Annotated in this window: 40 protein-coding genes (2 of these 40 running past the window's edge); 17 read left to right on the top strand and 23 right to left on the bottom strand. The window is 65.0% G+C overall.

What is annotated here, in order from left to right; translation table 11 throughout:
• The 8 genes from AC0L58_RS03730 to AC0L58_RS03695 form a co-directional block, all read right to left on the bottom strand.
• Positions 1-1,545: the 5' portion of a potassium transporter Kup gene (locus AC0L58_RS03730; protein ID WP_473686819.1), read on the bottom strand. 378 nt of this gene lie to the left of the window's left edge; 1,545 of the gene's 1,923 nt are visible here — the first part of the coding sequence; its start codon is at positions 1,543-1,545; its stop codon lies beyond the left edge, outside the window.
• Positions 1,546-1,560: 15 nt separating this feature from the next.
• Complete coding sequence (ruvA, locus tag AC0L58_RS03725; protein ID WP_473686817.1) at positions 1,561-2,157, bottom strand: Holliday junction branch migration protein RuvA; 597 nt, start codon at positions 2,155-2,157, stop codon at positions 1,561-1,563.
• Positions 2,154-2,672, bottom strand: a complete 519-nt coding sequence (gene ruvC, locus AC0L58_RS03720) for a crossover junction endodeoxyribonuclease RuvC (protein WP_473688555.1) — start codon at positions 2,670-2,672, stop codon at positions 2,154-2,156. The genes ruvA and ruvC overlap by 4 nt, the downstream gene beginning before the upstream one ends.
• A 157-nt stretch (positions 2,673-2,829) precedes the next feature.
• Positions 2,830-3,552: a YebC/PmpR family DNA-binding transcriptional regulator gene (locus tag AC0L58_RS03715; protein ID WP_473686815.1), complete on the bottom strand. Its 723-nt coding sequence runs from the start codon at positions 3,550-3,552 to the stop codon at positions 2,830-2,832.
• 83 nt (positions 3,553-3,635) lie between these two features.
• Positions 3,636-4,274 (bottom strand): alpha/beta fold hydrolase, encoded by a 639-nt coding sequence (locus AC0L58_RS03710; protein ID WP_473686813.1) that lies wholly within the window; start codon positions 4,272-4,274, stop codon positions 3,636-3,638.
• A 103-nt stretch (positions 4,275-4,377) separates the two neighbouring features.
• Positions 4,378-6,132 carry an aspartate--tRNA ligase gene (aspS, locus tag AC0L58_RS03705; protein ID WP_473686811.1) on the bottom strand — a complete coding sequence of 585 codons (1,755 nt, stop codon included), beginning with the start codon at positions 6,130-6,132 and terminating at the stop codon, positions 4,378-4,380.
• 107 nt (positions 6,133-6,239) lie between these two features.
• Positions 6,240-6,788, bottom strand: coding sequence for a DUF3011 domain-containing protein (locus AC0L58_RS03700; RefSeq protein WP_473686809.1), 549 nt, complete (start codon positions 6,786-6,788; stop codon positions 6,240-6,242).
• 83 nt (positions 6,789-6,871) lie between these two features.
• On the bottom strand, positions 6,872-7,207 hold the full coding sequence (locus tag AC0L58_RS03695; protein ID WP_473686807.1) for an FmdB family zinc ribbon protein: 336 nt from the start codon (positions 7,205-7,207) through the stop codon (positions 6,872-6,874).
• Positions 7,208-7,639: 432 nt separating this feature from the next.
• Between AC0L58_RS03695 and AC0L58_RS03690 the strand changes: the two genes are divergently transcribed.
• The 4 genes from AC0L58_RS03690 (at position 7,640) to AC0L58_RS03675 (ending at position 14,216) form a co-directional block, all read left to right on the top strand.
• Positions 7,640-8,095: a DUF3617 domain-containing protein gene (locus tag AC0L58_RS03690; protein WP_473686805.1), complete on the top strand. Its 456-nt coding sequence runs from the start codon at positions 7,640-7,642 to the stop codon at positions 8,093-8,095.
• Positions 8,096-8,520: 425 nt separating this feature from the next.
• On the top strand, positions 8,521-10,950 hold the full coding sequence (locus AC0L58_RS03685) for a TonB-dependent receptor plug domain-containing protein (RefSeq protein WP_473686803.1): 2,430 nt from the start codon (positions 8,521-8,523) through the stop codon (positions 10,948-10,950).
• Between the two features lie 110 nt (positions 10,951-11,060).
• Positions 11,061-12,836: a gamma-glutamyltransferase gene (gene ggt / locus AC0L58_RS03680; protein WP_473686801.1), complete on the top strand. Its 1,776-nt coding sequence runs from the start codon at positions 11,061-11,063 to the stop codon at positions 12,834-12,836.
• A 147-nt stretch (positions 12,837-12,983) separates the two neighbouring features.
• Positions 12,984-14,216, top strand: coding sequence for an MFS transporter (locus AC0L58_RS03675; RefSeq protein WP_473688553.1), 1,233 nt, complete (start codon positions 12,984-12,986; stop codon positions 14,214-14,216).
• Positions 14,217-14,234: 18 nt separating this feature from the next.
• Here the strand turns inward: AC0L58_RS03675 and clpB are convergent, their stop codons facing one another.
• From clpB to rluD, 3 genes are all read right to left on the bottom strand, one after another.
• Positions 14,235-16,820 carry an ATP-dependent chaperone ClpB gene (clpB, locus tag AC0L58_RS03670; RefSeq protein ID WP_473686799.1) on the bottom strand — a complete coding sequence of 862 codons (2,586 nt, stop codon included), beginning with the start codon at positions 16,818-16,820 and terminating at the stop codon, positions 14,235-14,237.
• A 131-nt stretch (positions 16,821-16,951) separates the two neighbouring features.
• On the bottom strand, positions 16,952-17,701 hold the full coding sequence (gene pgeF / locus AC0L58_RS03665; protein ID WP_473686797.1) for a peptidoglycan editing factor PgeF: 750 nt from the start codon (positions 17,699-17,701) through the stop codon (positions 16,952-16,954).
• An 82-nt stretch (positions 17,702-17,783) separates the two neighbouring features.
• Positions 17,784-18,758, bottom strand: a complete 975-nt coding sequence (gene rluD / locus AC0L58_RS03660; protein ID WP_473686795.1) for a 23S rRNA pseudouridine(1911/1915/1917) synthase RluD — start codon at positions 18,756-18,758, stop codon at positions 17,784-17,786.
• A gap of 70 nt (positions 18,759-18,828) precedes the next feature.
• On the opposite strand from rluD, the gene AC0L58_RS03655 reads away from it, so the two are divergent.
• A complete protein-coding gene (locus AC0L58_RS03655) occupies positions 18,829-19,695 on the top strand; it encodes an outer membrane protein assembly factor BamD (protein WP_473686793.1) in 867 nt (288 codons plus the stop codon).
• A 62-nt stretch (positions 19,696-19,757) separates the two neighbouring features.
• Here the strand turns inward: AC0L58_RS03655 and AC0L58_RS03650 are convergent, their stop codons facing one another.
• From AC0L58_RS03650 to sucC, 4 genes are all read right to left on the bottom strand, one after another.
• Positions 19,758-21,419 carry an NAD+ synthase gene (locus AC0L58_RS03650; RefSeq protein ID WP_473686791.1) on the bottom strand — a complete coding sequence of 554 codons (1,662 nt, stop codon included), beginning with the start codon at positions 21,417-21,419 and terminating at the stop codon, positions 19,758-19,760.
• A 122-nt stretch (positions 21,420-21,541) separates the two neighbouring features.
• Positions 21,542-21,829 (bottom strand): endonuclease domain-containing protein, encoded by a 288-nt coding sequence (locus AC0L58_RS03645; RefSeq protein WP_473688551.1) that lies wholly within the window; start codon positions 21,827-21,829, stop codon positions 21,542-21,544.
• A 280-nt stretch (positions 21,830-22,109) separates the two neighbouring features.
• Positions 22,110-22,982 (bottom strand): succinate--CoA ligase subunit alpha, encoded by an 873-nt coding sequence (gene sucD / locus AC0L58_RS03640; protein ID WP_473686789.1) that lies wholly within the window; start codon positions 22,980-22,982, stop codon positions 22,110-22,112.
• Between the two features lie 14 nt (positions 22,983-22,996).
• Positions 22,997-24,295 (bottom strand): ADP-forming succinate--CoA ligase subunit beta, encoded by a 1,299-nt coding sequence (sucC, locus tag AC0L58_RS03635; RefSeq protein ID WP_473686787.1) that lies wholly within the window; start codon positions 24,293-24,295, stop codon positions 22,997-22,999.
• A 203-nt stretch (positions 24,296-24,498) separates the two neighbouring features.
• Here sucC and AC0L58_RS03630 point away from each other — a divergent pair, with 203 nt between their 5' ends.
• A complete protein-coding gene (locus tag AC0L58_RS03630) occupies positions 24,499-26,100 on the top strand; it encodes a sensor histidine kinase (RefSeq protein ID WP_473686785.1) in 1,602 nt (533 codons plus the stop codon).
• 187 nt (positions 26,101-26,287) lie between these two features.
• Positions 26,288-26,938 carry a TIGR02466 family protein gene (locus AC0L58_RS03625; protein ID WP_473686783.1) on the top strand — a complete coding sequence of 217 codons (651 nt, stop codon included), beginning with the start codon at positions 26,288-26,290 and terminating at the stop codon, positions 26,936-26,938.
• A 33-nt stretch (positions 26,939-26,971) separates the two neighbouring features.
• Here the strand turns inward: AC0L58_RS03625 and AC0L58_RS03620 are convergent, their stop codons facing one another.
• The 4 genes from AC0L58_RS03620 to AC0L58_RS03605 all read right to left on the bottom strand — a co-directional run bounded on the left by AC0L58_RS03620 (position 26,972) and on the right by AC0L58_RS03605 (position 36,206).
• Entirely contained in the window at positions 26,972-28,798 is a 1,827-nt protein-coding gene (locus AC0L58_RS03620) for a tetratricopeptide repeat protein (protein WP_473686782.1), read from the bottom strand.
• A 207-nt stretch (positions 28,799-29,005) separates the two neighbouring features.
• Positions 29,006-31,603: a TonB-dependent receptor gene (locus AC0L58_RS03615; RefSeq protein WP_473686780.1), complete on the bottom strand. Its 2,598-nt coding sequence runs from the start codon at positions 31,601-31,603 to the stop codon at positions 29,006-29,008.
• Positions 31,604-31,701: 98 nt separating this feature from the next.
• A complete protein-coding gene (gene pgmB, locus AC0L58_RS03610; RefSeq protein ID WP_473686778.1) occupies positions 31,702-34,803 on the bottom strand; it encodes a beta-phosphoglucomutase in 3,102 nt (1,033 codons plus the stop codon).
• Positions 34,804-35,246: 443 nt separating this feature from the next.
• Entirely contained in the window at positions 35,247-36,206 is a 960-nt protein-coding gene (locus AC0L58_RS03605; protein WP_473688549.1) for a LacI family DNA-binding transcriptional regulator, read from the bottom strand.
• Positions 36,207-36,562: 356 nt separating this feature from the next.
• On the opposite strand from AC0L58_RS03605, the gene AC0L58_RS03600 reads away from it, so the two are divergent.
• From AC0L58_RS03600 to AC0L58_RS03575, 6 genes are all read left to right on the top strand, one after another.
• Positions 36,563-37,828, top strand: a complete 1,266-nt coding sequence (locus tag AC0L58_RS03600) for an MFS transporter (RefSeq protein WP_473686776.1) — start codon at positions 36,563-36,565, stop codon at positions 37,826-37,828.
• Between the two features lie 44 nt (positions 37,829-37,872).
• Complete coding sequence (locus AC0L58_RS03595; RefSeq protein ID WP_473686774.1) at positions 37,873-40,119, top strand: glycosyl hydrolase family 95 catalytic domain-containing protein; 2,247 nt, start codon at positions 37,873-37,875, stop codon at positions 40,117-40,119.
• A 37-nt stretch (positions 40,120-40,156) separates the two neighbouring features.
• The gene (locus tag AC0L58_RS03590; RefSeq protein WP_473686772.1) at positions 40,157-42,418 is read left to right on the top strand and encodes a glycoside hydrolase family 65 protein; all 2,262 of its coding nucleotides are present in this window, start codon (positions 40,157-40,159) and stop codon (positions 42,416-42,418) included.
• A gap of 68 nt (positions 42,419-42,486) precedes the next feature.
• Positions 42,487-44,238, top strand: coding sequence for a trehalase family glycosidase (locus AC0L58_RS03585; protein WP_473686770.1), 1,752 nt, complete (start codon positions 42,487-42,489; stop codon positions 44,236-44,238).
• Positions 44,239-44,312: 74 nt separating this feature from the next.
• Positions 44,313-45,389: an alpha/beta hydrolase gene (locus AC0L58_RS03580; RefSeq protein ID WP_473686768.1), complete on the top strand. Its 1,077-nt coding sequence runs from the start codon at positions 44,313-44,315 to the stop codon at positions 45,387-45,389.
• 129 nt (positions 45,390-45,518) lie between these two features.
• Positions 45,519-46,916, top strand: coding sequence for a sigma-54-dependent transcriptional regulator (locus AC0L58_RS03575; protein WP_473686766.1), 1,398 nt, complete (start codon positions 45,519-45,521; stop codon positions 46,914-46,916).
• A gap of 177 nt (positions 46,917-47,093) precedes the next feature.
• Here the strand turns inward: AC0L58_RS03575 and AC0L58_RS03570 are convergent, their stop codons facing one another.
• The 4 genes from AC0L58_RS03570 to AC0L58_RS03555 form a co-directional block, all read right to left on the bottom strand.
• Positions 47,094-48,650 carry a response regulator gene (locus tag AC0L58_RS03570; RefSeq protein WP_473686764.1) on the bottom strand — a complete coding sequence of 519 codons (1,557 nt, stop codon included), beginning with the start codon at positions 48,648-48,650 and terminating at the stop codon, positions 47,094-47,096.
• 88 nt (positions 48,651-48,738) lie between these two features.
• Positions 48,739-49,185, bottom strand: coding sequence for a response regulator (locus tag AC0L58_RS03565; RefSeq protein ID WP_473686762.1), 447 nt, complete (start codon positions 49,183-49,185; stop codon positions 48,739-48,741).
• Positions 49,182-50,978 carry a sensor histidine kinase gene (locus AC0L58_RS03560; RefSeq protein WP_473686760.1) on the bottom strand — a complete coding sequence of 599 codons (1,797 nt, stop codon included), beginning with the start codon at positions 50,976-50,978 and terminating at the stop codon, positions 49,182-49,184. Before AC0L58_RS03560 ends, AC0L58_RS03565 begins: the two co-directional genes overlap by 4 nt.
• A gap of 82 nt (positions 50,979-51,060) precedes the next feature.
• Positions 51,061-53,382 (bottom strand): GH92 family glycosyl hydrolase, encoded by a 2,322-nt coding sequence (locus AC0L58_RS03555; RefSeq protein ID WP_473686758.1) that lies wholly within the window; start codon positions 53,380-53,382, stop codon positions 51,061-51,063.
• Positions 53,383-53,546: 164 nt separating this feature from the next.
• Between AC0L58_RS03555 and fucP the strand changes: the two genes are divergently transcribed.
• The 4 genes in view from fucP to AC0L58_RS03535 are tightly spaced (at most 22 nt apart) and all read left to right on the top strand, a layout consistent with a single transcriptional unit that may run on beyond the window.
• Positions 53,547-54,866 (top strand): L-fucose:H+ symporter permease, encoded by a 1,320-nt coding sequence (fucP, locus tag AC0L58_RS03550; RefSeq protein ID WP_473686756.1) that lies wholly within the window; start codon positions 53,547-53,549, stop codon positions 54,864-54,866.
• A 12-nt stretch (positions 54,867-54,878) separates the two neighbouring features.
• Entirely contained in the window at positions 54,879-55,859 is a 981-nt protein-coding gene (locus AC0L58_RS03545) for a carbohydrate kinase family protein (RefSeq protein WP_473686754.1), read from the top strand.
• Positions 55,856-57,067, top strand: coding sequence for an AGE family epimerase/isomerase (locus tag AC0L58_RS03540; protein ID WP_473686752.1), 1,212 nt, complete (start codon positions 55,856-55,858; stop codon positions 57,065-57,067). The genes AC0L58_RS03545 and AC0L58_RS03540 overlap by 4 nt, the downstream gene beginning before the upstream one ends.
• Positions 57,068-57,089: 22 nt before the next feature.
• On the top strand, positions 57,090-57,671 hold the start of the coding sequence (locus tag AC0L58_RS03535) for a M1 family metallopeptidase (RefSeq protein WP_473686750.1). The gene runs 1,392 nt beyond the window's last position; only the first 582 of its 1,974 coding nucleotides appear in the window; it begins with the start codon at positions 57,090-57,092; its stop codon lies off the right edge, out of view.

The raw sequence follows: 57,671 nt of genomic DNA, 5'->3' as shown, positions 1-57,671 counted from the left end.
GTTGTGCTTGAGATTGTGCAGCAGCGCATGCGGCACGGCCTCCTGGTTGGCGGTGAGGAACACCGCGGTGCCGGGCACCCGGATCGGCGGATGGTCGGCCATGTTCTGGATGAACGGCGCCAGCGCCAGGCCACCCTGCTTGATCTCGCGCACCACCAGTTCGCGGCCGCGGCGCCAGGTGGTCATCACGGTGAACAGGATCAGGCCCAGCACCAGCGGGAACCAGCCACCATCGGGAATCTTCAGCGTGTTGGCACCGAAGTAGCTCAGGTCGACGATCAACAAAAGCACGGCCACCAGGATCACCGACAGCCGGCTCCACTGCCACATCCGGCGCGCCACGACCATGGTCAGGACGGTGTCGATCGCCATGGTGCCGGTCACGGCGATGCCGTAGGCGCCAGCCAGCGCGTTTGAGGAGCCGAACCCGATCACGGTGGCAAGCACGGCCACCATCAGTGCCCGGTTAACCCACGGCAGGAAAATCTGCCCGATCGCTTCGCGCGAGGTGTGCACCACCTGCATGCGCGGCAGGAAGCCCAGCTGGATCGCCTGCCGGGTCACGGTGAAGGCACCGGAGATCACCGCTTGCGATGCAATCACGGTCGCCGCCGTGGCCAGCCCGATCATGGGATACAGGCCCCACGACGGAACCGAGTAGTAGAACGGGTTGGCGATCGCGTCCGGATGCACCAGCAGCAGGCCACCCTGACCGTAGTAGTTGAGCAGCAGTGCGGGCATCACGAAACCGAACCATGCCGCGCGTATCGGATAGCGCCCGAAATGACCCATGTCGGTGTACAGCGCCTCGGCGCCGGTGACGCAGAGCACCACCGACCCCAGCGCGAGAATCGAGGTCTTGCCGTGGGTCAGGAAGAACTGCACGGCGTGCCACGGGTTGAGTGCACGCAGCACGCCCGGCGCCTGGATGATGTTGTGTACACCGATCACGGCCAGCGCCAGAAACCAGAGCATCATGATCGGTCCGAACAGCACGCCGATCCGGGCCGTGCCGTGGCGCTGCAGCCAGAACAGGCCCAGCAGCACGACCACCGAAATCGGCACGACCCAATGCGCAAGTCCGGGCGCCGCCACCTTGAGGCCCTCGACGGCGGAGAGCACCGAGATCGAGGGCGTGATCACGCCATCGCCAAAGAACAGCGCCGCGCCCAGCAGGGCCATCAGCATGATCACCCGCCGCGCACGCACCGATTTGCCGGCGGCGCGCTGGGCCAGGGTCATCAAGGCCATGATGCCGCCCTCGCCCTTGTTGTCCGCGCGCATCACCAGGCTGACGTACTTCACCGCCACCACGATGATCAGCGACCAGGTGACGAGCGACAAAATGCCCAGCACCGTGCTCGGGTGCGGATGCAGCCCGTGCTCCGGCAAAAAGGTTTCGTGCATGGTGTACAGCGGGCTGGTGCCGATGTCGCCGAACACGACCCCGATCGCACCGAGGATGAGCGCGGATTTTGCACCATGGCTCTTGTCGGCATCGCCGGCATCGGGCGACGCGGCCTGATTCTGCTCTTGTTCGTTCATCGAAATCCTGACGACCTAACTACCGAGCGCGGCGCGCAGGGCCTTGCGAATGATGGCTTCGGCGTTGTCGCCTTCAGCGGCGACCTTTTGCACCAGCCGGCTGACTTCGGCGGGCTTGTAGCCCAGCTGCTGCAGCGCCACGGTAGCCTCTCCCGCAGCGTCCAGCGGCGCCGCGGCACCAGCCAGGGATACACCGGAAACAGTGGACATGCCGTCGAGACGATCGCGCAACTCCACCACGATGCGTTCGGCGGTCTTCTTGCCGATGCCTGGGATCTTGGTCAGCGCGACCACGTCACCCGCATGCACCAGTCGCGCAAAGTGGTCAGTGGAAACCCCCGAGAGCACCGCCAGCGCGATCTTCGCGCCGATCCCGCTGACCTTGAGCAGGTTGCGGAACAGCGCGCGCTCAGCATCGCTCAGAAACCCGTACAAGGTGACGCTGTCTTCCTTCACCGCGTGATGGGTGAGCAGGACGACTTCCTTGCCGACACCAGGCAGGTCGTAGATCGTCGACATCGGCGCCTCGACCTCGTAGCCGATGCCGCCCACCTCGATCAGCAGCGACGGTGGCTGCTTGGAAACCAGGATGCCGCGCAGTCGTCCGATCATCGGCGGCGCCTCCACGCGGTGCGCGGAATGCCGACCCGTGCCAGGCTGGCGCGTGTGTGCGCGTGGGTCACCGCGATCGCCAGCGCGTCGGCGGCATCGGCCTGCAGCGGCCCTTTCAGCCCCAGCAGCACACCGATCATGTGCTGAACCTGGGTCTTGTCGCCGCGACCGCTGCCGACCACGGACTGCTTGACCTCGGTTGCCGCGTATTCATGCACCATGATCCCCCGACTTACCACCGCGCAGATCGCGGCGCCACGTGCCTGCCCCAATTTCAGTGCGGAGTCCGGGTTGCGCGCCATGAAAACGCGCTCGATCCCGCACTCCGCCGGATGATGGGCGGCGATGATGTCACACAGCTCGTCAAAGATGCGTTTCAGGCGCAGCGGAAAGCTTGCTTCGCCCGCCACCGCCAGGGCGCCGTGAAACACATGGACCAGCTTGCCGGCGTCATCCACATCGATGATTCCGATGCCGGTCCGTTGGCTGCCCGGATCGATACCGATGATTCGCACCGGACGGGAACCGGGAATCGGGAATCGGGAATCGGGGCTGTCAGGCACTGCGGGATCTGATCTCTTCATGGGTGGATCCGGTCACAGGGTAGTGGAAACGCCAACGCCGAGGCGATGGTCATTCCCATTCCCTATTCCCGATTCTCCCTTCCCGGCTTCATGACGGCAGCAAGGCGTTGTGCGACACCTCGCTCACATCGTCCAGCGAGTCGAGTTTTTCGAGCAGGTCGTGCAGCGGTTCGAGCGCTTCTTCCGGCACCTCGACGCGATTGTTGGGGCGCATGACCACGCCGGCATGCTCGGCACTCAGGCCTGCATCGATCAGCGATTGTTGCACCGCCTCGAAGTTCTCTGGCGCGCACAGCACGATGCTTTCGCCATGTTCGTTGATGACATCGTCGGCACCTGCTTCCAGCGCCGATTCCAGCACGAACTCCTCCGCGCTGGCCTTGTTTCCGGTGGCAAACACCAGTTCGCCACAACGGGTGAACTGGAACGCCACCGAGCCCGAGGTACCAAGGTTGCCGCCATGCTTGGAAAGCGCATAGCGCACGTCGGCCACGGTACGGGTGGGGTTGTCGGTGAAGCAGTCGATGATCAGCGCGATGCCGGCCGGGCCGTAGCCCTCGTAACGCAGCTCCTGCATGTCGGCGCCGCCGTCGGCACCCGAACCGCGCTTGATCGCGCGCTCGATGGTGTCCTTGGTCATGTTGGCCGAAAGTGCCTTGTCGACCGCGGCGCGCAGGCGCGGATTGCCCGCCGGATCCGCCACCCCGGCGCGCGTGGCGACGGTGATTTCTCGGATCAGTTTGGTGAATACCTTGGCGCGCTTGGCATCCTCGGCATTCTTTCGACCTTCGATGGACGGACCCCTACCCATGACGATTCCTGCGCGAAGCAATTGAACAAGCGACCAATTTTACCTGAAATCGGCCCATGTGCCGACGCTGCCGCTGCGGCGGCTCAGCGCAGGGCGGCAGGGAAATGCCCGGCGCGCAGGAAGCTTGTCACCAACCGCGCCACTTCCGGCGAAAACAGCAAACTGGTGTGGTTGGACTCCACCACGCAGTGATCGGCCAGACCCGGCAGGCGGGTCTCCTGCACGGCGACCGTGCCGTCGTGCTCACCTTCGAAATGCCCCAGCACCGCGCCCAGTCCCAGCGGTATCCGGCCGGCGATCACGCCCACCTGGCGCGTACCATCCCAGCGCTCGAAACCCTGCTCCATCAATTGCCGATTGTGCCCCAGCAGAAACTCGCCACCGCGTCCCCAGCCGGCCAACGCGCGGGCCGCCGCGCTGCCCAGCAGCGGCGAGCCGAGACAAACGATGCGCCCCTGTGGCAATGCATCGGCATCACCGCACGCCCGCAGGGCCAGCAGGCCACCGAGGCTGTGTCCGACCAGGTGTACCTTGTCGGCCTCGTCCCCAAGGCCGGCCATGCGCGCATGCAGGCGATCGAGAATGCGCTGCTCACTGGCCGCCACGCTCAGATAGTCGAAACGGTGTACGCGGAACCCCGCTTCCATCAAGCGATGGTGCAGCATGGAAAGCGCGAAACCGCGCATCCACAGACCATGCAGCAGGATCACATGTTCGGTCATGGGCTAACAGCCGGGATTGGGGAATGGGAAACAGGGAATCGAAAGAGCGTGATGCGGCGTGCTGTCATGCGATCGCCCCGAATTATCCTCCACTTCCTGCGCCCTACTCCCTCACTTCCACGTGCAATTCCTTCAACTGCGCACTGGCGATCGGTGACGGTGCGTCGGTCATCAGATCCTGCGCGCTGGTGGTCTTGGGGAAGGCGATCACGTCGCGGATGGACTCGGTGCCAGCCATCAAGGCAGCGATCCGGTCGATGCCGAACGCGAGGCCGCCATGCGGCGGCGCACCGAACTTCAGCGCTTTCAACAGGAAGCCGAATTTCGCCTCGGCCTCCTGCGCGCCGATGCCGAGCAGCTCGAATACCGCGCTTTGCATGTCGGGGCGATGGATACGGATCGAGCCGCCACCAATCTCGTTGCCGTTGAGCACCATGTCATAGCCGCGACTCACCGCGGTGGCTGCGTTCTCGCGCAAACTGGCGATGTCGTCGATCTTCGGCGCGGTGAACGGGTGATGCAGGGCCACGTAACGTTGCGCTTCGGCGTCGTACTCGAACATCGGGAAGTCGGTGACCCAAAGCGGCTTCCAGCCATCCTCGACCAGACCACGGTCCTTGCCGACTTTCAGGCGCACCGCGCCCATGAACTCGCTGACGGTTTTCCAGTCACCGGCACCGAAAAACACGATGTCGCCGGCCTGCGCCGCGGTGGTCTTGAGCACGCCAGCCAGGGCCGCATCATCGAGAAACTTCGCCACCGGCGAGTTGATGCCCTCGCGCCCTTTCGACGGGTCTTCCACCTTGAGCCAGGCCAGCCCCTTGGCGCCGTAGCGCCCGGCGTATTCCGCCAGGACATCGATATCCTTGCGCGACAGCGCGCTGCCGCCTGGCACGCGCAAGGCCGCCACGCGACCGTTCGGATCGTTGGCAGGCCCGGCGAACACCTTGAATTCGATGTGCTTCACGACTTCCGCCACGTCGACCAGCTCCAGCGCGATGCGCAGGTCGGGCTTGTCCGAGCCGAAGCGACGCATTGCGTCGATCCAGGTCATGCGCGGGAAGCTGGCATCCAGTTCGACACCCTGCACTTCACGGAACACGTGGCGGATCAACTCCTCCACGAAGTCCTGCACGTCACGCTCCTCGACGAACGCGAATTCCAGGTCGAGCTGGGTGAACTCCGGCTGGCGATCGGCGCGCAGGTCCTCGTCACGGAAGCAGCGGGCAATCTGGTAGTAGCGGTCGAAGCCGGCCACCATCAGGATCTGCTTGAACAGCTGCGGTGACTGCGGCAGTGCATAGAACTGGCCCGGGTGCACGCGGCTGGGCACCAGGTAATCGCGCGCGCCTTCGGGCGTGGCCTTGGTCAGGATCGGCGTCTCCACGTCCTGGAAACCGCGCTCGTCGAGGTAACGACGCAACGCCTGCACCAGCCTGATGCGCTTGCGCATCATCGCCTGCATCTCGGGGCGGCGCAGATCGAGGTAGCGGTAGGTCATCCGCATGTCCTCGTTGGGATTCTCGTGCAGCGCGAACGGCAGATCCTTCGCCGCGTTGAGGATCTCCACCGTGTCCGCCAGCAATTCCACCGTGCCGGTTTTCAGCTTGTCGTTCATCGACAACCGACGGCGCAGCGTGCCGGTGACGCGCAGGCAGTACTCGTTGCCGATTTCACCGGCCACGGCGAACGCGGCGGCGTTGTCACGCTCGATCACTACCTGGGCCACGCCTTCATGATCACGCAAATCGACGAAGGCCACGTGTGCCTGCAGGCGGATCTTGTTGACCCAGCCGCAGAGGGTGACAGTCTGGTCGATCAGGGTCTCATCGATGAGGCCGCAAAGATGCGTGCGCATGCGCTGGAAACTCCGGGCCGCAGGGCGGCGTAAACGGGTGAAAAGACCCGGAATCTTAACATCGACGCGGCATCGGGGAGACGTTGCCGTCCCACGGAACGCCCCGACTACCAGCGCCGATCGACCACGAACTGGGCGCGACAACCGTGATCGACCCACACCCCGGCGCGGTTCCAACCCCAACTGTAGCCTTGGGTACAGCGCGCGTCGGACATCCGCCTGACCAGCTCCACGTGGCCACGATGGCCCACGTCGACCATGCACATCTGGTAGCGATTCTTGTTGCTGTCGCATTGCAACCGGATCGGCCGGTCCCAACCGGGACCCGGCCGCCACCCACCCGGTCGGTAGCCCGGCGGGCCGTAGTCGGGGCGGCCATGCCAGGCTGGACCGAACAGGCCGCGACAGCCGCGGTCCACCCACAGACCACGCCGGTCCACGCCCCAACTCTGGCCGCGGATGCATGCACCCTTCGACTCCTGCTTGACCAGCTCGGCATCACGCCACGGCATGTCGCATCGGTTGAACTTGCCATTGATGCTCTCGCAACGGACCGCGCGCTCGCCGCGCGCCTGCGCCGTCGGGGCAGCAAGCAGCCCACCGAAGCCGATCAGGCCGATAGCCACGCCGGTCAGAACACGGTTAGGTACGGTCATTGGTGTGCCTCCTGCCATAGCCCGGGGTTCAGCCTTCGGTCCGCAATCTCCGAAGACCCTCATGCGTGGGCAGCGTAGCTTGGTCAGGCTGCACCGTCGCCAACTGCGGCCTTGCCGGGAACCGCCGCAGCGGCTGGTGCCGGCGATGGCGCAGCGGGTGTCGGTGCGGGGCTGGCCGCAGGCGGCTTGGCCGCATCGCCTCCTGCAGCATCGGCGAGATTGTGCTTTTTCTCGCGATCCGACTTGAAATCGGTCTCGTACCAGCCGCTTCCGGCCAGCCGGAACGAGGGTGCGCTGACCCGTCGCCGCAATTGTGGTGCCGCGCACGCGGGACAATCGGTGGGATCTGTATCGGACAGCTTCTGCAACCGGTCGAAACGATGGCCGCAGTGGGTGCATTCAAATTCGTAGATGGGCATGGATATTCCGTGATTTTGGCCAATGCTCGGCTGGCCCGACTGCATTATCTGGCCGTCGGAGCCAATTTCAACATCGCACCGTCCAGACAGGTGGCCAGCCTGCCTTCGCCAGCGCGCCACCCAGCTGCGAGCAGACACAGCCGGTGAGGCCGACGTTGGATGGCTCGGAGCATCCCCGGGCAACCTGGCCGGGCGATCAGCAGCCGATGCCGTTCCACGGGAGCGAAACGGCCATAACCGGTGCGTAACGCCGCTTAGTGCTTCATTAACGGTGGAATCGGGGTCATCGACGGGGCGAAACGGCGCACGGCGGTCCACGAGGCAGCCGCCAAGGGAAGCCTGCCGCGCCAGCCAAGACGGACACCGCCAGCCCTGTCATGGCCAGTACCCCGGGTTGACAGACATCATCCTCGATCTGACATCGGAGCTACCATGACCATTCGCAGCCCCCTCGCGCTTGCCGCCATCTGCGCCCTCGCCCTGGCCAGCACTCCCGCACTGGCCTCCGAGCCCGGCAACATGATGAAGATGAACACCACCGTGCACATGAAGATGGCCGGCATGCCGGCGATGGGTCCGATGACCCACTCGATGAACGTGTGCACCTCGGCCAGGAAGCCCGACCCGTCGCAACTGATGAAGAATCAGGGTGACTGCAAGGTCAGCGACTACAAGCAGGTCGGCGATACCATCACTTATCACATGGAGTGCCGTGGAGAAACGCAGCTGAGCGGCGACGGCAAGTTCCAGATGCTGCCCGACAGCGGAATCCGCGGCTCCATTCAAATCAGCGGTCAGTCGAGTGGCCAACCGATGACCATGGACATGACCTTCGATGGACAGCGTACCGGGGCATGCACCTACACGCCGCCGAAAGCCGAAGGTTGAAGTTGAGGCGGCCAAACCGGCATGTCGCGACGACTGCGAGGCCACATACGAGCAGAACGAACGCGAGCGCCGCCAGAACAACAAGGATTCGATCGACCACGAAAGACAACAACGACACGCAAGCGATGGTGGTTTCGCCATCGTTGCCTCCCCCGCGATCACTGCGGTTTGCCCCGCGGCGATTCCCGGCGTCGGGAACCATCGCAGGTTTCGCGCCGCTCCGGGTCTGCCTGGGCGACGTCATTCGGCGATCGCCAGGCGCGGAGTGCCGCGCCGAACGCAGCTTCTTGCGTCCTTGACATGCCATTTTGCAACGGCCTACCTTTGAACCGGCAAGGAAACGTGGCAGCCAATCCCTCTTGGTGATCGAGCGTGCCAACAGCGCTCATGGATGCCGTTCGTCATGATCCATGGGGAGTTGCCACATGCATGCAAGTTCGTTGTCCAAACCCACCATCATCGCCGCAGGCATCGCCCTGGCCCTGCCCCAGTTGATCCTGCCCGTTACGGCTCGCGCCCAGGACGACGCCACCCCGCAGACAAACACCGGCAGCACCAAGGACAAGAACATTGTTGCCTTGCAAGCCGTGGTGGTCACCGGCACCCGCGCATTCAATCGCACCGAGGCAACCTCGCTGGCACCGATCGATGTGCTGACGCCGAAGGATCTGGTCGGCACTGGCGCTTCGAACCTGGCAACGGCGCTGCGCGTCCTGCTGCCCTCGTTCAACTTTCCACAACCCTCGGTGACCGACGCCACCGATGCGATCCAGCCCGCGCAGTTGCGCGGCTTGTCGCCGGACCAGACGCTGGTCCTGATCAACGGCAAGCGCCAGCACACCACCGCCATCGTCAACGTCAACGGCTCGCTCGGACGCGGCTCCTCGCCGGTGGACATCAATGCCATCCCGGTCAACGCGATCGAACGGGTCGAGGTGCTGCGCGACGGCGCCGCCGCCCAGTACGGTTCGGACGCGATCGCCGGCGTGATCAACATCATCCTCAAGGGTGGCGCCAAGCACGGCTCGGTGAGCCTCAGCGGCGGCCAGTACAGCAAGGGCGACGGCAAGACCTGGCAAGGTGGAGCCGACGGCGGCTTCGCCCTGGGTGACAAGGGCTGGGTGCACCTGAGCGCGAACGTCAGTCACCAGGACCCGACCAATCGCGCCGGCCCCGACACCCGTTACCCCGGCGACCCCAGCTATGGGGACGTCACGTTCCATTACGGCATTCCCTTGGTCAAGGCCAAGCAGGCGGCGATCAACCTGCAGTACGACCTGACGCCGAACGCGCAGCTTTATGCCTTCAGCCTGTTCAACAAGCGCAATGTCAGCGCCGGCGGCTTCTTCCGGTCGCTGTCGACGTACGCATCCGCCTATCCAGGCGCTGCGGCGGTCTACCCCGTCGGCTATCTGCCGATCGAGAACAGCGCCATCCGCGATGACAGCGAAGTGCTCGGCCTGCGCGGCACGGTGGCCGGCTGGCACTACGATTTGAGCGCCAATACCGGTGGCAACCACTGGAAGCTGCACACCAGCGATACCTACAACTACTCGCTGGACCCGAACTCGCCCACCGGCTTCTACATCGGCACGCTGACCAACCGGCAGGATGTGTACAACGCCGACTTCAGCCGCGATTTCGAACCTGCCATGCTGCAGAACGGGCTGACGGTGGCCTGGGGCCTCGAGTACCGCCACGAGAACTTCTCGCTCAAGCAGGGTGATGCCGCGTCCTACGCCGGTTCCGGCGCGCAGGTGTTCCCCGGCTACCAGCCCGGCGACGCCGGCTCGCACTCGCGCAACAGCCACGCGATCTACGTGGATCTGGAAAGTGACCTGACCAACAAGCTCTCCGCCGGACTGGCCGTGCGCAACGAGCACTACAGCGACTTCGGCGGAACCACCTCGGCCAAACTCTCCGGCCGCTTCGCGTTCACCGACGTGGTGGCGCTGCGCGGCACGGTGTCGAATGGCTTCCGCGCGCCATCGCTGCAGCAGGAGTACTACTCCAGCACCGCGATCAATTTCGTCGCCGACGGCAGTGGCAATTTGATCCCCTACACCATCCGCACCTTCCCGGTCAGCAACCCCGCCGCCCAGGCGCTGGGTGCGCAGGCCTTGCGCCCGGAGAAATCACGCAACTACAGCGTCGGCCTGGTGTTCACGCCGGCCAGCGGGTGGTACACCACGCTGGATTTCTACCAGATCGACATCGACCACCGGATCATTCTCAGCGGCAACCTGGTCGGTACGCCGGTGCAGGACTATCTGACTTCGGTGGGCATTCCGTTCGTCAGCGGCGGTCGCTTCTTCACCAACGCGGTCGATACGCGGACCCGCGGCGTCGACCTGGTATCGACCTACCCGATCGCGCTGCAGAATTCGTCACTGAAATTCACCGGCGGCCTGAACTACAACAAGACCGACATCCGCTCGATCGCACCCAACCCGCCGCAACTGGGCCTGGTCGGGCTGACCTTGCCGATCATCGATCGTACCGAGCAGGGCCGCATCACCAAGGGCGCGCCGCGCACCAAGGCATTCGTGGCCGCGGACTGGAACGTGAGCAACTGGAATTTCCACGGACAGGTCACCCGCTACGGCGAGTTCACCACACTGGGTAACAACCCCGCCACGGATCAGACGTACGGTGCGCGCTTCGTACTTGATGCCAACGCCAACTACAACTGGAACGACTGGACCTTCACCGTCGGCGCCAACAACCTCACCAACGCCTACCCCGAGCGCAGCAGCGCGGCCAACAACTTCCATGGCATCCTGACTTACTCGGGCTCCTCGCCGTTCGGTTTCAGTGGCGCCTATTACTACGGCTCGGTGGCCTATCACTGGTAGAGGTAACCCATCGTCACCGCCCGGAACGTGGGCCGCGGTACTGTCCGAGGCCTCCCTTGCCGCCGTACGTGTCGCGGTGCCGGATTTGACCCACCACTGTCGTGAGCAAGATGCACAAATCAGCTTTTGGATGGATCGCGATCGCCCTCCTTGCCGCGGCGCCCGCCGCATGGGCGCGGCAACCGCCCGCGACCGAGCACGCCATTCCGCAACAGGCGCTGGACGCCACCGCGCCGGCCACCACGATGGCCGAACTGGCCAAGGCCACGCCGGTCACGGCGAAACATGCCATGGTGGTCTCGGCCCAGCACCTGGCCACCAAGGCCGGCGTGGACATCCTCAAGCAGGGCGGCAATGCCGTCGACGCGGCGGTGGCGGTGGGTTATGCGCTGGCCGTGGTGCATCCATGCTGCGGCAACATCGGCGGCGGTGGCTTCATGCTGGTGCACCTGGCCAATGGCCAGAACGTATTCCTGGACTTCCGCGAGAAGGCGCCACTGAAGGCCAGCCCGACCATGTACCAGGACGCGGACGGCAACGTGGTCAAGAGCCGGAGCACGGGCACCTGGCTGGGTGTGGGCGTGCCCGGCACCGTGATGGGTCTGGATGCGGCACTGAAGAAGTACGGCACGATGCCGCTGTCCAAGGTGATTGCACCGGCGATCAAGCTGGCAAGCGACGGCTTCGTGCTGCAGCAGGGTGATGTGAACATCCTCAACGAGCGCGCCAAGGATTTCGCCAGGCATCCCAACGTCGCGGCGATCTTCCTCAACCACGGCAAGCCCTACGTCGCCGGCGAACGCCTGCGCCAGAAGCAACTTGCGCACACGCTGGAGCAAATCAGGCAGGACGGTGCCAAGGCGTTCTACCACGGCGACATCGCGCGCGCGGTGGTCGCCGCCAGCCAGGCGCATGGCGGCATCCTGTCGATGCAGGACTTCGCCGACTACACCGTGCGCTGGGATACCCCGATTCGCTGTGACTACCAGGGCTACACCATCGTCTCTGCCCCGCCGCCCAGCTCCGGCGGCACCACCATCTGCCAGATCCTGCAGATCATCAAGCCGTATCCCCTGGGCAAGTGGGGCTATGGGTCGGTCAACAGCGTGCATTACCTGGTCGAAGCGGAGCGCCGCGCTTTTGCCGATCGCAACACTTACCTGGGCGATCCGGCCTTCGTGCACAATCCGATCGACCGGCTGCTGTCGCCGGAACACGCCGCCAAACTGCGCGCCAGCATCGATCCGGACAAGGCCACGCCTTCGTCCGAGATCAAGGGCAGCCTGGGACCGGCCGAGGGCACCAACACCACGCATTATTCGGTCGTGGACGCGCACGGCAACGCGGTGGCCGTTACCTACACGATCAATTATCTGTTCGGGGTGGGGCGAATCGCCGGCGACACCGGCTTCTTCCTCAACAACGAGATGGACGACTTCACCTCCAAGCCGGGCGTGCCGAACAGCTTCGGCCTGGTGCAGGGCAAGATCAACCAGATCGAACCGGGCAAGCGTCCGTTGAGCTCGATGTCGCCAACGATCGTGCTGCGGGACGGCAAGCTGTACATGGTCACCGGCAGCCCCGGCGGCTCCACCATCATCTCGACCACGCTGGAAAGCTTTCTCAATGTGGCCGCCTTCGGCATGAACATGCAGCAAGCGGTGAACGCACCGCGCCTGCACCATCAATGGTTGCCCGATGTGGTGCTGGTCGAACAGGGCTTTCTCGCGCCCAAGGTGCAAACCCGGCTCGAAGCGATGGGCTATCACTTCAAGACCCTCAAGTCCTGGGGCGCCGCCGAGGCGATCCTGGTGAATCCGAAGACCGGCTTGCTGGAAGGCGCCAACGACCGGCGCCGCCCCGCCGGCCTGGCGGCGGGATATTGAGTGCTCCATCGGCAACGACCACGGGCATCGGCGGGCGAGGCATGACTGAATGGCGGTGTGACGACGCCGCCACGTCGGGCACCGCTGTTGTTACAGTGAGGGTTTGTTGACACGCGTGAGGTTCGCGCTCACTCCATGTTCCGCTCATTGCGCCCGATTGCGTCGCTGCTTGCCGGTACCGCGTTGCTGCTGCTCGGCGTGGGCTTGCTCAATACGCTGATTCCGCTGCGCGGCGACATGTACGGGTACTCCAACACCCTCCTCGGTGGGCTGACCTCGGCCTACTACGCGGGTTATCTGCTGGGCACCTTCGCGATACCGCCGCTGGTGCGCCGGATCGGCTACATCCGCACGTTTGCATTCTGCACTGCCTGCGTCGCCTGCGTGGTGCTGCTGCACGCGCTCAGCCACAACCCGCTGCTGTGGCTGCTGCTTCGCCTGCTGGCCGGTGTCATGCTGGTGGGCCTGTACATGTTGATCGAGAGCTGGCTCAACGCCAGCGCCGCACCGGCACAGCGCGGCAGCGTCTTCGCCGCCTACATGATCGTGAACCTGGGCGCGCTGGCACTGGCGCAGCAGCTGCTGCGCATCGATGGTCAACCCTTCGTGTTGTTCACCGTGGTCGCGTTGCTGATCTGCGCCGCGACGTTGCCGGTGATCGTGACCCGGCTGGCGCAACCCGAACTGCAGCCCACGCCGCGTCTGCGCCTGAGTCGACTGTTCGCCGCAGCACCGAGCGCCGGCGTGGGCGCCCTGCTGTCGGGACTGGCCATGGGCGCGTTGTGGGGACTGCTGCCGGTCTACGTGCAGGAGACCGGGTTCAAAGCCACCGGGGTTGCCACCTACATGAGCGTGGCCATCGTGGGCGGCGCGCTGCTGCAGTGGCCATTGGGCCGACTGTCCGACCGCCATGATCGGCGCATTGCCTTGGCGCTGGTATGCACGGCGGCGTGCGCGCTCGCCGCGCTCGCGCCACTCCTGACCGGTCTGCGCGCGGCCTCGCTGGCGATGATCTTCCTGTATGGCGGCATGGCTTTTGCGGTTTACCCGATCGTGGTGGCCCACCTGGTCGACCATTTGCCGCCGGAGGACCTGATGACGGCCAGCAGCAGCGTGTTGCTGATCTACGGTATCGGCTCGGCGCTGGGCCCGCTGATCGCGGGTGGGTTGATGTCGGCACTGGGCGGGTGGTCGCTGTTCGGCTGGTTCGCGCTGACGCATGGCGCCATCGCCGTGTACGCGGGCTATCGCTACCAGACCTTCCGCCGCTCGCGCGCCGAGGACGCACATTTCCGCCCGATGCTGCGCACCACGCCGTCGGCACTGGAGCTGATGCCGGAAACCGACGGTCCCGAGCCATTCGCGGTGCCGTCGGACTGACCGACGGCACGCCTCGGGTCATTCGAAAGTGAGGTGCCCACCCGCGACATCGACGCGGATCGTGTCGCCCGCCTGGAAACGACCTTCCAGAATCTGCCTGGCCAGCGGGTTTTCCAGCTGCTGCTGGATCGCCCGCTTCAACGGCCGCGCGCCGTACACCGGGTCGAAGCCGACATTGCCCAGCAAGGCCAATGCCTGGTCACTGACCTCCAGCTTCAACTGCCGCTCGGCCAGGCGCTTCTCCAGATAGACCAGCTGGATCTTCGCAATCGCCTGGATCTGCGCCTTGTCGAGCGGACGGAACACCACGATCTCGTCGAGCCGGTTGATGAACTCGGGCCGGAAGTGTGCCTGCACGACGCCCATCACCGAGGCCTTCATCTGCGTGTACTGCTCCTCGGCATCGCCGCCACTCTCGGCGGCGTCCTGGATCATCTGTGACCCCAGGTTGGAAGTCATCACGATCACCGTGTTGCGGAAATCGACGGTGCGGCCCTGGCCGTCGGTCAAACGGCCATCGTCGAGCACCTGCAACAGGATGTTGAACACATCCGGGTGCGCCTTCTCGACTTCGTCGAGCAGGATCACGCTGTACGGGCGACGCCGTACCGCCTCGGTCAGGTAGCCGCCTTCCTCGTAGCCCACGTAACCGGGAGGCGCACCCACCAGACGGCTCACCGCATGCTTCTCCATGAATTCACTCATGTCGATGCGTACCATCGCGTCGGTGGTGTCGAACATGAATTCGGCCAGCGCCTTGCACAGTTCGGTCTTGCCAACACCGGTAGGGCCCAGGAACAGGAACGATCCACTGGGCCGGTTCGGATCGGACAGGCCCGCGCGCGCGCGCCGGATTGCGTCGGCCACCGCGTGCACGGCCTCGTCCTGGCCGACCACGCGCTTGTGCAGCTCGTCCTCCATCTTCAGCAGCTTGTCGCGCTCACCTTCCAGCATCTTGCTGACCGGAATGCCGGTCCAGCGCGCCACCACTTCGGCAATTTCGTCGGCGGTGACGCGGGTTTGCACCAGCTGGAAGTCCTGCGTTTCGGCCGCCTGCGCCGCGGCCAGCTGCTTTTCCAGCGCCGGCAGCTTGCCGTACTGGATCTCGCTCATCCGTGCGTAATCCTGCGAGCGCTGGGCCGCATCCAGTTCCAGCCGCGCCTGCTCGATCTGTTCCTTGACCTTGGTGGTGCCCTGCAGCGCCGCCTTTTCCGATTTCCAGATTTCGTTCAAGTCGGAGAACTCGCGCTGCAGCTTCTCGATGTCGGCTTCGAGGTCGGCCAGGCGCTGCTTCGATTCGCTGTCCTTTTCCTTCTTCAACATCTCGCGCTGGATTTTCAACTGGATCAGCCGGCGCTCCAGCCGATCCAGCTCCTCCGGCTTGGAGTCGATCTCCATGCGGATGCGCGATGCCGCCTCGTCCATCAGGTCGATCGCCTTGTCCGGCAGTTGCCGGTCGGCGATGTAGCGGTGGGACAAGGTGGCCGCGGCAACGATGGCCGGGTCGGTGATCTCCACCCCGTGATGCACCGCGTAGCGTTCCTTCAGTCCGCGCAGGATCGCGATGGTGTCCTCCACCGTCGGCTCGCCCACGAACACCTTCTGGAAACGACGCTCCAGCGCGGCATCCTTCTCGATGTACTTGCGGTACTCGTCCAGCGTGGTGGCGCCGATGCAGTGCAGCTCGCCGCGCGCCAGCGCGGGCTTCAGCATGTTGCCCGCATCCATCGAGCCCTCGGCCTTGCCGGCGCCGACCATGGTATGCAGCTCGTCGATGAACAGGATCACCCGTCCCTCCTGCTTGGACAGGTCGCTCAGCACCGCCTTGAGCCGCTCCTCGAATTCGCCACGGAACTTCGCGCCCGCAATCAGCGCGCCCATGTCCAGCGAGAGCACGCGCCGACCACGCAGGCCTTCGGGGACTTCATCCTTGATGATGCGCTGGGCCAGGCCTTCGACGATCGCGGTCTTGCCCACGCCGGGTTCGCCGATCAGCACCGGGTTGTTCTTGGTGCGCCGCTGCAGCACCTGGATGGTGCGGCGGATTTCCTCGTCGCGACCGATCACCGGATCGAGCTTGCCCTTCTCGGCGCGCTCGGTGAGGTCGATGCAATATTTCTCCAGCGCCTGGCGCTGCTCTTCGGCACCCTCGCTCTGCACGCTCTCGCCACCACGCAGCTTGTCGATGGCGGCCTCGAGGTTGGCCTTGCTGGCACCGGCCGCCTTCAGCGCCGCGCCGAGTTCGCCCTTGTCGTCCAGCGCGGCAAGCACGAACAGTTCGCTGGCGATGAATTGGTCGCCGCGCTGCTGCGCCAGCTTGTCGGTGAGGTTGAGCAGGCGGGTCAGGTCGTTGCCGACGTTGATGTTGCCTTCCTGCCCGCTGACTTTCGGCAGCCGCTCGAGGATTGCATTGACGCGCTGCTGCAGCGCCGGCACGTTGACCTGGGCCTGGGTCAGCATCGGGGCGGTCGAACCGCCCTGCTGCGCCAGCAAGGCCGCCATCACGTGCGCCGGCTCCATCATGTTGTTGTCGCGACCCACGGCCAGCGACTGCGCGTCGGCCAGTGCCTGCTGGAAGCGTGAGGTCAGTTTGTCCATTCGCATCGAACGATCCCCGGCAAGAAATGAAAGGGCAAGGCAGACAGCAGCGCCGCCCGACAGGTTCCTAAATGCGGACTCTGGCCGGTGATTCAAGCAAGCGCGCGGGGCAGACCGCGCCGATCACGCGTGGCCGCTCAGCTGTCGGCAAGCCAGATCAGGCTGGCGAAGCGGCCGCTACGGGCACCGTCGCGGCGATACGAATAGAACCGCTTATCGGCCAGGGTGTCGAAACCACCGCCGTGGACGCGCTGCACGCCCGCTGCCAGCAAGCGTCGTCGTGCCAGCGCAGCAAGGTCGGCAAGCCAATGGCCGGGACGGGTCGGGTCGAAGCAATCGGCAGCGGTGATGTCGGACGCCACGAAGGCCTCGCGCACCTCCTCGCCGACTTCGTACGAAGCCGCACCGATACAAGGTCCCAACCATGCCAGCAGCCGGCTGGGCGGGGTTTCCATCTGGGTCAAGGTAGCCTCCAACACGCCAGCTCCAAGCCCGCGCCATCCCGCATGCGCGGCGCCGATCTCGCTGCCATCCTCGGCGCAAAACAGCACGGGCAGGCAATCCGCGGTGAGGATCGCCAGCACCGTGCCGGGAATGTGCGAGACCGCGGCGTCGGCCCTGGGTTCGTCAGCGCTTGCCAGGGGGCCGAGCTGGGCGACGTCGACGCCATGCACCTGTTGCAGCCAGCGCGGTGGAGACGGCAGGCCCAGCACCTGTTGCAGGGCGCCGCGATTGGATTGGACCGCGTCCACCGCATCGCCACTGCGCAGGCCGAGATTGAAGCGATCGAACGGCACCGCCGAAATACCCGGGCCATGCCGGGTGGTGACAGCGGCGTGCACCTGCGGCGGGGCCGGCCAGTCGGGGAAAATCCAGCTTTCGGTCATTGGGTCGGGATTCGGAAATCGGGATTCGGAAGAGCAGGGTCAGGACATGATGGAAGCAGCACGGCCGCGCTGATCGACCGTATCAGTAGTCGTCGGCGCCGTGTTCGGCCAGATCTGCCCGCAGTGCCTCGATCAGCGCTTGCTGGTCTTCCGGACGCTCGGCGCTGAACGCCATCGTCTCGCCGGTGGCCGGGTGGATGAACGACAACCTCTCCGCATGCAGTGCCTGCCGGCGGAAGCCGCGCAACGCGTTGACCAGCCCCTCGGTGGCGCGCTTGGGCAGTTTCAGGCCGCCGCCGTACAGTGGATCGCCCACCAGCGGGTGGCCGATGTGCGTCATGTGCACCCGGATCTGGTGGGTCCGGCCGGTTTCCAGCTGACATTGCAGCAGGCTGTGTGCGCGGAAGCGTTCGCGCAGGCGGTAATGGGTCACCGCGCGCTTGCCATCCTCCTCGTCGCGCACCGCCTGACGCAGGCGGTCGCCCATGCTGCGGCCGACCGGCTCGTCCACCGTGCCGCCGGCCACCATGGTGCCCAGCACCACCGCTTCGTACAGCCGCTCCACCTCGTGCCGCGACAGCAGGTCGACCAGTGCGGTATAGGTGGGCAGCGTCCGCGCCACCACCATCAGGCCGGAGGTGTCCTTGTCCAGCCGGTGCACGATACCGGCGCGCGGCAGTTCGGCCAGCTTCGGATCGTGATGCAGCAGGCCATTGAGCAGGGTACCGGCCGGATTGCCCGCGCCGGGATGCACCACCAGTCCGGCGGGCTTGTTCAGGACCAGCAGGTGCTCGTCCTCATGCACGATCTCCAGCGCAATCGCTTCCGGCTGGCTGTGCACCTCGGTCTCCAGCTCGACTTCCAGCGCCACCAGTTCCCCGCCCCGCAGCAATTGCCGAGGGGGTACGGCAACGCCATCCAGGGTCACGGCACCGGCCTTGACCCAGCTGCTAAGGCGCGAACGCGAGTAATCGGGGAACATATCGGCCAAAGCCTGGTCGAAACGCCGTCCTGCTGCGCTCAGCGGCACCTCCGCCTGCTGCCGTATCGTGGTCACGCATGCCTCCACGGGCGGAAGCCGCTTTCAGTTATCATGCCTGTTCGTTTCAACATCCGAATTCATTCCTATGCGCCTATCAAGTGGCTCGTCCACACTGTCATTGTTTCCACTGTCGGCCGTCAGGCTGGTCGCGGTTCTCGCCCTGGTCATGGCGGTCAGCGCCTGCTCGATGTTTGGCCACAAGCGCGAAACCATCGACACCATGCCGGTGGAAGCGCTGTACAACAAGGCGCACGCCTCGCTGGAGAGTGGTGACTACGCCGCGGCCAGCCGAGCCTACCAGCGCCTGATCGCCCGCTTCCCGTCCGGCGACTACAACGAACAGGCCCAGCTCGACCTGGCCTATTCGCAGTACAAGGACAACCAGCCGGACGACGCGCTGTCCACGATCAACCGCTTCATCAAGACCTATCCGACCCAGAAACACGTCGATTATGCCTACTACCTGCGTGGCCTGATCAATTTTGGTCGCACCAGCGGTTTCGTCGAGCGTCTCACCAAGAGTTCCGGTGGCCAGTCACGACGCGACCAAGCATACAACCTGCAGTCCTTCGACGACTTCGCGGAACTGTCGCGCCGATTCCCGGACAGCGCCTACACCGCCGATGCGCGCCAGCGCATGATCTACCTGCGCAACCTGCTTGCCCAGTACGAGATCAACGTGGCCGAGTTCTACCTGCGCAACAAGGCCTATATTGCCGCCGCGGATCGCTCGCAGTACGTGATCGAGCACTACCAGCAGGCGCCCCAGACCGGCGATGCACTGGCGATCCTCACCCGCAGCTATCTCGCGCTGGATCGCAAGGACCTGGCCTCGCAAACACGGGAAGTGCTGGCGTTGAACTATCCGAATCACCCGTACCTGACCGACCCGAAGTGGCCGCATGCGCCGTCCACCTTGCGCAAGATGATTCCGTTTTCAGGGCATCATTGAGTTTCGGGATTCGGGATTCGCAAGAGCACGAGAGCAAGAGCGGCGCTTCGCGGATGGTGGATTCAATGCCAGCCTGACGTGATCGGATAGCGGCGTTCGCGGCCGAAGGCGCGGGTGGTCACGCGTGGGCCCGGTGCCGACTGGCGACGCTTGAACTCGTTCATCAACACCAGGCGAACGACCCGACGCACGGTGTCGGCGTCGAAGCCCTGCGCCACGATCTCCGCCTGCGATTGCTCGCGCTCGATGAAGCGTTCGAGTATCCCGTCCAGTTGGTCGTACGGCGGCAGTGAATCCTGGTCGGTCTGATCGGCACGCAGTTCGGCTGATGGCGGGCGGTCGATGACTTCCACGGGAATCGGGAATCGGGAATCGGGAATCGTCTGGGTCCCTCTGTCCTCCACGCTTCCAATCCCGGCCCCATTGCGCCACCGCGCCAAGCGGTAGACGGCGGTCTTGTAGACGTCCTTCAGTGGCGCGTATGCGCCGCACATGTCGCCGTAGAGCGTGCAGTAGCCGACCGCCATCTCGCTCTTGTTGCCGGTGGCCAGCAGCAGCCTGCCGTGCTTGTTGGACAGCGCCATCAACATCACGCCACGGGTGCGCGACTGCAGGTTTTCCTCGGTGGTGTCGCTGGCCTTGCCGGCAAAGACCGGAGCCAACGCATCGATGAACGAGTCGACGGTCGGCTCGATGTCGATCACGTGGTAGTCCACGCCCAATTGCTCAGCCTGCTTGCGCGCGCCGTCGAGCGACAGCCGCGAGGTGTAGCGGGTAGGCATCATCACCGCCGTGACACGATTGGCGCCCAACGCATCGACCGCCAGCGCGAGGGTCAACGCCGAATCGATACCGCCGGACAAGCCGAGCAGCACGCCGGCGAAGCGGTTCTTGTCGATGTAGTCGCGGGTGCCGCGCACCAGGGCGGCGTAGAGCACGGCGTCGTCCGAGGCGTCAGCCACTACCGGCCAGTCGTGCGCGTGCAGCGTGCGGGTCGCCGGGTCGAACGTCGCCCACAACAGCGCGTCGACGAACGCCGGCGCACGCGCGGCGATCGAGCCGTCGCCATTCACCAACATGGAACTGCCGTCGTAGACCACGTCGTCCTGACCACCGACCACGTTGACGTAGACGATCGCGCAGCCGCTCTCGCGTGCCCGGGCCTGCAGCACGGCCTCGCGTTCGGCTTGCTTGTGCTGGTGCCACGGCGACGCGTTGATCACCACGATTAGTTCGGCGCCGGCCGCCGCAGCCTGCGCTACCGGCTCGGGCTGCCACACGTCCTCGCAAATCAGCATGCCGGTGCGGATACCGTCGATCACCGTGGTCACCGACGCATGCCCGGCGCGGAAGTAGCGCTTGTCGTCGAACACGCCGTAATTGGGCAGCGCCTGCTTGTGGGCGGTGATCTCGATGCAACCCTCACGCAGCAGGCTGACCCCGTTGAACACTTCCCCTTCGCTGTGCGGATGCCCGACCATCGCTGCCAGGCCCCGGCTGCGGGCGGCCAAGGACTTCAATTCGCTGTCACAGGCGGCAAGAAAGCTGGGGCGCAGCAGCAGATCTTCCGGCGGATAGCCGCTGAGCGTCAGTTCGGGAAACACCACCAGACCCGCGCCTCCGCTGCGCGCCTCGTCCATCAGCTCAGCCACTTTCGCGGCATTGGCGGCCACCGCGCCGACCTGAAAATCATGTTGGGCCAATGCCAGACGCAGCTTTGCCATGGCGGGTGGTGTTCCTGAAGAGACAAGCAGCGAATGGTAATTGAATCCGCCGGAGCGGGGGGCACATCTCCCTTCCCCCGCCTGCGGGGGAAGGTGCCCGAAGGGCGGATGGGGGCGCTCTTCTATCTCAGAACCCGCAAGATCATGGCCAGCACCTCGTCAGTCCGCTGCAGCACATCGTGGTTCCAGCATCTGACTGTGGTGAATCCCCGCGCGCGCATCCACGCCTCTCGACGATCGTCGTCAGTGGATTCGAGATACTGCGAACCGTCGACCTCAATCAAGAGGTGCTTTTCGATGCAAACGAAGTCGGCAACGTACGGACCGAGCGGGTGCTGGCGGCGGAAGCGGAAACCAGCCAATCGACGCTGGCGGAGGTGACGCCAGAGGTGACGTTCGGCTTCGGTCATGTCGCGGCGCAGGCTGCGCGCGAGACGCAGCTTGGCGTTTTCTCGCATGAACTGATCCTTGTTCAGTTGTGAGTCAAGAGCGTACCCCCATCCGCCCTGTCGGGCACCTTCCCCCGCTAGCGGGGGAAGGCAGGACTTGTCGCTGCGTAGCGTAGGTGCAATCTCGCATCGCGGTACAACCTCTGCGCTTGCTCGAAGCAGGACGACGGCACGTATCCCGCCCCCGAAAAGCAAAAGGCCACGCACCGGCGTGGCCTTTTGCGTTGCCGCCGCAGCCGACTTACTTCATCAGCTTCGCGAGTGCCTTGCCCAGATCGGCCGGCGACTTCACCGTGGTGACGCCAGCCTTCTCCAGCGCGGCGAACTTGGCTTCGGCCGTGCCCTTGCCGCCGGAGATGATCGCGCCGGCGTGGCCCATGCGCTTGCCCGCGGGGGCCGACGCACCGGCGATGAAGGACACCACCGGCTTGGTCACGTACTCGGCGATGAACTCCGCGGCGTCTTCCTCGGCGCTGCCGCCGATTTCGCCCACCATGATGATGCCTTCGGTCTGCGGATCGTCCTGGAACAGCTTGAGGCAGTCGATGAAGCTCAAGCCGTTGATCGGGTCGCCGCCGATGCCGATGCAGGTGGACTGGCCCAGGCCTTCGTTGGTGGTCTGGAACACGGCTTCATAGGTCAGCGTGCCCGAGCGCGACACGATGCCGACCTTGCCGGGCTGGTGGATGTGGCCGGGCATGATGCCGATCTTGCATTCACCGGGAGTGATGATGCCGGGGCAGTTCGGCCCGATCAGCACCGTTTCCGGATGCTGCTGCAGCACGTTCTTCACGCGCAGCATGTCCAGCACCGGGATGCCCTCGGTGATCGCCACGATCACCTTGATGCCGGCGTCGATGGCCTCGAGGATGGAGTCGGCGGCGAACGGCGGCGGCACGAAGATCACCGACGCGTCGGCGCCGGTTTCCAGCACGGCTTCGTCGACCGAATTGAACACGGGCAGGCCGATATGCTCCTTGCCACCCTTGCCCGGGGTGACGCCACCGACGACGGTGGTGCCGTAATCAATCGCCTGCTCGGCGTGGAAGGTACCCTGCTGGCCGGTGAAGCCCTGCACCAGAACCTTGGTTTTCTTGTTGACGAGAACGCTCATATTTCGATATCTCCTCAGGCCTTGGCGGCAGCCACGGCTTTCTGCGCCGCGTCGTTGAGATCGTCCGCCGGCGTGATCGCCAGGCCGGAGTTGGCCAGCAGTTCGCGGCCCTGATCGACATTGGTGCCCTGCAGGCGCACCACGACCGGAATCTTCAAACCCACTTCCTTGACCGCCGCGATGATGCCCTCGGCAATCAGGTCGCAGCGCACGATGCCGCCGAAGATGTTGACCAGGATGCAGTTGACCTTGTCCGAGGACAGGATCAGCTTGAACGCCTCGGTCACGCGCTCCTTGGTGGCGCCGCCGCCGACGTCGAGGAAGTTGGCCGGCTCGCCGCCTGCCAGCTTGATCACGTCCATCGTCGCCATTGCCAGGCCCGCGCCGTTGACCATGCAGCCAATCGTGCCGTCCATCGTCACGTAGTTGAGGTTGTTCTGCACCGCGGCGGCTTCGGCCGCGTCTTCCTGGGTCAGGTCGCGCATCGCGGCCAAGTCCGGGTGACGGAACTCGGCGTTGTCGTCGGAGTTGACCTTGCCATCCAGGGCGGCGAGGTTGCCGTCTTCCAGCACGGCCAGCGGGTTCAGCTCGACCAGGGCCAGGTCCTTCTCGTTGAACAGCTTGTACAGGCCCAGCATGATCTTGGTCAGCTGGTTGACCTGCTTGGCGGTGAGATCCATCGCGAAGCCGAGCTGGCGGCACTGGTACGGCTGCAGGCCTTCGACGAAGTCGACCACGATGGTGTGGATGTCTTCGGGCGTGTCCTTGGCGACCTGCTCGATGTCCACGCCGCCGTGCTTGGAGGCAATGAACGAGACCGCCTTGGAGTCACGGTCGACCAGGATCGAGAGGTACAGCTCGCGGGCGATGTCGGTGGCGTCGGTGACCAGCACCAGGTTCACCGGCAGGGCGCGACCCGCCGACTGGTAGGTTTCCATGTTGGTGCCGAGCATGCCCTTGGCGGCGGCGCGCACGTCGTCGAAGCTGCGGCAGAACTTGACGCCGCCGGACTTGCCGCGGCCACCGGCGTGGATCTGTGCCTTGACCATCCATTGGGAACCACCGAGTGCCTTGGCGGCATCAACGGCGGCATCGGGGGAATTGGCGACCTTGCCCGGCGGCACGGCGATGCCGTACTGCGCGAACAGTTCTTTGGCCTGGTATTCGTGGAAATTCATTCGATACCTCGAGCGAACGGAGAAACGTGACGGCCGCACGCGCAAAACCTCGGCGTGGGTCAGGAGAATCGGTCGGTGGAATGACACGTTGCCGGAACGCGACGTGCCTGCCGAATGCCGGCTGCAGCGCACCATGCGGCCGCCTATTTTCGCGGAAGCGGGCCGCAATGGAAAGGGCGCGCCGCCAGAATGGCCCCGATGGGCCGGTTTCGCGGGGTTCGACGGACTCCCACCAGCCACCACCCGGCCCGTCCACCCGTCATATACTCGCCTGGACCCGCCATGGAACTGCCTGCCACGTGTCCAGTCCAGCAATAACCAACGATCCGCGCACAGGGATGGCAACGATTCGCCACGAACTCTCGTTCCTCAATGGGTTCCGGTTGATGCAGGCACTGGTGTACACGGGCCTGGCCTTCAGCCCCGGCGGCATGGGTTGGCCGCAACTGCCGCAACCGGGATTTGCCCGCACGCTGGCCACGCTGTACCTCATTTTTGCGCTGGTGGCGCTGCTGCTGAACCGGCGCAGCATGCCCTACGTTCGCACCGCGGTGGCGGTGACCCTGGTGGTCGACATCGCGGCGGCGATGATGGCGATCGCGGCGATGCACGACGCGCGCATCGGCATCGCGATGATGCTGGCGGTGAACCTGTGCGCCGGCGCCCTGATCCTGCCGCTGCGCCTGTCCGGGTTCTTTGCCGCGCTGGCCACGCTGGCGATGCTGGGCATCTCCTTCTTCGGCTGGTCGCTCTCCGGCCATGCCGGCGACCGCGACCTGCTGGAGAGCGCGCTGTTCGGCCTCGCCTATTTCGCCACGACGGCGCTGTGCAGCGTGCTCGGCCAGCAATTGCGTGCCACCGAGGCGCTCGCCGAACAGCGCAGCACGGATCTGGCCAACCTGTCGCAGATCAACGAGCTGATCATCCGCCGCATGAAGACCGGGGTGCTGCTGGTGGACGACGCCAACCGCATCCACCAGATCAACGAATCCGCCTGGATGCTGCTGGGCAACCCCGGCGCCGACCAGCGCGACCTGGGCCAGCTGGCACCGGAGCTGTCGCGCCGCCTGTACCACTGGATCACCTCCGGCAAGCTGGACGAAACCGCCACCCAGCTCGCCGACGGGGTGCCCGAAGTCGTGCCGCGCTTCACCCGACTGGCGCCGAACGACGATTCGCACGTGCTGATCTTCCTGGACGACACCTCGCTGTTGTCACGACGTGCCGAAGAACTCACGCTGAGCTCGCTCGGCCGCCTGTCGGCGTCGATCGCGCATGAAATCCGCAACCCGCTGGCCGCGATCCGCTATTCCGCACAGTTGCTGGCTGAATCCAGGACGATGGACAGCACTGACCAGCGCATGGTCGAAATCATCAACAACCACTGCATCCGCCTGAACGAGATCATCGAGAACATCCTGCAGTTGTCGCGGCGTGAGCGCTCGCGCCCGGAAACGCTCGATCTTGGCGACTGGGCGCAGGATTTCGTGGCGGAGTACAGCCAGGGCAACGACCTGGGCACCGACTCGCTGCGGGCGATCACCAACAGCAGCGTGCCGGTCGCCGCGCTGGCCGACCCGCAGCAACTGCAGCAGGTGGTCTGGAACCTGGTGCAGAACGCGCTGCGCTACGGCCGCCTGCCGGGCGAACCGGCCCGGGTGATGGTGGTGGCACGCCAGGGCGAGCATGGCGTGCCAATCCTGGAGGTGATCGACCGCGGCCCCGGCATTGCGCCCAAGGTGGCGGCGCAGATCTTCGAGCCCTTCTATACCACCCACGAATACGGCACCGGGCTTGGCCTGTACCTCGCCCGGCAGATGAGCGAAGCCAACCAGGCGGCGCTGGAATATGTGCGCGTGGCCGGTGGCGGCAGCTGTTTCCGCCTGACCCTGACCCCCGCACAGATGGGTCGGAGCACCGGCGAGGAAGACGACGACTGAGCACGCGGCCGCGGCACGCCAGCGCCACGGCGCTTCCGGGCCTCCGCCGATGGCAAGGATGATGGCGCCCCGACGTTCGCGCTGAATCTTGCCCCGGTGGGGGGGACAGCTGGGCGCACGCTGTTCTTGCGAGCCACGCCGGCTCGCGCGCAGTATGAGGTCACTGCGCTGTACAGGGAGGCAGAGCATGGCCGGAAATTTCACTCTCACGTTCAACCCACCGGGCGGCACGAAGTCGGCGATGCCTGCCAGCGCGCCCAGGCTGCGTTCCTTCGACCTGTTTCCCACCCGCATCTGGCAAGCCAGCGTGACCAGCCTCACGCCGCATCTGCCCGCCTGGATCGCTGCGGTGCTGGCCCAGCGCGCGGCCAATCCCCGACCCGCAGGCCGCACCAATCGTCAAGGCTGGAATAGCGAGGACATGGCCGTGCTGGATCAACCGGAGTTTGCTCCGCTGCAGCAGGCCGTACGCGCAGGGTGCACCAGCGCGTTGATCGAGATGGGTATCCGCGACGTCCCGTTCCAGCTGCAATCATGGGTCAACCTGCATGACCGCGGCGGCTTCAATTTCCTTCACGTGCACGAGGGCTGCCTGCTGTCGGGCTGCTTCTACCTCAGCGTGCCCGAGGGTTCGGGAAAACTGGTTTTCCGCGACCCGCGGCCGGGCGTGATTCATGGTTACGTCAAGGGAGCAGTGCCGAACGGCTACAGCGATATCCGGCTCGCACCCGCGACTGGCCTGCTGGTGCTGTTTCCATGCTGGATGGAGCACTTCGTCGAGCCGCATGACAACGACGAACCACGGATATCGATATCGTTCAATGCGGTGACGGCATGAACGCACGACACGAATCGGCTCCGCTCCTCCCCGCTATGGCTTGCCCGGCACCACATCGAAGGCCACGGTGAGGCGCGTCTGCGTGCCTGAAAACGGCACGGTGCCGTGCCAGAAGTAGGACGGAAACAGGGCCAGCATGCCGACTTCGGGACGCACTTCGTGCTCTACCGACAGCACCGGCGTGGTCACGATGCCCGGTACGCCGAAGGTGAGCGCGCCCTCCCGGCACCCTGCGTCGCCCATGCTCTCGGGCAAGTCGATGTAGCAGGCCGACGAGATCCAGCCACGGGGATGGACGTGGCTGGTGTGAAAGCCGGACGTGCGCAACCTGACCGACCAGCTGCCGTTGAAACGCCAGCGGCCCTCGTTGCGCCGGCGCAAGGGATCAGCGCCGTGGCCGATGTGCTCCAGGTAGTGCTGAATCGGCGCGTGGAAGGCCTTGAACAGCGCCTGGATCACCGGGTCGGCGCTGCGCGTCAGATCCTCGGTGGTCTCGGTGCCGTGGCGCAGCGACTGGAACAGCAGCGGATGCTTGTGCGAATCGTGCAGGCGCGCAAGGCTGCGTTTCAGATCGACGAAGAAGCTGGCCAGGTCAGGCCAGCCTGACGGCGCTTCCAGTTGCTGCGGCACGACCAGATTCGCGTAGTCGCAGCATTCCTCGTAGCGCGGATCATCAAGCAGTCGCCAGGCCGTGGTCTGCAACGCCATCAGATATTGATCGTCGGGATCGGCACGCAGCAAGGCCTCGCAATGTGGCAGCGCGCCACGTGCGTCACCCACACCGAGCAGGGCCGCGAGCATCAGCTTGCGTACCGCCATGTCCGTCGGCAGGACGCGCAGCGCCCGTTCGGCCAGGCCCAGGGCAGCGGACGGATCGAACTCCAACGCTGCCAGGCCGGCCCGCACCAGCAGGGCCGGCGCGGCATGCGGGGGTGCAGCGTGGGGTGCCAGACAGGCGTAGGCACCGCGTGCATCGCCGGCACCCTGCAGAACTGCAGCCTTGGCCGCCCACAACGCGTCGTCGTGCGCGAACATTGTCAGCGCCTGATCCATCACGGCGGTTGCCTGTGCACCGTCACCGGTGCGCATCCAGATCAGTCGCGCGAGGTTGCTGTGCGCCTCGATCCGTCCGGGCTCCATGCGCAGGCAATCGCGCAGCGCGGCTTCCGCGCGCTCGAAATCGCCGAGCGCGATCAGGCTGCGCGCATGCGTGGCGTACAACGCGGGGGTCGGCTGTCCCAGCGTGAGCGACCGGCGCGCGACACGCTCGGCTTCGGCTGGCTGGTTCGCCGCATCGAGGGCGATCGCCAACGCATGCGCTGCCGCCGGATGATCCGGCCTGGCGGCAGCCACGCGTCGATAGAAGACAACGGCGTCATCCTGCCTTCCCAGCGCGACCAGGGCCGCCACATGCTGGGCAACGAGCTCGGCGTCCACGTTGCCGCCTGCGCAATGCGGCAGCACCACCTCAAGCGCCTGCGCCGGACGCCGCGTATCGTTGTAATGGCGCGCGAGGATCAGGGCAGCGCGCGGAAAAGGTGGTGTACCGGCAGCGGCTTGCTGGAGCAGCGGCTCGGCTTCGCCGGCACAACCGCGGTTGAGCAGCACCTCGCCCAGGGTCGCCAGTGTCGGTGTCCATGTCGGAGCGATTGCCAGCGCTTCACGCAGCAGCGCCTCGGCACCCACGATGTCACCCTGTGCCAGCCGGGTTCCGGCCAGCAGGCGTTTCGCCTCGGCGAAGTCGGGATGCTCCGCGACGATCGCTTCGAGCCGCTCCTGTGCATCGCGGAATGCGCCCGTCTGCAGCAGCGAGCTGATGCGCCGCATCGCATCGATGACCGCGGAAGAAGTCACGGCCATGCGTGGATCGGCTGACTTGATGGATGCATCGCTCACCTCGCCCGCTGTCGACCATGGAGCACCGGATCGTTGCGCGGCAGGGCAGGCAACGCATAGACCGGCATGAAGCGCCAATGTAATGCCGCGCTCCGCCAAACGAAATGGCCCGGGTCGCCGAGGGGAACGACCCGGGCCACCCTGACCGATACGGACAGGGCAAGCTGAAAACTAGAACGTGTACTTGGCTTGCAGGTTCACCTCACGCCCCTCGATCGAGCGGGCCATGATCACGCCGCCGATGCCGGTGTTGACGCCGAAGATGCGCGAGTTGCCCTCGGTCAGCCCGATCTGGTTGGTGAGGTTGGTGCCACGCAGGGTGAACTGCCAGTTCTGCTGGACGTTGGCGACGATGCCGGCGCCTAGCGTGTAGTAGGTGCCCAAGGGCTGCAACCCGGTCTGGTCCTCGTAACGCTGCCCGATATGCGTGTAGGTCAGGAACCCGGTGACGTCACCCCAACCGGTCACGATCCGGTAGCTTGGCGTGAACATGTAGCGCACTTTGGGTTGACGCTGCAGCGGCTGGCCATTGAGCCCCACGCACTGGGTATTCCCGTTGATGTCGGTGTACTGTGCGCAGCCGTTGTAGTTCGTGTAATGCCCGTCCATGTAGTTGCCCACCAGGGTCAGCTTCAGGTTCTCGATCGGCGACCAGCTGGCATTGAGGTTCAGGCCCTTGGTCGATGAACCGTAGTTGGAGATGGCGCCGATCGGCACGCCCGCTCCGTTGGTCTCCTGATACTGCAGGCCGGTGAACTTTCTCAGATAGACGCTGGCGTCGACGTACAGGTAGTTCGACTGATACTTGAAGCCTCCTTCCAGGTTGCGGATCTTCTCCATCGGCGAGAAGTCACCGCCGGTGCCCCTTATGCCGTTGTCGAAATCATCGAAATGCGCGCCCGTATTGCCGCGAACGTACACACTCATGTTGTCGGCAAGCTCGTAGTTCGCGCCCACGGTGAACGACGGATGGGTCTTGTCGTAGTCCAGATGCGTGAACGTGCCGTCGCATACGCCGACCTGGTTGTCGTACAGCGTGTTCGGGTCACCGTCCAGATCGATCGTCTTGAAATTGCAGGCGTTGTGCGTCGCATGCAGGTTTTCCACTCGCGCGGATGCATCCAGCAACCACCGGCCAATTTTCCAGGAGTCCGAAAGGTAGAACGCCTTGTTGACCGCGACGCCGTTTTCGGCGATGTCGTAATTGCCGTTGAAGCTGACGAAGCCCTGCGGATTGCTGTCGTAGATCGTTTGGCCGTTCTGGACATGGCTTACCGTGATCGGTGTGGCGTTGTTGGTGTTGGTCATCAGCATCTGGTTGCCGAGCGACCAGTTGTCGCGGTCGGTCGACCGGGCATAGTAGAACCCGGCAGTCAACGTATTGCCGCCGAATATCTCCTTGCTCACGCGGAAGTCGTTGTTGAACGTGTGCAGCTGCTTCTGGATGTACCACCAACCCTGGTGGATCACGCTCTGATCCAGCGGCACCGCACCGCCACCGACGTAATTGGCCTGCGCGTTGTAGCTGGTAGGGTAATTCAGCGTGTCGCCATCGACCGGCATGTTGTTCGCGTCACAGAAGCCGGCAGGCTGCGCCATGTTGCAACCGTAGAGGTAGTAACTGAGCGGCTTCGGATTCGGACCGGAGAACAGCGCATTGGTATTGAGCTGGCCGCCGCCGACCACGAAGTGATCGTCCACCGTCCACTCGCCGAACGTGCCGCTGTAGCTGCCGCCGAAGTAGTTCAGCTTGCCACCGCGACCGTTGGCCAGATCGGCGTTCAACATGTTGCCGTACGGCCCGGGCACCTGCACGTGCTGGATCGCCTTGCTGTAGTAGGTACCGGTCAGCGCGTCGATGCCGGGGAAGCTGGAGTAGTTCGAGCCGGTGCCCTGGATCAATGCCGTCGGCGTGATGAACTGGTTCTTGTCGTCGAGCGCACGCGCCCAGAACAGCAGGCTTCCATTGTCCATGTCGTGGGAAAGCGTCGCGGTCAACTGACCACCATCATCGGCGGGAAACTGCGGATCGCGCACGCCATCGGACTTGCGGTAGAAGCCGCCGATACTGCCGTACCAGCCTTCGGCAATGGGGAAGCCGAAGAATCCGTCCACGCGGTAGAGGCCTTCGTTGCCGTAGGTCACGCCCACGTCACCCGATGGCACATCCGTCCCCTGGCGCAGGATGAAGTTGGCGGTGGCACCCATCTGACCGGGGCCGAAGATGGCGCCAGGACCGCCTTGCACGATTTCGACACGGTCGATCGTGTCATCGAGGCGGAACAGCGAACTGCTGTCCATGAACGACAACGACGGCATGCCGTACAACGGCGTGCCATTGACCATCATGGTGAAGAACGGCGCATCGCCGCCGCCGGGAAAACCCGCGATCTCGATATTGGCGCCGGTCTGGCCACCGCTGGACTCCGGCCAGATGCCCGGCGAGATCTTCAAAAGATCGGCCGTACTCTTCGGGTTGGCATCCGTGATTTGCTGCCGGTCGGCGACGACCACGTTGTAACTCGCATCGATCTTCCTGACACCGCCGGCGTTGGCGGTCACCACGACGGCCTGCAGGGATTTGACTTCCTTGAGCTGCGCCTTGGGCGCCCTTTTGCTGGCGGACGCACTGTTGGTCTGGGCGTCGGGCTGGGTGTCGGTTTGCGCGGTTGCGGCAGGTCCGGCTGGCGCTGCCGCCCAGACCATCTGCGGGAGTGCCGCGGCAATCGCAGTCGCCAGGGCGAGTTTGACTAAATCGGGGTGGTTCATGGTACTCCCTCCTCAAGGCGGTGTCGGAACACCGGTTTCTGATTCAAAGTTGCGTACGTTTTGACTTGCCCACAGCGGCTCCGGCAACGGATCTGCTCTCAGCTCCCCACCACAAAATGCTCCAGCTTGAATGACGCCAGACCAGGCAATACGGCATCAGCCTCCTTCAATATCCTGGCGTCACCGATACCCAGTGCTGCCATGCCCGCGGATTTGAGCGCCGCTATTCCGGCTTGCGCGTCTTCGATGCCGAGACACGCGGCGGGATCAACACCCAGTGCGGCGGCGGCACACTGGAAAATTTCCGGATCGGGCTTTGCCCGGCTTATCGACGCGGCATCGACGATGTGTTCGAAGTACCCGTCAATCCCCATTCGCCGGACAAGGTCTGCGGCACTGCGGCTGGCGGAAGCCAGCGCAAGCCTCAGACCCGCGCCACGCGCGGCCCGCAATGCGTCCAGCGCGCCAGGCAGCAGATCGGCCTCGGTCAGCGCCTCGATCGCCTTGCGGTAGTAACCGTTCTTTCGGTCGGCGAGCTCGACTTTCTGCGCAGCCGTGTAGTTGCTGGCCGCTTCGCCGAGAACCAGCTCGAGCGAGGTCGCGCGATCGACGCCCTTGAGCTTTTCGCCAAGATCGTCGGGCCATGACAGGCCAAGTTCCCCGGCAAGCCGCTGCCAGGCGGCCTGGTGCAGCGGGGCAGTATTGGCCAGCACGCCATCGAGGTCGAAGACGATGGCCTTGAACGGACGAGGAAAGATGGATGCCGCTTCCGGCGCGTCCGCCGAGCGGTCGACGTGATCGACCAGCGCCAGCGAAGCGGTGGCACCTTCGCGCAGCAGCACAGTCTGGCCGGCATGCACGATATTCAGCGATGCACCTTCGTTGAGCGTGTAATGCGCCATGCCGGCATCCACCACGACGGCGATGCGGCGGCCTTTCCAGGTCACGCCGAAGCGATAGCGTCGCCACGCCGGGGGCAGGACCGGATCGAAGTCGAGGCAGTCGGCGTTGACGCGCAGCCCGCCGAAGCCCCAGACCAGCGCAAGCCAGCTCCCTGCCATCGCGGCCATGTGCGCCCCATGGCTGGTGTTCGCATGGCGGTCGTCAAGGTCGACGCGCACGCAATCCGTGAAGTACTCCTGCGCCTTGCGGATGCGGCCGACATCGGCGGCGAGTATGGCGAAGGACGATGCGGACAGGGTTGAATCGTGAACCGTGATCGCTTCGTAGTAGTCGAAGCTGCGGCGACGCGTGGCACGGTCGACGTTGCTGCCGGCGAGCACCAGCGCGAGCAGGGCATCGGCCTGTTTGCACACCTGATGCCGGTACAGCGTCAGCGGGTGATGGTGCATCAGCAGCGGATACTGGTCTCGCGGCGTGCCGTCGAAATCCCATCGCGGCTTGTCCAGGAACGTGTCGTCCTGGGCGACGATGCCCAGGCGCTCGTCGCAGGGCAGGTACATCGCGTCGGCCGCACGCGACCAATCATCGATTTCCCGTCGGGACAGGCCCAGTTTGCTCTCCAAACCGGCAAGCGACTTCGGCGCCTGATCCGCCAGTTCCCGCATCACCTCGACCGCATAGCGAAGGTGTTCCTGCGCCATGCGGTTGGTGTAGTAGTTGTTGTCGATCAGCGCGGTGTACTCGTCCGGGCCGGTCACGCCGTGGATGCAGAACGCACCGCCGCGTCGGGAACTGAAGTGCCCGACCTGCAACCAGATACGGGCCGTTTCGACCAGAAGCTCGGCGCCGCCGTCCTCAAGCAAGGAGCGATCATCGCTCGCTGCGATGTAGAGCTTGATCGCCAATGCGATCGAGGCGTTGATGTGGTACTGGGCCGAGCCGCTGGGATAATGGGCCGAGCACTCGTCGCCACTGATCGTGCGCCACGGATAGAGCGCGCCGCATGCATGGTTCATCTCGCGGGCATGGGCGCGCGCGCGATCGAGCGTGCGTATGCGCCACAGCAGGCTCGGTTTCACCAAGGCGGGATCGATCAGCGCCAGCGCCGGCAGCACGAAGGTCTCCGAATCCCAGAACACGTGACCTTCGTAACCTTCGCCGGTCAGGCCCTTCGCAGCGATGCCGCCCAGCCCATCGCGTCCGGCTGACTGGAACACGTGGAACAGGTTGAACCTGAGCGCCTGTTCGCTCGCCCCGTCGTCGTCGATCTGAAGATCGGTGCTCGCCCAGAACGCGGCAAGACTCCGGGCCTGCTCCCGCACGAGAAGCTCGAAACCGTCGCCGACCGCGATCTCGAGCATGGCTGCGGCACGCGCATGCAGATCTTCCGCGGATATTTCCTGCCGTGGCTGGCTCCACGCATAGGCGACGAATTTGTCGACGGCGACGCTGTCGCCGGCTTCAATGTGTCCGGAGTATCTCTGCGCCACTCGATCCGCTTCAGTCATCGCGTCCGCGTAGACGAGCCCGCTGGGCTGATGACGCTGCACACAGACCACACCGATGGCGCTCTCACGCGTGCGCTGCTCAAGCCGGGCCACCCGCTCGCTGGCGAAAGTCCGCTCTACCTGCATCGCCAGGCCATGGCCGGCGCCGAAGCGCGGATCGCCGCCCTGCGCCGCTGCAGACTGGTTCCCGACGATCGCTGATTCGAAGCTGACCGGGCCGCGGTAGTCGATCGAGCGCAAGCGCATGCGGATCGCCATCATGCCGGGCTGCGCGATCGGCAGGATGCGCTCGACGTCCAGCTCCAGCGTATGGCCCTGCGCCGTGCGCCATCTGAGGTGACGTTCAAGACGTCCTTCGCGCAGATCGAGCGTGCGCCGAAACTCAATGATGTCGCCGTCGACCGGGTCGACCAGATCGTCTCCCAGCCGGATGCGAATGATCGTGGCCTCGGCAACCGGCACCCGCGTATCCGTGGTTTGCGCAAATCCGAAGTGCCGCTCGTGATAATGGATCGGCGCGCGCTCCCAGACACCGGCGAGAAAGCTTGCCTGGTCAGGACTGGCGGACTCTTCGAAGCCGCCGCGCACACCAAGCGCTCCATTGGCCAGCGCAAACAGGGTCTCGTTGCGTGCGGCATGTTCGGGCTGCCATGTCGACTGGATCAGCCGCCAGCGGTCAAGGCCGGCTCCCGGCGCGTCGAACCCGCCAGTGGATGAGCCGGTCCCTGCAGGCGTGGCGTTCTTGTCCAAGGCAAACCCGGTCCGGGCATCGTGATTGTCCGCGTTCATGAGCGCCCGCCAACGCGACAAGTCGCGACGCCTGTTTGCGCCCCGCGCTGCAACGCGAGGATCACCATGCCTGCTGACGAGCGCTCCCGGTTCAACCGTCCCCTCCACGTGGCAGGCCATATCGCGTGCCCTGACGACCCGCACGGGTCATTTCAGGCAAAGCTACCATCGAATTGTTATCGATATCAAGGTATCGATGTCATCATGCCGCGCAGGTCGCTGCCGGACGGGGATTGCGGGGTATTCCGATTCGGACTCGATCTGTTCGACGACCCATGGTCAGCGGCAAACGCCAACGCCGGCGCTACCAGACACGCGCCGTTGAATCGGGGCCGTCCACCGTGTTCAACAAGTTGGGCCGCGCAGATAAGGGCCCTCGATCCTGCTGACCCGGGCACTCGATGCGCACGAACCGGGGCAACCCGGCCGGCCCCTGCATTCAATCAGGTCGAGCGGATCACCAGACTGACCGGCAAGGTCTCCGATGCCGCCGACTCGCCACGGATCAGCGCCAGCACCTTGCGCGCCAGCAGGACGCCGCCCTCCTGCCAGTCCTGGTGCACCGAGCTGAGCGCCGGCAGGAAACTCGCCCCCGATGGCATGTCGTCATAGCCCACGACCGAGACGTCGCCGGGCACGGAACGACCCACTTCCTGGATACCGCGGATCGCACCCATCGCCAACAGGTCGCTGCAGGCAAAGATCGCATCGAAGTCCACGCCGCGGGCATGCAACGAATGCACGGCGCCAGTGCCGGAATCGGCGGTGAACTCGTCGCGTCGCATCAAGAGCGGCTTGATCCCATGCACGCCCAGCGCAGCCACGAATCCGTCGAGACGATCGTGGATCTCCGGGTGGCTGGGGTTGCCGATGAACACGGGATGCCGGCGCGCCTGACGAACGAAGTATTGGGCCACCTCCGAGCCTCCCAGCCGATTGTCACTACCGACCACCACGTGCGAATCGCCCGCCAGGCCAGCACCCCATACCACCATCGGCACGCCGAGTTTGCTGAATCGGTGCACGGCGTCCTGATGGACACCCTGGCCGAGCAGGATCAGCCCGTCGGCCGCCTGCACTGCGGCAGCGGTGGCGCCCTGACGCGTGGTCAACAGGACGCTGTAACCTGCCGCCGTCAGCTCCTGCGAAATTCCGCCAAGCAGACCCAGGGGATAAGGGTCGAACATCGTGCGGTCGCCGGACGGCTTCATCTCGACGATCACGGCCACCGTGTGGCTGCGCCGCAAGCGCAGATTGCGCGCACTGATGTTGAACTTGTACCCGTGCTTCTGGGCCAGTTCGCGAATCCGCTCGCGCGTCTCGGGGTTCACGAGCGGACTGTCGCCCAGTGCCCGGGAGACCGTGATTTTCGACAAGCCAGCCAGCTTGGCCAGGTCCGCCATCGTCGGACCGGCCGAAACCAGCCTGCCCCCCTGCTTCTTGCTTGTGCGACTCAATGCCCACCCTCCGGATTGTGAATCGAGCTGATGCCCTGCCGGGCCCAGTGTGGCCAGTTACGCCAAAGGCGTCCATGCCATTCGCAGCCAAACTGCCGTCGAGCCACACCTCGATCCCGTCGCACCATGGCAGTGCTCCGCCGTCATCCGGATGATACCGTTACCACGACTTGATACCGATACCATTTGACGGCAAACTCTGATCCGCACATCCAAATCGTTGCGCCGCGACGCCGTGCATGGCATCTCGTCAGTGGCGCACCCTGCGGCGTTTCCGCGGATTCACCACGAAGCTGGGGCCCATGAACCGAATTCGCATGATCGTCGCGCTGGCGCTGATCTACATGGTCTTCGCGATCCTGCTCAACAGCGTGGGCACGGTGATCCTGCAGGCGATCGTCAGTTTCGGCGTGGACAAGCCGCAGGCCAGTCTGCTCGAGTTGTTCAAGGACCTGACGATCGCGGTGACCTCGCTGCTCGTCGCCTCGTTCCTGCCACTGCTTGGCTATCGCCGCGCGATGATCCTGGCGCTCGTGATCGTCGCCCTTGCCTGCGTGTTGATGCCGCTCTACCCCGGCTTCCATACCACCGAGCTGTTGTTCACCTGCATCGGGGTGTCGTTCGCGCTGACCAAGGTGGCGGTGTATTCGTCGATCGGGCTGCTGACCAGCAACAAGGCCGAACACGGCCGGCTGACCAATACCATCGAGGGTTTGTTCATGGTCGGCGTGCTGGCCGGCGGCTGGATCTTCAGCGCCTTCATCGATAGCGCCGCGCCGGCCAATCCGTCCTGGTTGAATGTCTACTGGCTGCTGGCCGGGATTTGCGTACTGGTGATCGTGCTGCTGGCCGGCTCGCGGATGGATGAGTCGGCAGCGCACAATGAACATACCAATTCGATGCGCGGATCCCTGCTGGAAATGCTGCAGCTGTTCCTGCGCCCGCTGGTCTACGTGTTCCTGATCTCGGCCTTTCTCTACGTGCTGATCGAACAGAGCTTCGGCACGTGGCTGCCCACGTTCAACAACGAGGTGCTGAAGCTGCCCAACGCGATGAGCGTGCAAGTGGCCACGATCCTGGCCGGCACGACCGCGATCGGGCGTCTGCTCGCAGGCCAGGTGCTGCGGCGGGTGCCGTGGTACGTGCTGCTGAACATCTGCGTGTTCGGCATGGGCTTGCTGGTGGTGGTGACCTTGCCGCTGGCGAAGCATGTGGTCGCCCGCGCGGACGTGGGCTGGTTCAATGCGCCGATCGCGGCCTACCTGATTCCGCTGATCGGCCTGCTGATGGCGCCGATCTACCCGGTGATCAATTCGGTGGCGCTGAGCTCGCTGCCCAAGCCGTCGCATGCCGCGATGACCGGACTGATCGTGATCTTCTCGGCGCTGGGCGGCACGTTCGGCTCGCGCATCACGGCGATCGTGTTCGCCCGCTTCGACGGCATCCATGCCTTCTACTTTTCGTTGATCCCGATGACGTTGCTGCTGATTTCGTTGTTCCTGTTCAAGCGCGAGACCGATCGCGAGGGAACAGCCATGCCGGTCAGCATCGGCCTCACCGCCAAATAGAGGCCACGCCCGCACGGGTCCGCCTTGTCACGCCCGGAGTCAGCATGAAAATCCGCCCTGCCCTGATCAGCTGCCTGTGCCTGTTCGGACTCGGTGCGTCCCTGCCCGCGTTCGGCCAGACCGATCCCAGCTTCCTGCTGACCGCCACCTCGAAGAACTTCGGCAGCTATTTCCCGAGCTATCTGGCCAACGGCTATTTCTCGACGATGACCTCGCCACGCGGTACCGAGCCGGACATGGGTTACATGGTCGCGTTCATGGATTACGCCCAGGGCGACATCTCGCGCCCCGCGGCGATCCCGGGCTGGAGCGAGATCGACTACAACCCCGGCGGCGGCTGGCTCAACGCGATCCGGCTGGACCCGAAGATCTTCGCCGACTACACGCAGACGCTGGACATGCACGACGGCACGCTGTCGACCCGCTACCGCTTCAACTACGCCAACAAGTCGACCGACGTGCGGGTGACCACCTTCGTCAGCCAGGCCGATCCGCACCTGGCCGCCACCCGGCTGTCGATCACCCCGCAGTTCGACGGCAAGGTGCAGCTGACCTTCCCGATCCGACTGTGGTCGGAACACCAGCCACGCTTCCCGATCGCCACGATGACCGGCGACGAGATGATCAATGCGGTGATCGCCAGCGGCCAGAACCTGCAGAACAAACCGGTGCCCACGCCGGATCGCGCGGCGGTCTGGTACCCCGGCCATACCCGTATTCTTGCCAGCGACGGCGACGCCAGGCAGTTGCTGTTGTGGCTGGATGGCCAGGCCGAACAGGGCCTGCACATGGCTGAAGCCGCAGCCATCGGTCTGCCGGCTGGCATCGAGATAGACCAGACGAGCCTGGAAAAAGGACCCACCAAACTGTCGCTGAACCTCACCGTCAGCGTGCAGAAGGGCAGGACCTACATCTTCACCAAATACATCGCCGCCTCCCGGCAGGACTGGGGCGGCGATGCCAGGGCGGACGTGAAGCTCGCCGAAGCGGCACGCCACGCCGGTTTCGACCACCTGCTCGCACGCCATGTTGCTGCCTGGCATGCACTGTGGAAATCCGACATCGTGATCGTTGGCGACTCCGCGGTGCAGCAGGCGGTGCACTCGGATCTGTACTACCTGCTGTCCAACACCACCGTCGGTACGGCATGGCCCATGGGTGCCTGTGCGCTGACGCCCGGCTACGCCGGCCATGCCTTCTGGGACAGTGACTCGTGGGTGTTCCCTGCCCTGTTGTTGCTGCACCCCGAGCGCGCCAAGCCGATCGTGATGTTCCGCGACCGCACCATGCAGCCGGCTCGCGAACGGGCGAAACAGTACGGTGCGAAGGGGACCATGTACCCGTGGGAGGCCGATCCGCAGACCGGCGTCGACAACACGCCGCACTTTGCCTACGGCGTGTTTCGCGAGATCCACGTCAATGCCGACATCGCGATAGCGCAGTGGCAGTACTACCTTGCCAGTGGCGACAAGGTGTGGCTGAAACAGCACGGCTGGCCGGTGATCCGCGAGATCGCCGAGTTCTGGAAGAGCCGGGTGAGCTGGAACGCTGCCGCCAATCGCTACGAAATCCTGCACGTGACCTCGCCCGACGAGGCCTACGACGACGTGCCGAACGACTCGTTCACCAACGCTGCCGCGCGCAAGGCGCTGGAGATCGCCGACAAGGCGGCCATGGCGGTGGGCGCCACTGCCGACCCGAAGTGGGCCGAGATCGCCGCGAAGATGTACATCCCGTTCGACCAGGCGCAACAGCGCCACCTCGACTTCGATGCCTCGGTGCCGCACGACAAGATCACCTGGATGGGCTCGTCACTGGTCTGGCTGATGTATCCCAACCTCGACCTGCCGATGACGCCACAGGTGCGCCGCAATGACTTCGCGTTCCAGTTGCACGAGCTCCAGACGCACGGCGACGACCCGAACGAGATGATGATGGTGATGCTTGCGGTGGGCGAGGCCGAACTGGGCGACGGCAAAGCCGCCGGCGACTGGATCCAGCGCAACCTGGTCGGCTTCCTGAAGCCGCCGTTCAACGTGCGCACGGAGACCGTCGCCAACAACGCCGGCTATCTGCTGGCCAGCTCGGCCGGCTTTGTGCAGAGCTTCGTCTATGGCCTGTCAGGGCTGCGCATCGAGGACAACGGCCTGGTCGAGGCGTATCCGCCGGTGCTGCCACCGACATGGAAATCGCTGACGCTCAGGCACGTCGGCTTTCGCGGCAAGCATTTTGATGTCGTGATCGGACGCGACAGCAGTGGCAAGGTCGTGCTTTCTCGTCACGCGGAATAGCCACAGGAGCATCGGCGTGGCTTTCGGGACGAAATACATGAAGCGTGCGATCCGGCGACTCATGCTGCTGCTCGTGGCAGTGGCCGGTGGCGCCGCCACGATCGCGCACGCAGCCACCGATCCGGGCTTTCTGTTGACCGCAACCGCGAAGGATTTCACCCGCTATTTTCCCGGCCAGCTGGCCAACGGCTATCTGTCCACCACCACCGGGCCACGCGGTACCGAAGGCAAGCTGGCCTACATGGTCGGCTTCATGGATTACGGCAAGGACGACATGTCCCGGCCGGCGGCGATTCCCGGCTGGACCGAGATCGACTACAGCACGGGGTCGTCGCCCGCCGGCCATTTCTGGATGAACCAGGTGGACCTCAGCCCCGGCGTGTTCCAGGACTACCGCCAAGTACTGGACATGCACGAGGCCACCTTGACCACCCGCTATCGCTACCTCGACCACGGTCGCAACACGCGGGTCGAGGTGGTGAGCCTGGTCAGCGGAGCGACACCGCATCTGGCCGCCAGCCAGATCTCGCTCACGCCGGACTTCGACGGCGTGGTGCAGTTGTCGTTTGCGTTCAACCTGTGGGCACCGCACCAACCGCGGTTGCCGCTGGCCAGGTTGACTGGTGCCGAGATGCAGATCGCCGTGGCCGCGCACAACCTGGGCTTTCAGGCGCTTCCACCAGCCACGCCGGATCGCGCCGCCGTGTGGTACCACGGCGACACCCACGTGCTGGCCAGTGGGGGAGACCGCAAGGAGCTGACCCTGTGGCTCGATGGGCGGGCGGAACAAGGCCCGGGCATGGCCGAGGCGGCCGCGATCAGTCTGCCGGCGGGGCTGCAGCCAGTCGAGGTAAAACTCTACCGAAGCGCCTATCGACTGTCGCTCGATCTTCGCGTGCCGGTGCACAAGGGTCGGACCTACACCTTTGCCAAGTACGTGGCGGCATCGCGCACGGGCTGGGGCGGCGACGCCAGGACGGACCTGACGCTGGCGAAGGCGGCACGCGCCGACGGCTTCGACGCCTTGCTGGATGCCCACCGCAAGGCGTGGGTCGAGCTGTGGAAGAGCGACATCGTCATCGACGGTGACCCCGACACGCAGCGAGTGGTGCATTCGGACCTGTACTACCTGCTGGCCAACGCTACCCCCGACACCGCATGGGCGATCGGCGCGTGCGGGCTGACTACCGGCTATGTCGGCCATGTCTTCTGGGACAGTGACTCCTGGATCTTTCCGGCGCTGCTGCTGCTGCATCCACAGCGCGCCAAGTCGCTGGTGATGTTCCGTGACCGCACCCTGCCCGCCGCGCAACAGCGTGCGCAGGCACGGGGCCTGCAAGGTGCGATGTATCCATGGGAGGCCGATCCGCAGAACGGCACCGAGCAGGTCCTGCACGCCGCCCGGGTGCTTGGCGAACGCGAGATCCACGTCAATGCCGACGTGGCGATCGCGCAATGGCAGTACTACCTGGCCAGCGGTGACGAGGCATGGCTGAAAGCCCACGGCTGGCCGGTGATCCGCGAGGTCGCACGCTACTGGACCAGCCGGGTCAGCTGGAACGCAGCCAAGCAGCGCTACGACATCCGTCACGTCACCTCGGTCGAGGAGAACTACAACGACGTGCCCAACGACACCTTCACCAATGCCGACGCGGCCAAGGCCTTGCGGATCGCCACCGCCGCCGCGGCAGTGGTCGGCAGGGAACCCGATCCTCGCTGGGCCGACATCGCCGCCAGGCTCTACCTGCCGTTTTCCAGCAGCGGACGGCATCACCTCGACATGGACGAAACCGTGCTGCACGACCCCGGCGACAGCGACCTTGCCTTCCTGTCGTTTCCCTCGCTCGATTTGCCGATGAGCATGCAGGTGCGACGCAACGACTACGCCATCGCGGTGAAACCGCGGGACGCAGCAGAGGGCATCCCCGCCACGATGGGTCTCGGACCGATGCCGATCGCGGCAGCCGCCAGCGGCAACGCGGACGACGCGGCACGCTGGATCGCGCGCAATGCCGCCGCCGACATGTTCAAGCCGCCATTCAACGTGCGTACCGAAACCGCCACCAACAACACCGGCTACTTCCTCACCGGCTCGGCGGGATTCGTGCAGGACCTGCTCTATGGCGTGACCGGGCTGCGCATCGAACCGAAAGGCCTGCTCGAGGCCTACCCTCCGGCTCTGCCACCAACGTGGAAATCGATGACGCTGAAAAACATCACCTTCCGCGGCAGGCACTACGACATCACCATCGATCGCGATACCCATGGCAGGACGCGCCTTGTCCGGAAGGCACTCTGAGGCTTCACCACGCGCGGCATGCCACCCGCCACCCGGACACCTCGTTTTTCACCAATCGGACGCAAGACATGGCACATACGCAACAGTCGCCCCGGAAGCAGACCCCACCCACGCGTGGGCGCATCCACAAGCCATGCCGGTCGACGACCAGCAAATGGCGCAGCCTGGTGCTGCTGGCGGCGCTCGCATTCGCCACCGGCGCCGCCGCGGCAACCCGTCCGGATCCAGCGCGGACCCGCGCGTACATCGACCATGCCTGGGGCACCTTGACGCGCTCGCTGGACGATTGCTCGGCACTGGCCGACAGCAAGGTCAACACGCATCCGGTGCTCTACCTTCCCGCACGAATGCCGGTCTCGGCAAAGCTTCGCGCGATCGCGAAACGCTGCGGCATCGCGCTCGCCACCCTGCCCCGCGCCATCGACAAGCTCGGCGACATCGACCCTGCGCAACTGTCCGCGCAAGGGCTCCTCTATCTGCCGCATCCCTATGTCGTACCGGGCGGCTTCTTCAACGAGATGTATGGCTGGGACAGCTATTTCATCGTGCTCGGCCTGGTCGCCGACCATCGCGACGAACTCGCCCGTCACATGGTCGACAACGCCCTGTTCGAGGTCGAGTACTACGGCGGCGTACTGAATGCGAACCGCACCTACTACCTCAGCCGTTCGCAACCTCCCTTTCTCGGCGCCATGATGTCCGCCGTGCTGGATGATCCGGCCAGCTTCCCCGACAAGGCTTCGAAACTCGCCTGGCTAGCGCAGGCCTACCCGTTGGCCGTGCGCAACCACGATATCTGGACGCGCGCCGGGCACCGTGCCGGCAACACGGGTTTGGCCCGCTATTTCGACTTCGGCACCGGCCCGGTGCTGGAGGCGCGCAACGCCGACTACTACCTCGGCGTGATCAAGTGGTTGCTGGCGCATCCCGCGAGAAACCCCGGCTACCTGGTGAAGGCATCCAGACATCCCGATGATGCCGAAGCCGCGCGCCTGGCCTCGACCAGTTGCAACGTGCGCACATCGAAGGTGTGCGCCGACGCGTGGCTGGACGGTTATCGCTTGAGCGCCGACTACTATCTTGGCGATCGTGCGATGCGCGAATCGGGTTTCGACGTCAATTTCCACTTCGGTCCGTTTGCCGGCTCCACCCATCACTACGCTCCGGTGGGCCTGAACAGCCTGCTGTATCGCTACGAGATGGATTTGCACGACTTTGCGCTGGAGCTGGGCAAGACCGCCGACGCCACCCATTGGGCAAAGCTGGCGCAGGCGCGCAGGCAGGCGATGGACAAATACCTGTGGCACCCCGATGAAGGCATTTACCTGGACTACGACTTCGTCGCGGGGAAGCCGGCAGCGCACCCCTACATCACCACTTTCTATCCTCTCTGGGCCCGCGCGGCTTCCGCGTCACAGGCCAGGGCCGTGCGCGATCATCTTGCGGTGTTCGAGCAGCCGGGCGGCCTTGCCATGGATGATCAACCCAGCGGCGCGCAGTGGGACGCACCCTTCGGCTGGGCACCCACGAACTGGCTCGCCGTTTCCGGCCTCGATGCCTATGGCTACCGGAACGATGCGCGCCGCATCGCCCGCAAGTTCTGCGCCACCGTCGATCGTGGCGTCGCCACGGACGGAACCATTCGCGAGAAATACAACATGGTGCTGGGCAACGCCGACGTCCATGTCAGCGCCGGCTACAGCCAGAACGTGGTCGGCTTCGGCTGGACCAACGGCGTGTACCTGAAGCTGCAGGAGATCTTGTCTGGCGACGCCACCGGCTTGCCCGCTCACGCCGCATCGACTGACCAGATGAAGTGAGCCCCGCCCGTTGCGTCGGCAAATTCGCATCTTCCGGCCTGACGACGCACGGCCACCCACACGGGAGCAACCGCATGCACGCATCACGTGTTTCACGCATTCTGCCGGGAATCCTGCTGTGCGCCAGCCTGTCTGGCGTGACGGTATCCGCGCAGGCCGTCGCGCCGGGCGTCAACGCCGATGGCAGCGTGACCTCACCCGCACTGACCATCCCCTATTCGAATCTTGCCTCGCCCGAAGCACGCGCATTCTTCCCCGCAATGATCGCCGCCGGCAGCAAGGCGCCCGCGTTGAATGCACCGATCGCGCAAAGCCGCGCTTTCTACGACCGCATGAACCGCGACCGCGTCCGGCGCATGCAGAAGATCTACCCGGTAACAATCCACGCGGAGACCCTCGGCGGCGTGCATGTCGATGTCGTGCTGCCATCCCGGGGCATCGCGGCGAAGCAACAGCGACGGGTGCTGATCAACCTGCATGGTGGCGCCTTCCTGTGGGGCGCCCACAGCGGCGGCCTGGTGGAATCGATCCCGTTGGCCAGCCTGGGCGCGATCAAGGTCGTCAGCGTCGACTACCGCCAGGGGCCGGAGCATGTCTTTCCGGCCGCGAGCGAGGATGTCGAGGCGGTCTATCGTGCCCTGCTCGGACACTACCCGGCGACGAACATCGGCATCTACGGCTGCTCCGCCGGCGGCATACTCACGGCCGAATCGGTAGCCTGGATCATCAACAAAAAATTGCCGATGCCGGGCGCCATCGGCACGTTCTGCGGCTCGCTCACCGAGCTGGGCGGCGACTCCACCTACATCGCCCCGCTATTGAACGGCGAACCTGTACCCCGGACGATCCTGAAACTCACCGATCTGCCCTACTTCAAGGGCGCGAAAGCCACTGATCCACTGGTTTTCCCGGCCAATTCACCGACCATGCTGGCGCAGTTTCCGCCGACCCTGCTGATCACCGGAACCCGCGACTTCACCATGAGCTCGGTGATCCAGAGCCAGCGCCTGCTCAGCGCTGCAGGCGTCGATGCCGAATTGCACGTATGGGATGGCATGTGGCACTCGTTCTTTTCCGATCCGGAGCTACCCGAATCGCGCGAGGCCTACCAGGTGATGGTGGATTTCTTCGAGCGCAAACTGGGTCGATAAGCCGCCTCCGGGGTCGGCCGACGGACCCCGGCCAGCCACGCTGAACGCCCGCGCCACACCGGCATACGGCTTTGCTCTTGCCTGCAGCGACGGGTATTCTCACACCACCTATTCCCCACGCGATCAACCATGAGCCTGCAGACCGTCCTCGTCATCGACGATGAACGCGATATCCGTGAACTGCTGACCATCACCTTGGGGCGGATGGATTTGCAGGTCGAAGCCGTCGGCACCGTGGCCGATGCGCGTCGGGCGCTGTCCGAAAACAGCTACGACCTGTGCTTTACCGACATGCGTCTGCCCGACGGCAACGGCCAGGAGATCATCGAGCTGATCGCCGAGACCTGCCCGGACACGCCGGTGGCGATGATTACCGCCTACGGCAACGTCGATGCTGCCGTGAACGCGCTCAAGGCCGGTGCCTTCGACTTCGTCTCCAAGCCGGTGGACATCCAGATGCTGCGCGGGCTGGTGCGCACCGCGCTGCGCCTGGCCGAGGAAAAGCGCGAAGGTGGCGACGCCAGGGCCGGCGCATCGTCCTCCCGCCTGATCGGCGACTCGCCGGCGATGGAACAGGTGCGCGTCACGATTGCCAAGCTGGCGCGCAACCAGGCGCCGGTATACATCGCCGGCGAGTCCGGCGTCGGCAAGGAGCTGGTGGCGCGGCTGATCCACGAACAAGGCCCGCGCGCCAGTGGACCGTTCGTGCCGGTCAACTGCGGCGCGATCCCGTCCGAGCTGATGGAAAGCGAGTTCTTCGGCCACCGCAAGGGCAGCTTCACCGGCGCCGGTGCCGACAAGGAGGGCCTGTTCCAGGCCGCCCAGGGCGGCACATTGTTCCTGGACGAGGTCGCCGAGCTGCCCTTGCACATGCAGGTCAAGCTGCTGCGCGCCATCCAGGAAAAGGCGGTGCGCCCGATCGGCGGCCGCGACGAGATCCCGGTGGACGTGCGCATCCTGTCCGCCACCCACAAGAACCTGGGCCAGCTGGTCGAGCAGGGACAGTTCCGCCAGGACCTGTTCTACCGCATCAACGTGATCGAGCTGCGCGTACCACCGCTGCGCGAACGCCGCGGCGACGTGCCGCAATTGTCCGCTTTCATCCTGAAGTCGCTCGCGGGCAAGAGTGGCGAAGGGGTCGGACAGCTATCCGCCGGCGCGCGCGAAGCGCTGGAGGCCTATGATTTCCCGGGCAACGTGCGCGAGCTGGAGAACATCCTCGAGCGCGCCATGGCGATGTGCGACGGCAGCACCATCGACGCGACCGACCTGATGCTGCCGCAGCGCGGCGCGCGCCCTCCGGCAATGGATACCGCCACGCCCGGCGCCGGCAACGAGCCCTCGCCCGCGGCGCCCGCACCCACCGCGGCAAATGGCGGTCTGGACGACTACATCAGCAATATCGAGCGCACCGCCATCGTCAAGGCGTTGGAGGAGTCGCGCTACAACAAGACCGCCGCCGCACGCAAGCTCGGCATCACCTTCCGCGCGCTGCGTTACAAGCTGAAGAAGCTCGGCATCGACTGAGTCGTCACGGCAGCGCACCGGGCTTTCGCAGGGCGGGCTCTGCCCGCCGCCTTTCGCCTTGTACCTTGCCGGAGAGCGGCGGGCAGAGCCCGCCCTGCGGATGCAGACGGCGGGCACGGCATCCGCCTGGCACCGAACGAATCGCCCTCCCCGGCGCTACGGTGATGGTGCGCCGCGTTACTCGCCACCTTCGTCGAGCGCCTTGCGCAGCGCGCGCAACAGCGCCGGGGTGGTGACCGGCTTGTCGATCAGGTGCAGTCGCTCCAGCGGCGGCAACTCATGCAGGTCCGGCGGGGCGTCGGCACGGGTCAGCAGGATCACGCCACCTTCGTAGCCTTGATCGACCAGGGCGGCCAGTGTGCGCACGCCGGTAAACAGGTTCATGTCCGCATCCAGCACGACCAGGTCCGGCAGCCCGCCGGCCTCGATCCACTGCAAGGCGGCGGTGCCGCTCTGGCTGGCGTGCGCCTGGTAACCCCAGGTATCCAGCGTGTCGGTCAGCATCGACAGCTGACCGGCCTCTTCCACTACCACCAGCACCCTTTCGGCGGAACCCTGCAGGCCTTCCATGTCGTCCATCGACTCGGCGTCGGCAACCAGTTCATCCAGCGGCATGTACAGATCGAAACGGGTGCCCTTGCCAAGCTCGCTGTGGACCCGCATCACGCCGCCATGGCTGGCAACGATGCGTTTGCACGAGAGCAGGCCCAGGCCGGTCCCGGTCTCCTTGGTGGTGAAGAACGGCTCGAACAAATGTTCCAGCACCTCCGGCTCCATGCCGGGGCCTTCATCGATCACGCTGATGCACAGGTAGCGGCCACATCGCGGTTGCTCTTCGTCGAGGAAAAAATCCTCGTCCAGCCGGGTCTGCGAGGTCTCGATACGCAGCTTGCCGCCATCGGGCATCGCCTGGATGGCATTCAGGCACAGGTTCAGCAGGCATTGCTGCAACTCGGTGTGGTTGCCTTCGAACGACAGCTCCGGGTCGTCGACGATCAGTTCCATCGCCACGGAACGCGGCACACTGCCCTGCATCAGCAGTTCGAATGCGCTGAACAAGGCACCCAGCCGCACCTGCTCGGCGCGCCGCGCACCGCGCGCAAAGGACAGCATCGAGTGCACCATGTCCAGGCCCCGCTTGCCGCAGTCGCGCACCAGCTTGCCCAGTCGCGCCAGACGAGGATCGTCCTGGTAATCCTGCAGGCTTTCGCCGGCGAGCAGCAACGGCTGCAACAGGTTGCGCAGGTCGTGGCTGAGCCCGCCGGCCAGCATGGCCAGACTCTCGAAGCGCTGGGCACGGATCAGCTCCATCTCGGCGCGGCGGCTGGCCTTGCGTGCCTCCGATTCGACCATCGCACGGCGCACGGCACTGGCCAGCCGGGCGGGATTCTGTTTCAGGATGTAGTCGGTGGCACCGTTGCGCAGCGCCTCGATCGCGGCTTCCTCGCCCAGTGTGGCCGAGACGAAGATGAACGGCATGTCCTCGTCGCGTTCGCGCAGCAGTTCCAGCGCGTGCTGGCCGGAAAAACCCGGAAGGCTCAGATCGGACAACACGATGTGCGGGGCAAACTCACTCAGCGCGGCGAGATACCCGGCTTCGTCGTCCACCAGTCGGGCCACATGGGGAATGTCGTCGGCCTCCAGCTCAGCCAGCACCAGCTCGGCGTCGAGCTCGTTGTCCTCCACCTGCAGAACGCGGATGGTCGGCATGGTCCGGGTGTGCCTGTTGGGCATGTTGTTCCCCCATCGCTCTCATGGCGCTCTGCGTCGCTGCCGCATGCACGCAGTCTGCCGCCTTGTTCCCTGATTCGCCTATTGTGCATCAATCCGTGCAGGGCGCTTCATTCAATACCGCCCAGAACCGTCCAAGCGTGCGCACGGCCTCGAAGAACTGATCCACGTCGACTGGTTTGATCACATAGGCATTCACGCCAAGGTCCCAGCTGCGGGCCAGGTCACTTTCCTCGCGCGAGGAAGACAGGATCACCACCGGAATCCGCCGCATGCGCTCGTCCTCGCGCATCCGGGTCAGCACATCCAGCCCGTTCATGCGCGGCATCTTGATGTCCAGCAGCACCACGGCCGGGTCACCCGGCTCGCGCTCGGCCCAGGCACCGCGCAGGTAGAGGTAATCCAGGCACTCCACGCCGTCCTCGACGTGTACCACGGGATTGGCCAGGTGTGCCTCGGTCAGCGCATCCATGGCCATCTCCGCATCTGCCACGCTGTCTTCCACCAGCAGCACGGTGCGCAGTTCTTTCTTGTTCATGCCGCCGACTCTCCGTTGTGTGTTCCTGCCAGATCGGTCGCTGGCAGCGAGAAATGAAACCTTGCACCCTTGTCCGGCTCCGCCTCAGCCCAGACTCGGCCGCCATGGCGCGTGACGATACGACGTACGTTGGCCAGGCCGATACCATTGCCGGGATATTCCGAGGCACGATGCAGCCGCTGGAACACCCCGAACAGCTTGTCGGCATATTGCATGTCGAAGCCGGCACCATTGTCGGCCACGGTGAATTCGTAGTCACCGCGGTCGCTGCGGCTCGCACTCACCTCGATACGCGCCACTTCACAGTGTCCGGTGTACTTGACGGCGTTGCCGAGCAGGTTTTGCCACACCGTGCGCAGCATGTTGGCATCGCCTATGACCATCGGCAAGGCATCGATCGCCCAGACGATACGCCGGCCCTCCTGACCCGCTTCGGCCAATCCACGCGCCTCGTCAACCAGCGTCTGCATGTCCACCGCCTGCAACCGCAATGCGCTGCGTCCCAGTCGTGAGAACACCAGCAGGTCATCGATCAGTTGCGCCATGCGCTGCGCCGCGCCGTCGATGACGTTGATGTAGTGGGCCGCCTTGTCGTCGACATGTTCGCCCAGGTGCCGCTCCAACTTGCGCACGAAGCCGGCCACGTGGCGGAGCGGCGCCCGCAGATCGTGCGACACCGAGTAGCTGAACGCCTCCAGTTCGCGGTTGATGTCCGAGATCTGCGCCACCTTGCCTTCCAGTTGGCGGTTGAGTTCGGTGACCTGCTGCTCGGTCAGTGCGCGCACGGTCACGTCACTCACCGTCATGAGCAGGGTGGGCTCGTCGCTCTCCTGCAGTTGCAGGCGGCGCGCGTTGATGACCACGTGCCGCTCCTGCCCGTCGCCGACGCGCTGCACCATTTCGTAATCCCACAGTTCGCGGTCGCGCAGCAGGACGTCTCTGAGCCGTTGCAACAGGACGGCGTCGCTCCACGCGCCGTCGCCGATCTCCAGCAGCGGCCGCGATGCGTGCTGCAGATCCTCGTCATACAGTTCGCTGAAGGCATTGTTGACCAGCAGGCTGCGCAGGTTCGCGTCGAACAGCGCGATGGGTTCGCGCACGGACTGCAGGATCAGTCGTGAACGCTGCACGGCGCGGCCTTCGCGCGTTTCGGCCAGTCGCCGCCGGCCGATCTGCTTTTCGGACGCAACCACGATGATCGCGAGCAGCAGCAACTGCGCCAACGCGGTGATGGCGAACACCAGCCGTCCATTGAGGGCGCGACTCGACGCTGCCTTTTCGCGCACCGCCAACAGCTGATCCTCGTTCTCCACGATGCCCTGGATCTTGGCGTTGATCGGAAACAGGTCACTTGCCGTGCGCAGCGATTCGCGCGCACCGGCCACATTGCCTTGCCCCACCCGCCGCAGTGCATCCTGCATCAGGGTGAGATGACCGTTCACGCTGGTCTCCAGGGCACCGATCAGCATCTGCTGTTGCGGATTGTCGCTGGTCATCGACCTGAGCCGCCGCAGCAACGCCGGCACGTCCGAGCTGGCGTAAGCAGCCCGCGTCCGGGTCGCAGCATCCCCGTCGCCGGCAAGCACGCGATAGGTCGCCGCCTCGCTGTCGTGGACGGTGTTGGCGATTTGATAGGCGAGCGAACGCACGGCCGTCGAATGGGTGACCCAGGCGCTGGCCAACTGCGTTGACCGCGCATTGTCGCTGGTGACCATATAGGGCAGGCCCACGATGATCAGCATGGCCAGCAGCAGGCCGGCAACCCGCCAACGCATGATGCCGCTGATTTTCATTTGCCTCGGCCCATCTGCACACCCGTCCTGTCAGCGTTCCGTATTCTGGCACGTGTGCGCCGGACTGCCATCCGCCTGATCCTCAGTCGTCACCCATTGCGCTCACATCCGGCCTTGCCGGCGGATACCCGCCCCAGTGTCGATTCGGCGTCGACTGCATGCGGAAATGCAGTTCGCCGCCGGCAAGAATATCGGCATGGCGGATGGTCGGCTGCTCCAGCGCCCGGCCATTGAGCGTGACCGCCCCGACCCACGGATGCGCATCGTCCATCGGGGCCGCGCTCACGACGAAATCGTGGCCATTGGAGAGGTGCAGCGTGGCCCTGGGCACAAACGGCCGCCCGATCGCGTACACATCGCTGGCCGGTGTCACCGGGTAGAAGCCCAGCGCGGTGAAGATGTACCAGGCCGACATCTGGCCCAGGTCGTCGTTGCCGCTGAGGCCGTCCGGTCGCGGCGCGTACTGGCTGTCCATGATCTGCTTCAGCCGCTGCTGGGTTTTCCACGGTGCGCCGGCATAGTCGTACAGATAGGCAATGTGGTGACTGGGCTCGTTGCCGTGTGCATACCAGCCGATCAGGCCGGTGATGTCCTCGACGTTCTTGAAGTGCTCCGGGTCGACCCCGGCGTCGAACAACTGGTCCAGCTTGGCCACGAACTTCGCATTGCCGCCCATTGCCCGGATCAGGCCGGGAATGTCCTGCGGCACATACCACGAGTATTGCCAGGCATTGCCCTCGGTGAAGTCGCTGCCGTACCCGGCGAAGGTCGGATCAAAGGGTTCGCGGAACTGACCGTTGCCGAGCCTGGCCCGCATGAACCCGGTCTTCGAATCCCAGGCATGGCGCCAATTGCCCGCCCGCTTCATGAAAGTGGTCGCGACACCGGGTTTGCCCATGGCCCTGGCCATCTGCGCCAGCGACCAGTCGTCGTAGGCGTATTCCAGCGTTTTCGAAGCTGCCTCCGGCTCCCGGTCAATCGGTACGTAGCCGAGTTTAATGTAATCGGCCAGGTCACCGTAGGCGCCGTAGCTGGCGCTGGCGACCATCAGCTTCAGCGCTGCCTCGGCGTCGAAACCGCGCACGCCCTTGATGTAGGCATCGGCGATCACCGGCACCGCGTGGTAACCGATCATGCACCACGTCTCCAGCCCCTGGTACGCCCACACCGGCAGGATGCCGAACGGACTGGATTGACCGGCGGCGATCAGCGAACGGATGAAATCCGTGCTGCGCCGCGGATCGAGCAGCACCATCAACGGCTGCTGCGCGCGGTACACGTCCCACAGCGACCAACTGGAATAGAAGTCGAAGCCCTTCGCCCGATGCACGGCATGATCCGGGCCGCGGTAGTCGCCATGGACGTCCATGCTCAGGGTCGGCGCCAGCATCGCGTGGTACAGCGCGGTGTAAAACAAGGTCCGCGTCCGCTTCGGCGCATCGACATCGACCACTGCCAGCGCCTTGTTCCACGCCGCCGTCGCCTCGGCACGCCGGTCATCGAAATCCCAACCCTTGCCATCCTGGTCGAGATTGGCCAGCGCATTGGCTTCGCTCACCGACGAAATCGCCACTTTCACTTCCAGCGGCTGCGCCAGTTTGCCGAAATCGAACACACCGACCAGCGCGCGGCCGTTTTGGGCGTCGCCGTCCTTCGGCCGGTTGCCCGGCCCGGCGAAACCCCTGTAGGCGATGTCGGCCTCGCGGTTGTACAGCTCGCGAGAGGCCACCGGCCGCGAAAAGCGCATCGCGAAACACAGCTCGCGTCCCGGCGCCCAGCCGCGCGTGGTGCGGCACCCGGTGACGCTGCCATCGGGGCGCACGCGCAGGCTCGCCCACAGCACCTTGCCCGGGTAGTCGTAGATGCTCGGACGCAGGTCCAGCAAGACATGCGCAGACTTGTCCGCGGGAAAGGCGTAGCGATGCCAGCCCACACGCCGGCCTGCGGTGAGTTCGGCGCGCACGCCATAATCGCCCAGCGTCACCGCGTAGTAGCCCGCCTGCACCACTTCGCTGGCGTGCGAATAACGCGAACGGTAGCCGCTGCCCGGTCTGGACGGATCGCCCGGCTCCAGCCGCACCTCGCCCGCAATCGGCATGACCAGCACGTCGCCCAGGTCCGAATGACCGGAGCCGGAGAAGTGGGTATGCGAGAAACCCATGATGGTGGGATCGCCGTAGCGATAACCCGCAGCCCACTTGTAGGCATGCTTGAAGTCCGGCATCGCGGTATCGGGCGACAGCTGGATCATGCCGAACGGTACCGTGGCACCGGGAAAAGTGTGGCCATCGCCACCCGTGCCTATGCGCGGATCGACGTCGGCCGCATGTCCAGCCGACGCAAACGCTGGCGCACAGATGGCCGATGCCAGCAGGGCAAACACAATCGTGGTGCTGCGACGCATGACGCACCTCATCAGCCGAACGAGATTCCGGTGAAGGTAACACCGCCGCAAGGTATGTTGCAGCGCGTGATTGGCGCCTCGATGAAAACGGTTACATTAGGTGCCGCTGCGGCGCCGCCGCCGAAGTCCCGCCTGATCCCGACCACCGCAAACCGGAACCCGCCATGGCCTTTGCCGCGAAGCCGCCCCATACGTCAGCGCCCGTCCCGGGAGACCAATCCGGCCACCAGCCCTACACCAGCAATCCGCTGGCGTTGGGTGTGCTGACCACGATCTTCTTCATGTGGGGCTTCCTGACCTGCCTCAACGACATCCTGATCCCGCATCTCAAATCCAGTTTCCAGCTCAGCTACACCGAAGTGATGCTGGTGCAATTCACGTTCTTCGGTGCCTACTTCCTGATGGGCATGCCGGCGGGTCGACTGGTGGCCGCGCTGGGCTACAAGAAAGGCATCGTGGCCGGGCTGGCCATCGCCGGGGTTGGCGCGCTGGGCTTCTGGCCTGCCGCCGCGCTGCATCTTTACCCCGCCTTCCTCGGCGCGCTGTTCGTCCTGGCCACCGGCATCACCGTGCTGCAGGTGGCCGCCAATCCCTACGTGGCTTTGCTCGGACCGGAGAAGACCAGCTCCAGTCGGCTGACCCTGGCGCAAGCTCTCAACTCGTTTGGCACGTTTCTGGCGCCGTGGTTCGGCGGCCTGCTGATCCTGTCCAACGTGGTCAAGGACCCGGCCCAACTGGCGGCGCTGGCGCCGGCCGATCAACTGGCTTACCAGACCCAGCAGGCGCAGGCCGTACAAGGTCCCTACATTGGGCTGGCGGTGGTGCTGTTCCTGCTGGCGATCTTCGTCTGGCTGTTCCGCCTGCCTGCCTTGACCGAGGCCACCGACAAGGGTGATCACGACCGCCACAGCTTTGGTGAGGTGCTGCGCCATTCACACGTGCTGTTCGGCGTGCTTGGCATCTTCTTTTATGTCGGCGCCGAAGTCTCGATCGGCAGCTTCATGGTCAACTACCTGTCGATGCCGGACATCGGCCACATGAGCGAGCAGCAGGCCGCAAAATACGTTTCGTGGTACTGGGGTGGCGCCATGCTCGGGCGTTTCGCCGGCTCGGCGCTGATGGCGAAAATATCGCCGCGCAAACTGCTGGCAACGTTCGCCGCAATCAACGCCTTGCTGGTGCTGACCACCATGCTCAGCACCGGCAGTACCGCGATGTACAGCATCATCGCAATCGGCCTGTTCAACTCGATCATGTTCCCGACCATCTTCGCGCTCGCCATCGAACGGCTGGGGCCGATGACGAGCAAGGCGTCCAGCCTGCTGATCATGGCCATCGTGGGCGGCGCAATCATTCCTCAATTGCAGGGAGTGCTGGCCGACAATATCGGTCTGCAGCACGCCTTCTTCCTGCCCTTGCTGTGCTACCTGTACATCGCGTTCTACGGCATCAGTGGCTCGAAGGTTCGCAGCGACGTCGACTGAGGCGGCGCGCACATGACCAGGCGAGCCATCCTCTGCTTCGGCGAAGCGCTGGTCGACCTGCACGCCGACCGCGTCGACGCGCAGGGTTTCGCCAGCGGCTTCACGCCGTTCGCCGGCGGCGCACCCGCCAACGTGGCGGTGGCCGCGGCGCGGCTCGGTGGCGCGGCGCGGTTCGCCGGGATGCTGGCACGCGACCGCTTCGGCGAATTCCTGCTGGCCAGCCTGGAGCAGGCCGGCGTCAGTACCGCCGATGTGGCTCGCACCGACTTGGCCAACACCGCGCTCGCCTTCGTCAACCTGGACGCGCATGGCGAGCGCAGTTTCAGCTTTTATCGCGAGCACACGGCCGACCTGCTATTTCGCGCCAGCGACTTTCGCGCGGACGCCTTCGCCGACGTGGCGGTGTTCCACGTGTGCTCCAATTCGATGACCGACCCGGCCCTGGCCGAGGCCACGCGCGAGGGCATGCAGCGCGCGCACCGCGCCGCCGCCCTGGTCAGCTTCGACCTCAACCTGCGCCCCGCCCTGTGGCCGACAAACGTCGATCCACAACCACGGGTGTGGCCGGCCTTGCACCTGGCCGACGTGGTGAAGCTCTCCGCCGAGGAGTTCAGCTGGCTGGCCGTGGATGGCGAACAGGCCACGCTCGACCGGCTGTGGCAAGGCCGTGCGCGGCTGCTGGTGGTGACCGATGGCGCGCGGCCGCTGCGCTGGTTCCACCCCGACGCCGAGGGTGAGTTGCCCGGCTATGCGGTCGACGTGGTCGACAGCACGGCGGCCGGTGATGCCTTCGTCGGCGGCCTGCTGTGTTGCCTGGCCGAACTCGACGCGACACCCGACCGGCTCGATCGGCTGGTGGGCCAGTTGCCTCGCCTGCACGCGATGCTGCGCTTCGCCGCCGCCTGCGGCGCACTCACGGTGACGCGCAAGGGTTCGTTTTCCGCGATGCCGGCTGGCGACGAAGTGCTCGCCTTCATGCAGGCACAGCCATGAAGTCCACACCCGATTTCCGTTCGCCCGATTTCCTGCGCAGCCACATCGCGCAGACGATGGCCTTTTACCACCCGCACGCGATCGACCCTGCCGGCGGCTTCTTCCACTACTTCGAAGACGACGGCACGATCTACGACCGCAACCATCGCCACCTGGTCAGCAGTACGCGCTTCGTCTTCAACTACGCTATGGCCGCGATGGAATTCGGGCGTGAGGACTATCTCGATGCCGCAAGCCACGGTCTGCGCTACCTGCGTGAGGTGCATCGTGATCCGCAAAGCGGCGGCTATGCCTGGACCATCCGGGACGGCCGACCCGAGGATCGCACCAACCACGCGTACGGCGCGGCCTTCGTGCTGCTCGCCTGCGCCTCGGCCAGCAAGGCCGGCATCGCGCAGGCGGATGCATGGATGGAAGAGACCTGGCAACTGCTGGAACAGCGTTATTGGGACGCCACCGTGGGCCTGTATCGCGACGAGGCCGACGCGAACTGGGAGTTCAGCCGCTACCGCGGCCAGAACGCCAACATGCACCTGTGTGAAGCGCTGCTGGCGGCCTACCAGTGCAGCGACGATCTGCGCTATCTGCATCGCGCGCAGCAGCTGGCCGTTCACATGACCCGGCGTCAGGCCGCCAAGGCCGGAGGACTGGTGTGGGAGCACTACGACCAGGACTGGGAGATCGACTGGGACTATCACCGCGACGACCCTCGGCACCTGTTCCGCCCCTGGGGCTTCCAGCCCGGCCACCAGACCGAATGGGCCAAGTTGCTGCTGCTCATGGAACCGCTCTTGCGCAAACGCGGCATCGCCTGCCACTGGCTGCTGCCCACGGCGCGGCGGCTGTTCGATACCGCGCTCACCCGCGCGTGGGATTCGGCATGGGGCGGCATCTGCTATGGCTTCGCGCCGGATGGCCAGATCTGCGACGACGACAAGTACTTCTGGGTACAGGCCGAATCACTGGTCGCCGCCGCCCTGTTGCACGAACGCACCGGCGAGCAGACCTATGACGACTGGTACGGGCGACTGTGGGCCTATGCGTGGGAGCATTTCGTCGATCACCGGCACGGTGCCTGGTACCGCATCCTCACCCGCGACAATCGCAAGATCGACCACCGGAAAAGCCCGGCTGGCAAGACCGACTATCACACGATGGGCGCCTGCCACGAACTACTGGCTCTGGTCCGAAAGCGAAGCCAACCGTAACTCCCCGTCCCCAAGGCATCCCATGCAAAAGTTCACCTGTTCCCTCGCCATCACCCTTGCCGCACTGCTCATGACCCCGGCGATGGCGGCCGACCCGGCACCCGACGCCTTCAATCCGCTGCAGACCTTCGCGCCTTACCACTATCCGCAACCTGCCACCGCGTACCGCTCCGCCAGCGGCGTACCCGGCCCGCTGTACTGGCAGAACCGCGCCGACTACCGGATCGAGGCCACCCTCGATCCCGCCACCCGCCAGCTCAGCGGCAGCGAAGTGATCACCTATACCAACCACAGCCCGGACACCCTCGACGTGCTGTGGCTGCAAATCGAGCAGAACCGCTACCGCAAGGATGCGCGCGGCGCGTTCGGCGGCGGCAAGTTCCCCACCGAGTTCACCGGCGGCGAACACATCCGCTCGATCGAGGTGGAGGATGCCGCCGGCCATCGACGAAGCGCCAAGTGGGTGATCAGCGACACCCGCATGCAGGTCATCCTGCCCCGCGCGCTCAAGGGACACGGCGGACAGCTCAAGCTGCACATCCGCTGGGACTACACCGTACCCGGCGAGTTTGGTGGCCGCACCGATGTGAACGCCAACAAGCAG

The sequence above is a fragment of the Rhodanobacter sp. G2-10 genome (genome assembly GCF_055809185.1).
The sequence above is the reverse complement of the archived record's forward strand: the minus strand, read 5'-3'. Positions and strand labels throughout refer to the sequence as shown.

Coding starts and splice junctions, on each gene's coding strand:
- AC0L58_RS03620 (WP_473686782.1), bottom strand. CDS start 28,798: ATGGCCGTGACTTCTTCCGCGGTCATCGATGCGATGCGGCGCATCAGC.
- AC0L58_RS03590 (WP_473686772.1), top strand. CDS start 40,157: ATGAAGCGTGCGATCCGGCGACTCATGCTGCTGCTCGTGGCAGTGGCC.
- sucC (WP_473686787.1), bottom strand. CDS start 24,295: ATGGTGCGCTGCAGCCGGCATTCGGCAGGCACGTCGCGTTCCGGCAAC.
- ruvA (WP_473686817.1), bottom strand. CDS start 2,157: ATGATCGGACGACTGCGCGGCATCCTGGTTTCCAAGCAGCCACCGTCG.
- AC0L58_RS03605 (WP_473688549.1), bottom strand. CDS start 36,206: ATGGCGGACCTGGCCAAGCTGGCTGGCTTGTCGAAAATCACGGTCTCC.
- pgmB (WP_473686778.1), bottom strand. CDS start 34,803: ATGAACGCGGACAATCACGATGCCCGGACCGGGTTTGCCTTGGACAAG.
- AC0L58_RS03615 (WP_473686780.1), bottom strand. CDS start 31,603: ATGAACCACCCCGATTTAGTCAAACTCGCCCTGGCGACTGCGATTGCC.
- AC0L58_RS03545 (WP_473686754.1), top strand. CDS start 54,879: ATGACCAGGCGAGCCATCCTCTGCTTCGGCGAAGCGCTGGTCGACCTG.
- AC0L58_RS03555 (WP_473686758.1), bottom strand. CDS start 53,382: ATGCGTCGCAGCACCACGATTGTGTTTGCCCTGCTGGCATCGGCCATC.
- AC0L58_RS03650 (WP_473686791.1), bottom strand. CDS start 21,419: ATGGCAAAGCTGCGTCTGGCATTGGCCCAACATGATTTTCAGGTCGGC.
- AC0L58_RS03695 (WP_473686807.1), bottom strand. CDS start 7,207: ATGCCCATCTACGAATTTGAATGCACCCACTGCGGCCATCGTTTCGAC.
- AC0L58_RS03710 (WP_473686813.1), bottom strand. CDS start 4,274: ATGACCGAACATGTGATCCTGCTGCATGGTCTGTGGATGCGCGGTTTC.
- AC0L58_RS03645 (WP_473688551.1), bottom strand. CDS start 21,829: ATGACCGAAGCCGAACGTCACCTCTGGCGTCACCTCCGCCAGCGTCGA.
- AC0L58_RS03560 (WP_473686760.1), bottom strand. CDS start 50,978: ATGAAAATCAGCGGCATCATGCGTTGGCGGGTTGCCGGCCTGCTGCTG.
- AC0L58_RS03685 (WP_473686803.1), top strand. CDS start 8,521: ATGCATGCAAGTTCGTTGTCCAAACCCACCATCATCGCCGCAGGCATC.
- AC0L58_RS03655 (WP_473686793.1), top strand. CDS start 18,829: ATGCGCCTATCAAGTGGCTCGTCCACACTGTCATTGTTTCCACTGTCG.
- aspS (WP_473686811.1), bottom strand. CDS start 6,132: ATGCGCACGCATCTTTGCGGCCTCATCGATGAGACCCTGATCGACCAG.
- AC0L58_RS03585 (WP_473686770.1), top strand. CDS start 42,487: ATGGCACATACGCAACAGTCGCCCCGGAAGCAGACCCCACCCACGCGT.
- AC0L58_RS03595 (WP_473686774.1), top strand. CDS start 37,873: ATGAAAATCCGCCCTGCCCTGATCAGCTGCCTGTGCCTGTTCGGACTC.
- AC0L58_RS03700 (WP_473686809.1), bottom strand. CDS start 6,788: ATGACCGTACCTAACCGTGTTCTGACCGGCGTGGCTATCGGCCTGATC.
- clpB (WP_473686799.1), bottom strand. CDS start 16,820: ATGCGAATGGACAAACTGACCTCACGCTTCCAGCAGGCACTGGCCGAC.
- AC0L58_RS03540 (WP_473686752.1), top strand. CDS start 55,856: ATGAAGTCCACACCCGATTTCCGTTCGCCCGATTTCCTGCGCAGCCAC.
- pgeF (WP_473686797.1), bottom strand. CDS start 17,701: ATGACCGAAAGCTGGATTTTCCCCGACTGGCCGGCCCCGCCGCAGGTG.
- AC0L58_RS03630 (WP_473686785.1), top strand. CDS start 24,499: ATGGCAACGATTCGCCACGAACTCTCGTTCCTCAATGGGTTCCGGTTG.
- AC0L58_RS03715 (WP_473686815.1), bottom strand. CDS start 3,552: ATGGGTAGGGGTCCGTCCATCGAAGGTCGAAAGAATGCCGAGGATGCC.
- AC0L58_RS03580 (WP_473686768.1), top strand. CDS start 44,313: ATGCACGCATCACGTGTTTCACGCATTCTGCCGGGAATCCTGCTGTGC.
- AC0L58_RS03690 (WP_473686805.1), top strand. CDS start 7,640: ATGACCATTCGCAGCCCCCTCGCGCTTGCCGCCATCTGCGCCCTCGCC.
- fucP (WP_473686756.1), top strand. CDS start 53,547: ATGGCCTTTGCCGCGAAGCCGCCCCATACGTCAGCGCCCGTCCCGGGA.
- AC0L58_RS03575 (WP_473686766.1), top strand. CDS start 45,519: ATGAGCCTGCAGACCGTCCTCGTCATCGACGATGAACGCGATATCCGT.
- sucD (WP_473686789.1), bottom strand. CDS start 22,982: ATGAGCGTTCTCGTCAACAAGAAAACCAAGGTTCTGGTGCAGGGCTTC.
- AC0L58_RS03570 (WP_473686764.1), bottom strand. CDS start 48,650: ATGCCCAACAGGCACACCCGGACCATGCCGACCATCCGCGTTCTGCAG.
- AC0L58_RS03565 (WP_473686762.1), bottom strand. CDS start 49,185: ATGAACAAGAAAGAACTGCGCACCGTGCTGCTGGTGGAAGACAGCGTG.
- AC0L58_RS03625 (WP_473686783.1), top strand. CDS start 26,288: ATGGCCGGAAATTTCACTCTCACGTTCAACCCACCGGGCGGCACGAAG.
- ggt (WP_473686801.1), top strand. CDS start 11,061: ATGCACAAATCAGCTTTTGGATGGATCGCGATCGCCCTCCTTGCCGCG.
- AC0L58_RS03600 (WP_473686776.1), top strand. CDS start 36,563: ATGAACCGAATTCGCATGATCGTCGCGCTGGCGCTGATCTACATGGTC.